Annotated in this window: 63 protein-coding genes and 1 other annotated feature (2 of these 64 only partly in view); of the genes, 37 read left to right on the top strand and 26 right to left on the bottom strand. The window is 48.7% G+C overall.

The window, feature by feature from the left end:
• The 5 genes from AAZR23_RS07250 to AAZR23_RS07230 all read right to left on the bottom strand — a co-directional run.
• On the bottom strand, positions 1-323 hold the 5' portion of the coding sequence (locus AAZR23_RS07250; RefSeq protein WP_260249638.1) for a bifunctional alpha/beta hydrolase/class I SAM-dependent methyltransferase. 1444 nt of this gene lie to the left of the window's left edge; only the first 323 of its 1767 coding nucleotides appear in the window; its start codon is at positions 321-323; its stop codon lies beyond the left edge, outside the window.
• Positions 324-325: 2 nt separating this feature from the next.
• Positions 326-955: a CDP-alcohol phosphatidyltransferase family protein gene (locus AAZR23_RS07245; protein ID WP_052927060.1), complete on the bottom strand. Its 630-nt coding sequence runs from the start codon at positions 953-955 to the stop codon at positions 326-328.
• Between the two features lie 191 nt (positions 956-1146).
• Positions 1147-1710 carry a filamentous hemagglutinin N-terminal domain-containing protein gene (locus AAZR23_RS07240; RefSeq protein WP_434691542.1) on the bottom strand — a complete coding sequence of 188 codons (564 nt, stop codon included), beginning with the start codon at positions 1708-1710 and terminating at the stop codon, positions 1147-1149.
• 145 nt (positions 1711-1855) lie between these two features.
• Positions 1856-2209: an arsenate reductase (glutaredoxin) gene (arsC, locus tag AAZR23_RS07235; protein ID WP_434691539.1), complete on the bottom strand. Its 354-nt coding sequence runs from the start codon at positions 2207-2209 to the stop codon at positions 1856-1858.
• Between the two features lie 11 nt (positions 2210-2220).
• Entirely contained in the window at positions 2221-3684 is a 1464-nt protein-coding gene (locus AAZR23_RS07230; RefSeq protein ID WP_107678846.1) for a tetratricopeptide repeat protein, read from the bottom strand.
• 136 nt (positions 3685-3820) lie between these two features.
• On the opposite strand from AAZR23_RS07230, the gene AAZR23_RS07225 reads away from it, so the two are divergent.
• Positions 3821-4915, top strand: a complete 1095-nt coding sequence (locus tag AAZR23_RS07225) for an AI-2E family transporter (protein WP_218426229.1) — start codon at positions 3821-3823, stop codon at positions 4913-4915.
• 69 nt (positions 4916-4984) lie between these two features.
• Here the strand turns inward: AAZR23_RS07225 and AAZR23_RS07220 are convergent, their stop codons facing one another.
• The 3 genes from AAZR23_RS07220 to AAZR23_RS07210 all read right to left on the bottom strand — a co-directional run bounded on the left by AAZR23_RS07220 (position 4985) and on the right by AAZR23_RS07210 (position 7657).
• Positions 4985-6427, bottom strand: coding sequence for a filamentous hemagglutinin N-terminal domain-containing protein (locus AAZR23_RS07220; protein WP_434691535.1), 1443 nt, complete (start codon positions 6425-6427; stop codon positions 4985-4987).
• A 178-nt stretch (positions 6428-6605) separates the two neighbouring features.
• Positions 6606-7076, bottom strand: coding sequence for a thioredoxin-dependent thiol peroxidase (gene bcp, locus AAZR23_RS07215; RefSeq protein ID WP_166708058.1), 471 nt, complete (start codon positions 7074-7076; stop codon positions 6606-6608).
• Between the two features lie 38 nt (positions 7077-7114).
• Entirely contained in the window at positions 7115-7657 is a 543-nt protein-coding gene (locus tag AAZR23_RS07210) for an ACT domain-containing protein (protein ID WP_166708057.1), read from the bottom strand.
• A gap of 317 nt (positions 7658-7974) precedes the next feature.
• Between AAZR23_RS07210 and dapA the strand changes: the two genes are divergently transcribed.
• The 3 genes from dapA (at position 7975) to AAZR23_RS07195 (ending at position 11240) form a co-directional block, all read left to right on the top strand.
• Positions 7975-8874, top strand: a complete 900-nt coding sequence (dapA, locus tag AAZR23_RS07205; RefSeq protein ID WP_046893247.1) for a 4-hydroxy-tetrahydrodipicolinate synthase — start codon at positions 7975-7977, stop codon at positions 8872-8874.
• Between the two features lie 17 nt (positions 8875-8891).
• Positions 8892-9941 carry an outer membrane protein assembly factor BamC gene (gene bamC, locus AAZR23_RS07200; protein ID WP_166708056.1) on the top strand — a complete coding sequence of 350 codons (1050 nt, stop codon included), beginning with the start codon at positions 8892-8894 and terminating at the stop codon, positions 9939-9941.
• Between the two features lie 276 nt (positions 9942-10217).
• Positions 10218-11240 carry a glycosyltransferase gene (locus tag AAZR23_RS07195; protein WP_166708055.1) on the top strand — a complete coding sequence of 341 codons (1023 nt, stop codon included), beginning with the start codon at positions 10218-10220 and terminating at the stop codon, positions 11238-11240.
• Between the two features lie 30 nt (positions 11241-11270).
• Here AAZR23_RS07195 and AAZR23_RS07190 read toward each other — a convergent pair whose 3' ends face one another.
• On the bottom strand, positions 11271-12425 hold the full coding sequence (locus tag AAZR23_RS07190; RefSeq protein WP_046893244.1) for an MFS transporter: 1155 nt from the start codon (positions 12423-12425) through the stop codon (positions 11271-11273).
• A gap of 51 nt (positions 12426-12476) precedes the next feature.
• Complete coding sequence (locus AAZR23_RS07185; RefSeq protein ID WP_434691530.1) at positions 12477-13274, bottom strand: inositol monophosphatase family protein; 798 nt, start codon at positions 13272-13274, stop codon at positions 12477-12479.
• 86 nt (positions 13275-13360) lie between these two features.
• On the opposite strand from AAZR23_RS07185, the gene AAZR23_RS07180 reads away from it, so the two are divergent.
• The 5 genes from AAZR23_RS07180 to AAZR23_RS07160 all read left to right on the top strand — a co-directional run bounded on the left by AAZR23_RS07180 (position 13361) and on the right by AAZR23_RS07160 (position 18633).
• Complete coding sequence (locus AAZR23_RS07180; RefSeq protein WP_434691528.1) at positions 13361-14131, top strand: DeoR/GlpR family DNA-binding transcription regulator; 771 nt, start codon at positions 13361-13363, stop codon at positions 14129-14131.
• A 165-nt stretch (positions 14132-14296) separates the two neighbouring features.
• A complete protein-coding gene (gene purC / locus AAZR23_RS07175; protein WP_052927072.1) occupies positions 14297-15010 on the top strand; it encodes a phosphoribosylaminoimidazolesuccinocarboxamide synthase in 714 nt (237 codons plus the stop codon).
• Between the two features lie 163 nt (positions 15011-15173).
• A complete protein-coding gene (gene ypfJ, locus AAZR23_RS07170; protein ID WP_230061159.1) occupies positions 15174-16061 on the top strand; it encodes a KPN_02809 family neutral zinc metallopeptidase in 888 nt (295 codons plus the stop codon).
• A 103-nt stretch (positions 16062-16164) separates the two neighbouring features.
• Entirely contained in the window at positions 16165-16617 is a 453-nt protein-coding gene (locus AAZR23_RS07165) for a DUF441 domain-containing protein (protein WP_046893238.1), read from the top strand.
• Positions 16618-16626: 9 nt separating this feature from the next.
• Entirely contained in the window at positions 16627-18633 is a 2007-nt protein-coding gene (locus AAZR23_RS07160; RefSeq protein ID WP_434691523.1) for a tRNA(Met) cytidine acetyltransferase TmcA, read from the top strand.
• Here AAZR23_RS07160 and AAZR23_RS07155 read toward each other — a convergent pair.
• A complete protein-coding gene (locus AAZR23_RS07155; protein ID WP_046893236.1) occupies positions 18620-18817 on the bottom strand; it encodes a YpfN family protein in 198 nt (65 codons plus the stop codon). The two genes, AAZR23_RS07160 and AAZR23_RS07155, sit on opposite strands and share 14 nt — an antisense overlap.
• Before the next feature lie 797 nt (positions 18818-19614).
• Between AAZR23_RS07155 and AAZR23_RS07150 the strand changes: the two genes are divergently transcribed.
• The 15 genes from AAZR23_RS07150 (at position 19615) to lpxL (ending at position 31139) form a co-directional block, all read left to right on the top strand.
• Positions 19615-20133 carry an Hcp family type VI secretion system effector gene (locus AAZR23_RS07150; RefSeq protein ID WP_046895402.1) on the top strand — a complete coding sequence of 173 codons (519 nt, stop codon included), beginning with the start codon at positions 19615-19617 and terminating at the stop codon, positions 20131-20133.
• A gap of 101 nt (positions 20134-20234) precedes the next feature.
• Positions 20235-22238 carry a type VI secretion system Vgr family protein gene (locus tag AAZR23_RS07145; protein WP_434691519.1) on the top strand — a complete coding sequence of 668 codons (2004 nt, stop codon included), beginning with the start codon at positions 20235-20237 and terminating at the stop codon, positions 22236-22238.
• A complete protein-coding gene (locus tag AAZR23_RS07140; RefSeq protein WP_218454185.1) occupies positions 22225-23031 on the top strand; it encodes a DUF4123 domain-containing protein in 807 nt (268 codons plus the stop codon). Before AAZR23_RS07145 ends, AAZR23_RS07140 begins: the two co-directional genes overlap by 14 nt.
• Positions 23028-24770, top strand: a complete 1743-nt coding sequence (locus AAZR23_RS07135) for a colicin D domain-containing protein (RefSeq protein ID WP_434691516.1) — start codon at positions 23028-23030, stop codon at positions 24768-24770. Before AAZR23_RS07140 ends, AAZR23_RS07135 begins: the two co-directional genes overlap by 4 nt.
• Positions 24760-25047, top strand: a complete 288-nt coding sequence (locus AAZR23_RS07130) for a colicin immunity domain-containing protein (RefSeq protein ID WP_218454183.1) — start codon at positions 24760-24762, stop codon at positions 25045-25047. Before AAZR23_RS07135 ends, AAZR23_RS07130 begins: the two co-directional genes overlap by 11 nt.
• A 105-nt stretch (positions 25048-25152) precedes the next feature.
• Complete coding sequence (locus AAZR23_RS07125; RefSeq protein WP_182106841.1) at positions 25153-25449, top strand: hypothetical protein; 297 nt, start codon at positions 25153-25155, stop codon at positions 25447-25449.
• Positions 25450-25557: 108 nt separating this feature from the next.
• The gene (locus AAZR23_RS07120) at positions 25558-26403 is read left to right on the top strand and encodes a hypothetical protein (protein WP_434691511.1); all 846 of its coding nucleotides are present in this window, start codon (positions 25558-25560) and stop codon (positions 26401-26403) included.
• Positions 26400-26903, top strand: a complete 504-nt coding sequence (locus AAZR23_RS07115; RefSeq protein WP_434691508.1) for a hypothetical protein — start codon at positions 26400-26402, stop codon at positions 26901-26903. Before AAZR23_RS07120 ends, AAZR23_RS07115 begins: the two co-directional genes overlap by 4 nt.
• A 320-nt stretch (positions 26904-27223) precedes the next feature.
• Positions 27224-27613: an S-type pyocin domain-containing protein gene (locus tag AAZR23_RS07110; protein WP_434691505.1), complete on the top strand. Its 390-nt coding sequence runs from the start codon at positions 27224-27226 to the stop codon at positions 27611-27613.
• A 73-nt stretch (positions 27614-27686) separates the two neighbouring features.
• Positions 27687-28007, top strand: coding sequence for a hypothetical protein (locus AAZR23_RS07105; RefSeq protein WP_434691503.1), 321 nt, complete (start codon positions 27687-27689; stop codon positions 28005-28007).
• Positions 28008-28167: 160 nt separating this feature from the next.
• The gene (locus AAZR23_RS07100; RefSeq protein ID WP_434691500.1) at positions 28168-28290 is read left to right on the top strand and encodes a hypothetical protein; all 123 of its coding nucleotides are present in this window, start codon (positions 28168-28170) and stop codon (positions 28288-28290) included.
• An 81-nt stretch (positions 28291-28371) separates the two neighbouring features.
• Positions 28372-28758, top strand: coding sequence for a hypothetical protein (locus AAZR23_RS07095; protein WP_434691497.1), 387 nt, complete (start codon positions 28372-28374; stop codon positions 28756-28758).
• 1012 nt (positions 28759-29770) lie between these two features.
• Complete coding sequence (gene cspE / locus AAZR23_RS07090) at positions 29771-29983, top strand: transcription antiterminator/RNA stability regulator CspE (protein ID WP_107679770.1); 213 nt, start codon at positions 29771-29773, stop codon at positions 29981-29983.
• A gap of 9 nt (positions 29984-29992) precedes the next feature.
• Positions 29993-30133: a cold shock small protein YmcF gene (gene ymcF, locus AAZR23_RS07085; protein WP_375546406.1), complete on the top strand. Its 141-nt coding sequence runs from the start codon at positions 29993-29995 to the stop codon at positions 30131-30133.
• Positions 30134-30209: 76 nt separating this feature from the next.
• A complete protein-coding gene (lpxL, locus tag AAZR23_RS07080; RefSeq protein WP_218426212.1) occupies positions 30210-31139 on the top strand; it encodes an LpxL/LpxP family Kdo(2)-lipid IV(A) lauroyl/palmitoleoyl acyltransferase in 930 nt (309 codons plus the stop codon).
• A 249-nt stretch (positions 31140-31388) separates the two neighbouring features.
• Here lpxL and AAZR23_RS07075 read toward each other — a convergent pair whose 3' ends face one another.
• A complete protein-coding gene (locus tag AAZR23_RS07075) occupies positions 31389-31511 on the bottom strand; it encodes a hypothetical protein (protein ID WP_256680291.1) in 123 nt (40 codons plus the stop codon).
• 524 nt (positions 31512-32035) lie between these two features.
• Here AAZR23_RS07075 and mdlC point away from each other — a divergent pair.
• Entirely contained in the window at positions 32036-33664 is a 1629-nt protein-coding gene (gene mdlC, locus AAZR23_RS07070) for a benzoylformate decarboxylase (protein WP_434691491.1), read from the top strand.
• 184 nt (positions 33665-33848) lie between these two features.
• Positions 33849-34262 (top strand): DUF454 family protein, encoded by a 414-nt coding sequence (locus tag AAZR23_RS07065; protein ID WP_052926815.1) that lies wholly within the window; start codon positions 33849-33851, stop codon positions 34260-34262.
• Here the strand turns inward: AAZR23_RS07065 and AAZR23_RS07060 are convergent.
• The 3 genes from AAZR23_RS07060 to AAZR23_RS07050 are packed head-to-tail and all read right to left on the bottom strand — an operon-like array spanning position 34259 to position 36456.
• Positions 34259-34936 carry a M15 family metallopeptidase gene (locus tag AAZR23_RS07060; protein ID WP_218426210.1) on the bottom strand — a complete coding sequence of 226 codons (678 nt, stop codon included), beginning with the start codon at positions 34934-34936 and terminating at the stop codon, positions 34259-34261. The genes AAZR23_RS07065 and AAZR23_RS07060 overlap by 4 nt on opposite strands.
• Positions 34933-36063 carry a succinyl-diaminopimelate desuccinylase gene (gene dapE / locus AAZR23_RS07055; protein ID WP_434691489.1) on the bottom strand — a complete coding sequence of 377 codons (1131 nt, stop codon included), beginning with the start codon at positions 36061-36063 and terminating at the stop codon, positions 34933-34935. Before dapE ends, AAZR23_RS07060 begins: the two co-directional genes overlap by 4 nt.
• A 15-nt stretch (positions 36064-36078) precedes the next feature.
• A complete protein-coding gene (locus AAZR23_RS07050) occupies positions 36079-36456 on the bottom strand; it encodes an ArsC family reductase (RefSeq protein ID WP_434692424.1) in 378 nt (125 codons plus the stop codon).
• Between the two features lie 162 nt (positions 36457-36618).
• Here AAZR23_RS07050 and AAZR23_RS07045 point away from each other — a divergent pair, with 162 nt between their 5' ends.
• Positions 36619-37176: a hypothetical protein gene (locus AAZR23_RS07045; RefSeq protein WP_230061164.1), complete on the top strand. Its 558-nt coding sequence runs from the start codon at positions 36619-36621 to the stop codon at positions 37174-37176.
• A gap of 29 nt (positions 37177-37205) precedes the next feature.
• Here AAZR23_RS07045 and AAZR23_RS07040 read toward each other — a convergent pair whose 3' ends face one another.
• Entirely contained in the window at positions 37206-37835 is a 630-nt protein-coding gene (locus AAZR23_RS07040) for a LuxR C-terminal-related transcriptional regulator (RefSeq protein WP_046893586.1), read from the bottom strand.
• A gap of 453 nt (positions 37836-38288) precedes the next feature.
• On the opposite strand from AAZR23_RS07040, the gene maeB reads away from it, so the two are divergent.
• The 3 genes from maeB to htpX all read left to right on the top strand — a co-directional run bounded on the left by maeB (position 38289) and on the right by htpX (position 42233).
• Positions 38289-40568, top strand: a complete 2280-nt coding sequence (maeB, locus tag AAZR23_RS07035; RefSeq protein WP_434691485.1) for an NADP-dependent oxaloacetate-decarboxylating malate dehydrogenase — start codon at positions 38289-38291, stop codon at positions 40566-40568.
• 52 nt (positions 40569-40620) lie between these two features.
• A complete protein-coding gene (locus AAZR23_RS07030; protein ID WP_046893584.1) occupies positions 40621-41010 on the top strand; it encodes a VOC family protein in 390 nt (129 codons plus the stop codon).
• Positions 41011-41351: 341 nt separating this feature from the next.
• A complete protein-coding gene (gene htpX / locus AAZR23_RS07025) occupies positions 41352-42233 on the top strand; it encodes a protease HtpX (RefSeq protein ID WP_054423988.1) in 882 nt (293 codons plus the stop codon).
• A 153-nt stretch (positions 42234-42386) separates the two neighbouring features.
• Here the strand turns inward: htpX and AAZR23_RS07020 are convergent, their stop codons facing one another.
• From AAZR23_RS07020 to hxpB, 3 genes are all read right to left on the bottom strand, one after another.
• Positions 42387-43781, bottom strand: coding sequence for an L-cystine transporter (locus tag AAZR23_RS07020; protein ID WP_046893582.1), 1395 nt, complete (start codon positions 43779-43781; stop codon positions 42387-42389).
• A gap of 234 nt (positions 43782-44015) precedes the next feature.
• Positions 44016-44573 (bottom strand): metal-dependent hydrolase, encoded by a 558-nt coding sequence (locus AAZR23_RS07015; RefSeq protein WP_046893581.1) that lies wholly within the window; start codon positions 44571-44573, stop codon positions 44016-44018.
• A gap of 206 nt (positions 44574-44779) precedes the next feature.
• Positions 44780-45445, bottom strand: coding sequence for a hexitol phosphatase HxpB (hxpB, locus tag AAZR23_RS07010; protein ID WP_218454170.1), 666 nt, complete (start codon positions 45443-45445; stop codon positions 44780-44782).
• Positions 45446-45625: 180 nt separating this feature from the next.
• Here hxpB and AAZR23_RS07005 point away from each other — a divergent pair, with 180 nt between their 5' ends.
• Positions 45626-46165, top strand: a complete 540-nt coding sequence (locus AAZR23_RS07005) for a YniB family protein (protein ID WP_434691481.1) — start codon at positions 45626-45628, stop codon at positions 46163-46165.
• A 67-nt stretch (positions 46166-46232) separates the two neighbouring features.
• Here AAZR23_RS07005 and AAZR23_RS07000 read toward each other — a convergent pair whose 3' ends face one another.
• The 5 genes from AAZR23_RS07000 to AAZR23_RS06980 form a co-directional block, all read right to left on the bottom strand.
• Positions 46233-47096 (bottom strand): fructosamine kinase family protein, encoded by an 864-nt coding sequence (locus tag AAZR23_RS07000; RefSeq protein ID WP_046893578.1) that lies wholly within the window; start codon positions 47094-47096, stop codon positions 46233-46235.
• 194 nt (positions 47097-47290) lie between these two features.
• Entirely contained in the window at positions 47291-48145 is an 855-nt protein-coding gene (locus AAZR23_RS06995; RefSeq protein WP_052926821.1) for a metal ABC transporter permease, read from the bottom strand.
• Positions 48142-49017: a metal ABC transporter permease gene (locus AAZR23_RS06990; RefSeq protein ID WP_046893576.1), complete on the bottom strand. Its 876-nt coding sequence runs from the start codon at positions 49015-49017 to the stop codon at positions 48142-48144. Before AAZR23_RS06990 ends, AAZR23_RS06995 begins: the two co-directional genes overlap by 4 nt.
• Positions 49014-49898 carry a manganese/iron ABC transporter ATP-binding protein gene (locus tag AAZR23_RS06985; RefSeq protein ID WP_046893575.1) on the bottom strand — a complete coding sequence of 295 codons (885 nt, stop codon included), beginning with the start codon at positions 49896-49898 and terminating at the stop codon, positions 49014-49016. The genes AAZR23_RS06990 and AAZR23_RS06985 overlap by 4 nt, the downstream gene beginning before the upstream one ends.
• The gene (locus tag AAZR23_RS06980) at positions 49895-50824 is read right to left on the bottom strand and encodes a metal ABC transporter substrate-binding protein (protein WP_046893574.1); all 930 of its coding nucleotides are present in this window, start codon (positions 50822-50824) and stop codon (positions 49895-49897) included. The genes AAZR23_RS06985 and AAZR23_RS06980 overlap by 4 nt, the downstream gene beginning before the upstream one ends.
• A 237-nt stretch (positions 50825-51061) precedes the next feature.
• Between AAZR23_RS06980 and AAZR23_RS06975 the strand changes: the two genes are divergently transcribed.
• The gene (locus AAZR23_RS06975) at positions 51062-51748 is read left to right on the top strand and encodes a transglycosylase SLT domain-containing protein (protein WP_052926823.1); all 687 of its coding nucleotides are present in this window, start codon (positions 51062-51064) and stop codon (positions 51746-51748) included.
• Here AAZR23_RS06975 and AAZR23_RS06970 read toward each other — a convergent pair.
• Complete coding sequence (locus tag AAZR23_RS06970; RefSeq protein ID WP_434691474.1) at positions 51721-51873, bottom strand: hypothetical protein; 153 nt, start codon at positions 51871-51873, stop codon at positions 51721-51723. The two genes, AAZR23_RS06975 and AAZR23_RS06970, sit on opposite strands and share 28 nt — an antisense overlap.
• 689 nt (positions 51874-52562) lie before the next feature.
• Here AAZR23_RS06970 and thrS point away from each other — a divergent pair.
• The 4 genes from thrS (at position 52563) to rplT (ending at position 55723) form a co-directional block, all read left to right on the top strand.
• Positions 52563-54494, top strand: a complete 1932-nt coding sequence (gene thrS, locus AAZR23_RS06965) for a threonine--tRNA ligase (RefSeq protein WP_046893572.1) — start codon at positions 52563-52565, stop codon at positions 54492-54494.
• 3 nt (positions 54495-54497) lie between these two features.
• Positions 54498-55037, top strand: a complete 540-nt coding sequence (infC, locus tag AAZR23_RS06960) for a translation initiation factor IF-3 (RefSeq protein ID WP_072056868.1) — start codon at positions 54498-54500, stop codon at positions 55035-55037.
• 91 nt (positions 55038-55128) lie between these two features.
• Positions 55129-55326: a 50S ribosomal protein L35 gene (rpmI, locus tag AAZR23_RS06955; RefSeq protein ID WP_004235358.1), complete on the top strand. Its 198-nt coding sequence runs from the start codon at positions 55129-55131 to the stop codon at positions 55324-55326.
• A 40-nt stretch (positions 55327-55366) separates the two neighbouring features.
• Positions 55367-55723, top strand: a complete 357-nt coding sequence (rplT, locus tag AAZR23_RS06950; protein WP_004235362.1) for a 50S ribosomal protein L20 — start codon at positions 55367-55369, stop codon at positions 55721-55723.
• Between the two features lie 74 nt (positions 55724-55797).
• Here the strand turns inward: rplT and AAZR23_RS06945 are convergent, their stop codons facing one another.
• Positions 55798-56052: a hypothetical protein gene (locus AAZR23_RS06945; protein WP_141651481.1), complete on the bottom strand. Its 255-nt coding sequence runs from the start codon at positions 56050-56052 to the stop codon at positions 55798-55800.
• Positions 55866-55991: a sequence feature (Phe leader region), on the top strand. Its footprint overlaps the gene before it by 126 nt.
• A gap of 35 nt (positions 56053-56087) precedes the next feature.
• On the opposite strand from AAZR23_RS06945, the gene pheS reads away from it, so the two are divergent.
• A protein-coding gene (pheS, locus tag AAZR23_RS06940; protein ID WP_052926825.1) for a phenylalanine--tRNA ligase subunit alpha crosses the window boundary here: on the top strand, positions 56088-56863 show its 5' portion. It continues 208 nt past the right edge of the window; 776 of the gene's 984 nt are visible here — the first part of the coding sequence; its start codon is at positions 56088-56090; its stop codon lies beyond the right edge, outside the window.

Raw genomic sequence — 56863 nt, 5'->3', positions numbered from 1 at the left:
TCATATTCGGATGAAATGAAATTGATAAATTCATTGATATCACTGATAGATGTGCCCATCGACGGGCTGTAGCCTCTCGGACCGTCATTACGGCCATGACCACGGGCATCCCAGGCAAATACGGCGAAATCAGGTAATGACAATTCATCCGCCAGATGTGCGACGCGGCCTGAATGCTCATGACCCCGGTGAAACAGCACAATGGCTTTCTTTTCCGCTGTCGCGGAAGGCCAGTAACGGAAAAATAACCGCTGCTGATCACTGGTGGTGAAATGAGATTCAACAGATTCACGCTGAGTCGGATAATCAGAAGATACACTCATAATCAGTCCTTTTGAGATGCGCTTTGTTGCGCAGATTCCTGCAACGCACGCCGGATACGGTGATAGCAGGTGAGAAACAGCAGGGCGGCAAAGACCGCAAACAGTACCGGAAAGAGAACGGAATCAAGGGACGCAGGGAAGAGTGCTGCCCATAACCCCAGAGCGCCGAACAAAAAGGCGCGGTCACTTTTTCCGGCAGGGCCGTCATAGCGGCGTGATGCCCCGATAGTTTGTGCCAGTACACCGGTAAATTCAGTCAGTACAGAGAGAAACAGGATCAGCAGTATCCAGATGGCTGAACCCGGGAACAGAAGTACAAACGGGAAGTAAAGTATCGTATCGGATATCACATCGCCCAGTTCATTGAGGATCGCGCCGAAACGGCTTTTCTGGTGATGTTCACGCGCCAGCATACCGTCAATGGCATTCAGCGCCATCCGGATAAACAGGACCGGCGGCAGAATAAGAAACAGGCGCGGATCGGGAAACAGGATCAGTATGAAACCGGTGAACAGGGAAAGAAACATTGCTGCCAGCGTGACCTGGTTGGCGGTGATCCCGGCATTAAACAGGCGGGCGACAACGGGACGCAGTAAGTTCTGAAATTTTGGTTTTAAATCATAAATGGTCATTTTTTTCCCTGATAATACACAGTCAGTTATCCATATTATCAATACGTTATTCTGTGATCGCTGCAATAAGAGTTTTCTTAAGTTAATGTAGCATGATGACGGAACTGTGTTGTTACAGAGTAGGACAGTCAGGGACGGGGAAAGTTTCGGATAAAAGAATTACCGCCGTTAATACGGCGGTATAGCAGGGATCAGCGTGAGGTGATCAGGGAAATATTCTGACGGATATCCGTCAGGCGATCTGAGTCAGTCAGTGGCTTGCGGGCCTTGAAAATGACATCGTTACCTTGTGCGGTATTGATAACGACGGGCAGCGTTTTGCGGTGAGAATAGAGTGATGTATTGGTTGAGCTGCATGCCAGGCACACCACACCATTCGGGTTGACGATCAGCAGGCTGGCCTTGCCGCCGGCAATAAAGGTATTACCGCGCAGACGGCTTTTATTTCCCCCGATCACCTCATTAATAATAGTTTTGGCGTTGTCCTTATTATCGATAGTCAAACCTATTTTGCCGACATTATAGTCGGTGAAAATATTGTGGGAAATGCCGCGGCGATTCGGAGAATTAATGGCCAGAATCGGTTTTTTATGGGGGCCCGTGGTCAGGGATGTTTCAATTTCCGGGTTAACCGGGGCCACACTGATTTTATCACCATTCTTGTAGGCGTATTCTGTCAGTTGCTGCCCGGCAACGGACTGGGCGGAAAATAATGCAGCAGAAATTAATGATAACGCAGTCAATGTCTTTTTCATGATTTATTCCTTTAATCATTATATTACGTGTTGATAACCGACGGGATTGTAACAGTCGTAATAAATGACGATTTCATAAAAAGAACATGGCGGATTTATATACGGGCGAGTATCCCCGGCGGGCACCGGGGACGGAAAGTCAGGCTCAGAGAATCTCCAACACCTGCTCCGGCGGACGGCCGAGGCGGGCTTGTTTGCCTTTAATCACCACCGGGCGCTCAATCAGTTTCGGGTTATCATGCATAGCCTGAATGAGTGCTTCCTGATCGGTTACGGCAGCCAGTCCCAGTTCACTGTAAAGTGCTTCTTTGGTCCGCATCAGTTTGCGGGCATCATCAAATTTCAGCTCGCGGAGCACGGTTTTGATTTCCGCCACTGACGGCGGCGTGTCCAGATAGAGCACTACCACCGGTGATACCCCGTTTTCTTCCAGCAATGCCAGGGTTTCACGGCTTTTCGAGCAGCGCGGGTTGTGCCAGATGGTGATCGTGTCAGTCATGGTTTCCCTCATTATTTAAATTGTTTGAATTGCAGCTGTAACTGGCGGATCTGGTCAATCCGCGCATCATAGCGGGCCTGATCATAACTGCCGGGTTTGGCCTGCCTGGCGGCTTCGGTCAGGCTGCGGATAGCGCCGTCAAAATTCCCCATTAAGTTCTGATATTCCGCACGGGCAGCCAGTTCATCCGCCCGGCGCCCGGCTTTCCCGCCTGCTTCGGCCAGCAGATCCCAGCCGCTCGGATCTGACGGATGGTCAAAGGTGTAATTGCGCAGAATCCGGGTCGCTTTATCATATTGTTTATTCTGAATATAGGCGTTACCGAGGTTTATCTGATACACCGAATTACCCGGTTCACGCTTCAGGGCATTTTCCAGCCGGGTTACCGCCTGCGATGTTCTGTTCAGCCCGATATCGACGTCCGTCATCACATCAATAAACCAGACATTCTCCGGGTCTGCCGCCAGTAATTTCGTCAGAATTTGTGAGGCAGGCTCATATTTGTTGTCACGGTAAAGCAGAATGGCGCGGGCATAGTCAGCCGCCATTTGTTCCTTACTGTTACCTTTGCTGTAGTTTTCGATCATCTGATCAGTGGCATTGCGCAGCGGTTGTCCGCCGTACATCGCCATCGCCCGGGCGCGTGCCAGCAGGAAGTCAAAGGATTGCGGCGGGTTTTTGCGCGGCATCTGTCCGGCGCGGCTGCGTGCATCGGCCAGACGGCTGTCCGGCAGGGGGTGGGTCAGCAGCATTTCCGGCGGCTTGGAGCTGTAGCGGGACATATCCACCATGATGGTCATAAAATCCGGCATACCCTGCGGATCAAACCCGGCACGGCTCAGTGTACCCATGCCGATGCGGTCCGCTTCCTGCTCGTTGGATTGTGTAAAGCTGATCATATTCTGCTGGATACCGGCCATGGTGGAAGTCATGGCAGCGGCACCGACCGGGGTGCCGGTCATCAGCAGCAGGATAGAGCCCAGTGTGGCCGCCCAGGCCAGCGGTGCTTTGTTCTGCTGATCTTCCATCATCCTTGCCAGATGGCGCTGGGTGACGTGGGCGATTTCGTGCGCCATCACGGAGGCCAGTTCACTCTCTGTCAGACTGTAGCGGAACAGTGACGTGTGCAGCACCACATTACCGCCGAAGAATGCAAAGGCGTTAATATTCGGGTTGGCAATCAGGAAAAAGTTAAACGGGGTTTTGACCGAATCCGCGTTTGAGACTAAACGCTGGCCGAGTTTATTGATATATTGCAGTAAAACAGGATCATAGACCATCGGGGAACTGCTGCGGATCATCCGCAGATAAAAATCCCCCATCAGATTTTCCTGTCCGATACTGAGCGTACCGCCGGCAGTGGTGCCGATTTCCGGTAACGCATCTTCAACAGCCGCCTGTGCGGCAGGCAGAACCGGGAAGGTCAGAGCAAGACTCAGTAAGACGGCTAACGGTTTTTTCAGAAACGTATTCATAGGATGACGCTTTCCCCGTTGATTATCACTGGTAATAATTCGTGTATCATAGCAAACACTCAAGTAAAATCCTCACACAGTCTGCCCGGTGGGCAGGATTTGTCATATTTTTGCCGCTAACCCCGGGAGCAGAGTCATGTTAGATTTAATCATTCAGTGGTACCGACGGCGTTTTGCCGATCCGCAGGCAGTTGCTTTGACCGTGATTTTACTGGCGGGTTTCGGAATTATTTATTTTTTCAGCGGTATCTTAGCGCCGCTGCTGGTGGCGATTGTGCTTGCATATCTGCTGGAGTGGCCTATCCATCAGATGGAAAAGCGCGGCTGCTCGCGCAAACCGGCGATTATGCTGATCCTGACCCTGTTTATCGGCATCAGTGTGCTGGTGATCTTTATTCTTGCACCAACGGTCTGGGGGCAGGGGCGTAATCTGCTGCTGGATATGCCGACGATGTTCAGCCGTTTCAATGAGTTTGCCCGTGAACTGCCGAACCGTTTCCCGGCTCTGATGGATGTCGGGCTGATGGATATGATCCTCGATAATGCCCGCAGTAAGCTGCTCTCAGTCGGGGATTCGGTGGTGAAAATGTCACTGGCATCGCTGGTGGGATTACTGACAATGACGATTTATCTGATTCTGGTGCCGCTGATGGTGTTCTTTTTACTGAAAGATAAAGAACAGCTGCTGCGCGGTTTTCAGCGCATTCTGCCACGTAACCGTTCACTGGCCGGGAAAGTGTGGGTGGAAATGAATCAGCAGATCTCCAACTATATCCGCGGCAAAGTGACGGAGATGATTATTGTCGGTGTTTGTACTTATATTGTCTTCGCAGTGGTCGGTCTGAACTATGCGCTGCTGCTGGGTGTGCTGGTGGGATTGTCTGTCCTTATCCCGTATGTGGGGGCAGTGATTGTGACAGTGCCGGTAATTCTGGTCGGGTTGTTCCAGTGGGGACTGGATTCTGATTTCTGGACGATGTTTATCGCCTATCTGGTGGTACAGGGTCTGGACAGCAATATTCTGGTGCCGGTTCTGTTTTCCGAAGCAGTGAATCTTCATCCGCTGGTGATTATTCTTTCCATTATTATTTTCGGCGGATTGTGGGGATTCTGGGGCGTCTTTTTTGCAATTCCGCTGGCGACGCTGATTAAAGCAGTGATCAATGTCTGGCCGGAGGAAAAAATAGTGCAGGAACCCATTTTGGATAGCACACCTCCGGAACAGAAGTAATATTGTCAGAATAAAACAGCTAATTGAGAAAGGCGCCGGGACCCGGTGCCTTTTGAAGTGATGTGTGATTTATTGCTTAATTTCCGGAGAAACGCCTTCACGATTGACTTTAAATTGGTATTTAGAAGAAGGTTGAAATTTTGACGTTTTGGATGAAGCAAATAAGCTATTCTCACCAGTCATAGCCAGTTTTTCTGTGACATTCATTTTTCCTGTATTTTCAAACGTAAGGCTTTTGGCATAGATATTTGCATTTGTTATATTAAAAATAGCATATAATCCGCTGTTTTTAAACGTGAATCTACTATTCGGGGCTTGAACTTCAAAATTTTTGACATAAAATTCCCCATTATTTTTGAAATAATTATTATCCCCTGATGTATCAATTGTCAGCACACCTTCGTCATCTTTGAAATACCGATTTTTTTGCTGTTTATGCACAGTAATATTAAATAAGCTGGTTTTCATTGATTCAGAATTCCAGATTTCATTTGAACCATACAGATCTGCGTCTATTCTTCCGCCGGAAAGATCGCCGGAGTTTGAGAATATACTATTTCGCATTCGGAGATTCAATGTACTGGTTTTGAATGGTTCAAAACTATCTGCACTAAAATAGCTATGCAATAAATTAATATAGGTTTTTTTTGTATCGATAGCCCCATGATTATAAATGCCTGAATTTTCGGCTGAAATAATAAGTCTTATTGGTGTCAGAACCGAATTTTCATCTATCGTGATTGTTCCCTCAGGATCCCACTGCTGCCATTTTTTCGTCATACCGGTAGGATCTTTTTCGTTCCGCCCTCCAACGTAGTGAGAGAGTACTACTGCATAATTATGACCAATCCTGTAACTGTCATCCTGAATAAGAGCAACCGGTTTGTGAGTATACTTGTACCCGGTGAAACCACTCATGAGTACTAATGCGTCAGGAGCCAACTTAGAATTTTTTATTTTGATATTTTTGGCGAAATCATTCATAACAAGCGCCCGGTTTTCTACCGTGGTATTAAAATACGCAATATCGCCCGTTATATTGCTGTATCCTGCCATTTTATCATTTTCATAGATAATCTTACCGGTCGCTTTAACGAATGAATTAACATTCGTAACATCGCACTGATTGCAGTTAATGCCGTTCGGGTTAGCAATGATCAGGGTGGCTTTATTCGTCAGTACGTTAATATTGCCGCGCAGCCGGGTAATATTCTGACCGGTTACTTCATTAATAATTGTCTGTGCGGCATTCTTATTATCAATATTCAGGCCACGCCGGCCCACATTGAATTCCGTAAAATAGTTATGGGAAATACCATTGGCATCCGGTGCGGTAATGGAGAGCGTTGGTTTCTTTGTATCTTTAGGGATACGGATGTTCACGCCTTCTGAACGCTCATCAACGGTAATTTTAAAGCCTTTCTTTTTGTATTCAAATTCCGTCACCGGGGCGGCAAAAGCAACCACAGGGGTGAGTGTCAGTATAGCAGCGGTGAGTCGTGTTATTTTCATTCAGAATCCTTTTCAGAGAGGTGACATCATGTCGTCCGGAAAGAAACTAGCACAGTGTGACGGGCGGGGAATATCAGGAATCGACGCTATCCGTGCATATCATCCTGTATGGTTGAAAAATAAAAAAACACCACGGTAAGATGGTGTTTCTCAGAAAAAACGGTAAACCGCCGGGGAATCAGCTGTGCGTTTTCAGATACTCAAGCACGACCTGGTCGTGGTCGCTGGTTTTGAACTTATCAAAAACATGCTCGACTTTACCGTCAGTGCCGATTAAGAAGCTGATACGGTGAATACCATCATAGGTTTTCCCCATAAACTGTTTTTCACCCCAGACACCGAATGCTTCGGCAACGGTGTGGTCTTCATCTGACAGCAGTGTAAAGTTGAGTAACTCTTTTTCCGCGAAACGGGACAATTTTTCGGGTTTGTCTGTGCTGATCCCCAATACTTCAACATTGAACTGTTTCAGTTCATCCATATTGTCGCGCAGGCCGCATGCCTGGACAGTACAGCCCGGCGTCATGGCCTTGGGATAAAAATACACCAGCACACGCTGACCGGCATAATCGGCCAGGCTGATTAATTCACCATCCTGGTCGGGAAGGCTGAACAGGGGCGCCTTATCTCCGGCGTTCAATGGGCTCATTACACACTCTCCGTAAACGTAATAATCAACACAAAAAATTAATGATTCATCAGGGTAATAGTGCCTTCGGCCTGTAGTTCAGCACAAAGACGTGAAAACTGCTGTTGCAATACCGTGTTGTTCTCCCCTGTCGGGTGATGCGCGGTAATCTGAATTTCCAGCAGTACTGCGTCTGTCTCCTCATCCGGCCGGGTTTTGGACACCAGTTCGGCCAGGGTGTAATCCAGTCTCATAAACAAATTGGTAAAGCGTTCCACCAATCCTGCGGCATCGGACACGGTGACCTGTGCGCTGACGCCGGTGGTGGCTGCAGGCTGATGCCCGCGCTGTGTCCGCTTCATGACGGTCAGCAGGTCAAGCTCTGCCGCCAGTACCGGCAGGGTGGCCTCCAGCATGGCGATGGCATTCCAGCTGCCTGACAACATCATTATAAACGTGAACTCCTCACCGAAAATGGCCAGACGGCTGTCTTCGATATTACAGTCACACTCTCCGGCGTGACGGGTAATCGCATTGACAATCCCTGCGCGATCCCGTCCCAGTGCAGTGATAACCAGATATTGCTGATCGCGTTGCGGCAAACCCTCATTCCTCTTCATGACACCGTGAATGTGTTAAACATAAAGAAAGATAAGGCTGATAGCAATAACCTGTTGTGTACTCTGCGGTAATAATAAAATGATTGCGGCATATCAAACCTGCCGGATACAGACACGCTATCATGTGTTCCGCCGTTTAACCGGCGAAAAAAGCGGACATTATTACTTCTTTTTAAGGTGTGCCGCCGGGTATTAACAAAATTCATTAAAAACGTACAGTTAGGGTGTTTTTTTCTGCGCCCTGAACAAGTACCATTAAAATGTTGTCCTATATTTATCCGATTATGAGGGTTTCGTACATGTCACACATAAATGACGTTTTAAAAGGCAGTATTGTTGCGATGGTTACACCACTGGATACACAGGGTCGTGTTGACAAAGCGGGGCTCCGGAAATTAGTGGATTACCATGTCGCGGCAGGCACGTCCGCCATTGTGGCTGTCGGAACCACCGGGGAATCCGCCACACTGTCACATCAGGAGCATGTGGATGTGGTGCTGGCGACGCTGGAGTTCGCGGAAGGCCGTATCCCGGTTATTGCCGGTACCGGTGCGAACGCAACCAATGAGGCAGTCTGGTTTACTGAACAATTTGAGAACAGTGGTGTGGCGGCATGTCTGACTGTTACCCCGTATTACAACCGTCCGTCACAGGAAGGTCTGTATCAGCACTTTAAAGTGATTTCAGAGAATACCGCATTACCGCAAATTCTGTATAATGTGCCAACGCGCACCGGCTGTGATATGTTACCTGCCACAGTTGCCCGTCTGGCAAAACTGGACAATATTGCGGCAATTAAAGAAGCGACCGGGAACTTAAGTCGTGTGAATGAAATCAAAACCCTGGTGAATGATGAAAACTTCATTCTGCTCAGCGGTGATGACGCGTCAGCACTGGATTTCACCCTCCTGGGCGGTAAAGGTGTGATTTCTGTGACCGCCAACGTGGCTGCGGCAGAAATGGCACAGATGTTTGATCTTGCCCTGCGCGGGGATTTTGATCGTGCACGTGTGATTAACAATCAACTGATGGACCTGCATCACACATTATTCTGTGAGCCAAGCCCGTCACCGGTAAAATGGGCCTGTCATCAGCTGGGTCTGATCGCGGAGCAGACACTGCGTCTGCCGCTGTTACCGCTCACGGAAGCGGGGCAGAATACGGTCGGCCGCGCCATGAAGACGGCGGGCATACGATAATATTTTAGGGAATCTGAATGGCAACACTACTGCAAAAATCAAAGGTTACGAAGCTCGCTGGTCTTTCCGTGGTCTTATTACTGGCAGCCTGCTCCGGCGATCAGCACTACAAGCGCCAGGTCAGCGGCGATACTTCGTACCTGGATGCGCCGCAGTTACAGGCGCTGAATGTTCCTCAGGGAATGATCCTGCCGCTGCAGAGCGGTCAGTATGACATTCCTCAGGTTAAGCAGGATGGTGCGACCGGTCTGGCGCTGGACATCCGTCCGCCGGTACAGACTGTCAGCCTGTTAGCAGGTTCCCGTACGGAAACAGCAGGAGATGCAAGCCGTCTTCTGCTGGAGAATTCAGCGGAAAACAAAACACTGTGGGCACAGATCAACCGCGTTCTGGCTGACCGCTCAGTACCTGTCAGCCAGCGCGATGAAGCCGGTGGCGTGATTGTCACGGACTGGATTGTGTGGCAGCGTGCGGATGAAGATCTGCCGTTACAGTCCCGTCAGCGTATCAAAATTGAACCGGCCGGTTCACAGGTGGCAGTTGTTGTGACCAGTGAAGGTCTGAAGCAGGGTGAAAACCCGGTAACAGATAAAACGGAAATTACCCGTTATAACAACCTGACGCTCAACGAGCTGGTTGACGGCCTTGACCGTATGCGTAATGCCGCACGTCAGGACACCAACGCGTCACAGTATGCTGCTCCGGACGTTCAGAGCGGCAGCGATAAAACCGGCCTGCCGCAGATTATTGTCCGCGCACCGTTTGATGTGGTCTGGTCCCGTCTGCCGGTTGTGCTGGAAAGTGTCGGTATGAAAATGGGTGATCGCACCCGTTCCACCGGTAATATTGAAGTGACATACAAAGGCCTGAGCTCAGCAGAATGGAGCAGCCTGGGTATCGACGATCCGTCAGTAGCTGAAGGTGATTATACCTTACAGGTTGGTGACCTGGATAACCGCAGCAGCCTGCAGTTTATCAGTTCCAAAGGGAAACCACTGACACAGAAAGAAAATGATGAAATGGTGAAAGCACTGGAAGCGGCATTCAGCAAATCATCTGTAAAATAATATAATTTCGCTATCTGAATAGCGTAAATATTATTATTAATACCGGTCATTATAAATGGCCGGTATTTTTTTATGCTGTTATTATCTTGTAATAAATTGATACACAACATAATAATTTTTAAGATAATTTTTTATTTTTTCTGACTGCTATATCGCATTATTAGCCACGTTTATACCTGACTCACCGGTTATATTTAAAAATTATATGTATTTTATCCGGGTATTCAGCTGCATTGTCCGCAGAATACCTGGCTATCCGGAATTGACAGGGCTGACATGGATTTACCTTCGGACTCTTCACAACCTTTACTGAGCATTGTTGTTGCGGTCTATAACGGGGAAAAATTTCTTCCTCAGTTTTTTGACTGCCTGCTGAAACAAACACTTCCCGGCTGGGAGCTGATTCTCGTCAATGACGGCTCAAAAGATAATACGGATGCGGTGCTGCGTGAATGGCAGGATAAATTCCCGTCTGTCATCATTCTGGAACAGCAAAATCAGGGTGTTTCTGTGGCACGAAATACCGGTTTTGCTGCGGCAAAAGGAAAGTACATCACGTTTCCGGATATTGACGATGTGATTCATCCTCAGATGTATGGTCGTTTGCTGGAGATTGCCCTTGCCGGTCAGCTGGATGTGGCAACCTGTAACGGCACCTATGTGTATGAGGACGGGCGCGAACCGCGGCCGATTTTCCCGCCTGATCGTTTGCGTTCCACCGGGGTTATTTCCGGGCCGGACTGGCTGAAACGGGCACTTAACTCCCGCAAATTCCTGCATGTGACCTGGCTGAATCTGTATCGTACTGATTTTCTGCGTGAACAGGGCTACTACTTTGAGCCCGGTCTGCATCATCAGGACATTCCCTGGACAACCGAACTGCTGATGACGGCAGAGCGGGTGGAATATATTGATGAGCGTTATTACGATTATCTGATCCATTCCGCCTCGGTGTCACATACGCCGCCGGATGACAGAATCCGTGTGCGGACAATCCATAATTACATGAAAATTCTGGAAATGCTGAATGATATCAATCAGCGTCATGCGGATGTGGTAAAACAGATCCCTGCCTGTCACTGGCAGATTTCCAAAGAAGGTCTGGGAATTTTGCATACCATCAGTGAGATAGAATCGCCGGATGTGAAACAGAGCGTTGTACGTGAACTGTTTGATCGCGGGATCTGGTCACTGATTTGGGATAACGCTAAAGATTTGCGCCTGCGCTGGCGGCTGGCACGCCGTTATCCGCGCCTGAAAGCGATTCTGAAAGAAGAAAATGAAGCAACACCGGTCTGATGACCGGTGTTTTTACATCCGCTACATCCGCTACATCCGGACTTTCCGGGACAGTAATGCGACAAGCAATAACAGCGCAACCACAGCCAGCAGCGCGGCAGGCAGGGTGAAGCGGTAAGCGATCAGTCCGACAGATGCCGGTCCCGCCAGAATACCGAGATAACCCAGAGTAGTTACCGCCGGAACCGCAACAGCCTGAGGCATACTGGTCTGACGGCCGATAGCGGAAAACATCACCGGCACCACGTTGGCGCACCCCAGCCCGATTAACCCGTAACCGGTGAGTGCCATCAGCCAGTTATCGCTCAGCACACTCAGCAGCAGGCCACCGGCGGCCAGCAGTGCACCCCACAGTACCACCTGCGGTCGTCCGAGTACCGCCACAATTTTATCGCCGGTCAGCCGCCCGAGAGACATCAGTACGGCAAAGCAGGCAAAGCCCAGCCCGCCCATACTTTCCGGTACATTACGGTACTCGGTCAGGAAAACTGCACTCCAGTCCAGCACACTGCCTTCAGCCAGAAAGGTGGCGAAGCAGATAATACCTATCAGTAATACCGCGCCGCGCGGTACAGCAAATGCCGGGCCTTCCGACGGCCAGGCGTAATCCAGCATGCCTTTATAGCTGAAAGCCAAAAGCAGAAGACAAATCACCATCACGGCAGCGGCTGCCTGCAATGCGCCCATCCCCGCCAGCATAAAACCACTCATTGCCCCCGCACCGGCAATACCGCCGATACTGTAAAATCCGTGAAAGCCCGACATCATCGGCCTTGGGGCAGCTTTTTCAACAATAATGGCCTGAATATTCATGGCGCAGTCGGTGATCCCGATCCCCATACCGAAAACGATCAGTGTCAGAGCCAGTAACCCGGTATGGTTAATTTCCGCCAGCAGCGGCAGGGTAACACTGAGCAACACAACGGAAACAGTCATCACTTTACGGCAACCGAAACGGGTGGTCAGCACGCCGGTCAGCGGCATGGCCACCAGTGCGCCGCCGCCGAGACAGAGCAGTAATAATCCGAGAACCCCGTCATTTACCCCGGTGTTCAGTTTGGCAAACGGCACCAGTGCCGCCCAGGCTGCCGAAGCAAAACCGGCGACAAAAAAGAGGGCGCGGGTGGCCATCTGTTCCCGTCCGGCCGGTACGGCAGCAGCAGATACAGCAGTTACTTCACTCATTACTAACAACCTTTGTAATACGCATTTATAATCCGAATCATTATATGATGATTAATCATTTTTGTTCAGAATAGTCAAAACCTGCTGATGAAGACGCGGACAACCACTGGCAAGAACAGCACCACCCTGTATGGCTGGTCCGCCGTCAAGGGTTGTCACACAACCGCCGGCCTGCTCAATGATCGGAATAAACGCCGCAATATCATATGGCTGCAGGGCATAATCAAAACAGAGGTCAATTTTACCGGCCGCCACCATCGCCATGGCATAACATTCACCGCCGAAACGGGTCATTAAGACGTTGTTCATCAGGTCCGCCAGCCGGATTTCCGGGAAGCGGGATATCGGCTCCGGTGAATTGGTATGCAGAATGGCATTGGCCAGAGTGATATTTTTGCGGGTATTCATCACAAATGTTCCGTGCGGACTGCTGTGCCAGCTGCGATCGCCATCCGCCCAGAAACGCTCACCGGTATAGGGCTGGCTCATCATTCCCATCACAGGCTTGCCGCAGCAGGTTAATCCGATCAGGGTTCCCCAGACCGGTAAACCGAGCATAAACGGGCGGGTGCCGTCCACCGGGTCGAGAATCCACTGATAATCGCCTTCGCCGCTCAGACCGAACTCCTCCCCCAGAATACTGTGCTGCGGATAAACAGCGGTGATCATTTCCCGCAGTGCGATTTCAGCCTGTCTGTCCGCATCCGTTACCGGATCAAAACTGACGCCTTCTTTAACTTTGGTATCGACGGACAGTGTATGCCCGGGTAAAAATCGCGGTAACGTTTCTTGTGCCGCGCGGTTGGCTAACTGATGAAAAAATGCGATATCAGGATGATGTGTGTTCACAGAATGACCTCAGCAGTGACAGGGTTTTGATTGACCCGGGATGATTGCCCGTTTATGATGCTTTATGCAATATAAAGGAGAAATTAATGCTCGATTATGCAGCTTTTCCGGAGCAACGGCAAGCCCTGATCCGGACGTTATTACAGAGTGAAGGCCGGGTACAGTGCAGTACGCTGGTTGAGAAGCTTGGCGTATCAGAGCACACTATCCGCCGTGATTTGCAGGTTCTGGCAAATGAAGGACTCTGCAAACGGGTTTACGGCGGAGCGGTCAGTGTGCTTGGTGATGTGGCGGATTTTCAGCAGAGGATCGGGCAGAACAACGCAGAAAAAGAAAAAATTTCGCTCGGTTGTGCGGGATTGATCCGTAATCACACGACCGTTTTTCTGGATGGCGGCAGTCAGAACCTGCTGCTGGCGCAGCATATGCCGGCGAATTTGTCCCTGACGGTGATAACGCACAGTCCGGCCATTGCTGCCGTGCTGAGTGATTACCCGGATTTTGAGCTGATTGTGCTGGGCGGAAAACTGCACCGTGCATCCGGAACCTGCATCGGGGCACAGGCACTGGAGCAGTTGTCTTATCTGAATATCGATCTCTGCTTTCCCGGCGGATGCGCACTGGATGCAGACAGCGGCCTGACAGTTACCGGGTTTGAAGAGGCTGCCTTTAAACGGGCACTGATAAAGCAGAGCAGCCGGGTTGTGGCCGGTCTGACCGGTGATAAACTCGGTCGTGTGGCATCCTATCGGGTCGCGGCATGTGAAGAACTGGATCATGTGGTACTCACCCGGGACGTTCCGCAATCTGCCCGTGACCTGCTGGCCGCACGGGGCTTATCCCTCATCATGGTGTAAACGGGCGTAATAATAATGATTTGAATTATCCCTGTGTTATCGGTCACCGGGATGAGGAAAGTTGTATTTTCTCTTACGCAAACGATTGCTTATTGTGTCATTCTGAGGGAGAATAATCTGCGTCAGGCGATACGCCTATTATTAATCCTGTCTGGAGAGTGCAAGATGCAAAAACATGCTGAACTGTATCGTGGGAAAGCCAAAACGGTCTACACCACGGATAATCCCGATCTGCTGATTCTGGAATTTCGTAATGATACATCGGCACTGGATGGTGAGCGCATCGAGCAGTTTGATCGCAAGGGCATGGTTAATAATAAGTTCAACCACTTTATCATGAGCAAACTGGAAGCGGCGGGTATCCCGACGCAGATGGAGCGTCTGTTATCGGATACCGAAGTGCTGGTGAAAAAGCTGGACATGGTGCCGGTGGAGTGTGTGATCCGCAACCGTGCCGCCGGTTCGCTGGTAAAACGCCTCGGGGTGGAAGAGGGGATCGTGCTGAATCCGCCAATCTTCGATTTATTCCTGAAAAATGACGCCAAACATGACCCGATGATCAATGAATCCTACTGTGAAACCTTCGGCTGGGTCAGTCAGGAAAACCTCGCGGAAATGAAGCGCCTGAGCTACATCGCCAATGATGTCTTATCCCGCCTGTTTGATGAAGCAGGGCTTATCCTGGTGGATTTCAAACTGGAATTCGGCCTGTATAAAGGTCAGGTCGTGCTCGGGGATGAGTTTTCACCGGACGGCAGCCGTCTGTGGGACAAAGAAACCCTGGATAAAATGGATAAAGACCGTTTTCGTCAGAGCCTGGGCGGCCTGATTGAAGCCTATGAAGAAGTGGCACGCCGTCTGGGTGTGAAACTGGATTAGTCATTGACTCAATGAATACATTGCCGGTGATAACCAGACCAGCGTATCACCGGCTCTAAGCCTCTTTATTACTCCCCTGAAAGAAAGAAGCATTTTTCCTCACTTCATTTTCTCTGTACTATGTAGTTATCCGACTATTATCCGATATAAGCTGAGAATCATCATGCGTTGGCAAGGGCGTCGCCAGAGCGACAATATTGAAGACCGCCGCAGTGCCGGTGGCAGAATTCCGGGCGGCTCCGCCGGCGGGCCGCGTATTCCGTTGCCGCGCGGCAAGGCAGGGCTGGTTGTGGTCGTCATCGTGGTGGTGGCCGGTTTTTACGGCATTGACCTGACCGGCCTGGTGACCGGTGACCAGATCAGTACCGGGCAGACCACCTCACAGCAGCGTCCGGCACAGAACAGTGCGCAGGAGCAGAAACAGGCGGAATTTACCGGCGTGATGCTGGCGGAAACTGAAGCTGTCTGGGGACAAAAATTTTCACAGATGAACCGGCAGTACCGCGAGCCGAAACTGGTGCTGTACCGCGGTGCCACACCGACAGGCTGTGGTGCGGGGCAGGCGGTAATGGGGCCGTTTTATTGTCCGGCTGATCAGAAAGTCTATATCGACCTCTCTTTCTATGATGATATGCGCACCAAATTAGGCGCGGGCGGAGATTTCGCGCAGGGCTATGTGGTGGCGCATGAAGTGGGACACCATGTGCAGCACCTGCTGGGAATTGACCGCCAGGTGCGTGAGCGCCAGCAGCGCAGCAGTCAGAAAGAAGCAAACCGCCTGTCAGTGAAAATGGAACTACAGGCCGACTGTTTTGCCGGGATCTGGGGCCATGAGATGGAAAAAGCCGGGATACTTGAAAACGGTGATCTGGAAAATGCCCTGAATGCGGCACAGGCTATCGGTGATGATCGTCTGCAGAAACAGAGTCAGGGACGGGTTATTCCGGACAGCTTTACGCACGGGACATCCGCGCAGCGTTATGAGTGGTTTAAACGTGGTTTTGACAGCGGCAATATCGCGCAATGTGATACCTTTTCCGCACTGAAATAAATGGTTCTGCCGGTTTTCCCTGCAAAACCGGCAGAGTTTGATTATCATAGTGTAACGGCATACTATTGGCGCCTTTCATTCTCCCCGACACGCAGGATCTGATATGAGTAATATTGACCCGACCCTGATTATCCTCCTGGTCTTAGCCGGGCTCGGGCTTATCAGTAACAACATGACGGTAACCCTGGCTCTCCTCTTTCTGCTTGCGGTACGCATCACGCCGCTTAACGGGTATTTTCCGTTTGTGGAAAAATACGGCCTCAAGCTGGGGATACTCATTCTGACAGTGGGTGTGATGGCACCGATTGCCAGCGGTAAGATCAGCGCGAATGATGTCTTAAGCTCTTTTCTGAACTGGAAATCTATCCTGGCGATAGTGATAGGTATTCTGGTGTCCTGGCTCGGCAGCCGCGGGGTAACCCTGATGAGTAATCAGCCGTCTACGGTCGCCGGGTTACTGGTGGGGACGATTATCGGTGTTGCGCTGTTCAGAGGTGTGCCGGTCGGGCCGCTGATTGCGGCGGGGATATTGTCACTGCTTATCGGTAAGATGTAGCGCTTTTTCATGCTGCCCGCACTGTTTCATGCCTGTACAGAACAGCTCCGCACACAGGGTATCCGCCGTCTGTGGGTATTGAGCGGCAGTGACCACTGGTGTGAATCCTGCCTGCGGGAGATCAGAGAAGCGGCTCCCGGTGACTGGCCGGTGATTTCCGCTGAATTGCCGGACAGCATTCCGGCGGGAAAAGCTCGTCTGCTGCCGGGACAGGAGTTCCTCCACGGTGTGTTCGATGCCCGGCGCGGACTTCACAGTGAAGCACTGGCCATGCTGACAGGCACATTACAGGCCGGCAGCTGGCTGATCCTGCTGCTGCCGCCGGAATCGCAGTGGCAGACCCAGCCGGATGACGACAGTCTGCGCTGGAATGACGGCGGACAGATGATCCCCGCACCACACTTTATGCGCCACTTCGCCCGTACACTCATCCATCCTGCTCATCTCTGCCGGTATGAAAACCGGCCGTTTGACATGCCGCTGTTACCACCGCAACCAGCGTGGTTGCCGCCGGACGGTACCCCGACACCGGCACAGCAGCAGATACTGGATCAACTCCGCAGAGCGGAAAGTGGTATTTTCTGCCTGACGGCGGCAAGAGGGCGCGGAAAATCCGCGGTGGCCGGGTTATTTCTGGCAGACATGCCGGGCCGTCATCTGTTGTGTGCCCCGGCGAAAGTCTCGGTCACTGTCATACAACGTTATCTCGATCATTCACAGCAAACGGAATTTATCTCCCCCGATAATTTACTGATACTGACGGAAACAGCAGATACCAGCGCTTACGGCTGGCTGGTGATCGACGAGGCTGCGATGATCCCGCTGCCGCTGCTCACCCGGTTTGCCACTGTATTTCCCCGCATACTGCTGCTGACCACCGTTCAGGGTTATGAAGGCACCGGGCGCGGATTTCTGCTGAAATTTTGTCACTCACTGCCGCAGTTTACTGCACTGACGCTGACACAGCCGGTACGCTGGGCGGAGTATGATCCGGCGGAAGCCTGGCTGGATGAGGCGCTGCTGCTGACGGAACCGGCGGAAAAAATCACACCGGCGGGTGAGTGTGAATATCTGTCCGTAACACAGCAGGCGTTATGTGATGACCCGAATTTACTCTCCGGGTTTTACGGCCTGCTGACGGCAGCACATTACCGGACATCCCCGCTGGATCTGCGGCGGCTGGCGGATGCTCCCGGACAGCATTTCGCGTTATTCCGCAACCGGCAGCAGGTGACAGCAGCGCTCTGGCTGACAGACGAGGGCGGATTATCTGCGGAACTGACACAATCTGTCTGGGCAGGTACCCGGCGACCGCGCGGAAACCTGCTGGCACAATCGCTCGCCGCACACAGTTATTTTCCGCAGGCGGCACAACTGCGTTCGCGGCGTATCAGCCGGATTGCGGTACATGCAGGCTACCGGCGCAATGCGCTGGGACGTCAGTTATTACAGCGGGCGGCTGAGGCGGCAAAAAACAGTGGTATGGACTATCTGTCAGTCAGCTTCGGCTATACGCCGGAACTGGCTGCATTCTGGACATCCTGCGGCTTTCGTTTTGCCCGTACCGGCACACACCCGGAAGCGGTCAGCGGATGTTACACCGCCATGCTGTTATTGCCGCTGACTCCGGCCGGACAGGCACTGGCAGATGCCGCAGAACATCAGTTTGCCCGTGACTGCGCCGTTTATTCTCAGATATGGGGATTTTCGCCGGTGCTGCCGGTACAGGCAGAATCACTCAATGAACAGGAATGGCGGATGCTGGCCGGGTTTGCGTATGCCGCCAAACCACAGGCGGTGGCAGAGCCTGCACTCGTACTTCTGCAAAGGGAATACCCGGCACAGACAGCGGAATTGTCACAGTTGCTGTCCGGTAAACCGGAAATGCTGAAAGCGCGGAATATCAGCGGGAAAAAGGCGTTACTTGATGCGTTGCGGCAGGAAACAGCGACAGTATTACAGAAACTGCGCCCGCAATGGGCGCAGCAGACAGCGGCGGAAATCAGGGCTTTTTAGGTTTGTTATCCGGCCAGTCATCCTCATCATCCCACTGCGCATTATTATCGCGGTGAGGCGGCAGCTCCCGCCGGTTTTGCAGATATTTTGTATGATCCACGCGTTTGAGATCTTTAATCGCGTTCAGGATCACGCCGACGAACAACACCAGGATGACCCACCAGTAGTCTGCTAACCAATGCATTTGTTGTTACCTTTTTTATCCATATCGTCAGTATACAGCCCGGCTGTCAGACGTCTGATTTTGTGAAAACCAGGCAGGTTATCTCTCCCGGTGATATAAGGTTATCATACTCACCATACACTGAATAATATTTCTTAATTCCTCCTGATATCCGTTTACGTTCATTGTGCTTCACAACTAACCGCAGCGGCTCCGGATTGAACGATATTTCCGGCCGAAGCGTAAATGAGCTGATTAAGAATGTTTCCGGAGCAGATATTGCTGACGTTTTAATATATAAAAATAAAATAGTTATCTTTATTTTTATAAAAACTGCAAATAAATCAGCAGAATATTTCACTTTAACGCCTTTATGCTTTATTTTTCAGAACAAAAATACAGCGGACTTTTCTTTTTTGTCAGTACTGTGATTTTTATTATTGCTGTTCAATGAGTTACCGTTAATTTGTATTTGGTTACATATTTATTTTTGTGATCACAAGGTAAATTCCAATTTTCTTTTTTATTTTCAGTTGGTTGAGTTTGCCTGTTAAAAAATATGAGTATTTGTGTTTTTTGTGATCTGATATATTTCACTGCATCAACCGACCATTCGTGCCCCTGCGGGTCAGATATCCTGTTTTTGCAACGATTTTAACTTAAGTGACTGATCCTGTGAGATACAGCTCCTCCTGCGGCCTTTACAGACCGGTAAGTGAAACTTATGATTTAAGCATTATCACCATGCGCACTGGCTGATGACGAAGTCACTCGTCCGGTAACGACTTGTTACCTGTTAATAAATAAGGAATTTTATCATGCCAACCCCATGCTATATCTCTATCGAAGGCAAAACCCAGGGCAATATCACTGCCGGTGCGTTTACCGCTGAATCCGTCGGCAATATCTACGTACAGGGTCATGAAGATGAGATGCTGGTGCAGCAGTTTGATCATATCGTTACCGTGCCGACCGACCCGCAATCCGGTCAGCCGTCCGGCCAGCGTGCGCACCGCCCGTTTAAATTCACCGTCGCACTGAACAAAGCCGTTCCGCTGCTGTACAACGCCCTGGCCGCGGGTGAAATGCTGCCGAAAGTGCAGCTGAAATGGTACCGCACCTCGGTTGAAGGCAAGCAGGAGCATTTCTTCACCACCTCACTGGAAGATGCGACCATCGTCAACATCGACTGCAAAATGCCGCACTGCCAGGATCCGCAAAAAACGGATTACACCCAACTGATCGAAGTGTCACTCTCTTACCGCAAAATCGACTGGGAACACACCGTCGCAGGCACCTCCGGTGCTGACGACTGGCGTGCGCCAATCGAAGCGTAATGAATACAGCCCGGCCGGTATCAGATCGACCGGGCTGCTTTTCTTTTCTCTGCGGACACAAAAGCCATCGCTGTCCGTGACAGTTACTGTACGGAGGCGTTGTGATACCTTCCATTTCTGATCTGCTGCCGGGGCGTTCCGGACTGGTCTTTACCTGTAAAATCGGGCGACTGCCGGAAAATACCTTTCAGGTCACTGAATTTACACTTAATGAGGAAATATCCTCGTTATTTACTTTGTCGGTTTCCGTCGTCAGCCTGCTGCCGTCAGTCCGTTTTAAAGAATGTCTCGGTATGGCGGCCTCGCTGACAGTGACCCGTAACGGCACCCGCATCCGTACTGTGCAGGGATTGCTGGCCTCCGCTGAACAGGGTAATACTGACGGTAATAAGACCTGGTATCACTTCATTATCCGCCCGGAAATGTGGACCATGACGCTGAATCAGGACAGCCGCATTTTCCGGCAACAATCAGTTCCGGAGATTCTGGCCATTCTGCTGAAAGAAGCGCATGTCAAAAACGACCTGAAATTTTATCAGGATGAGCTTCATCAGCAGCGGGAATACATTACTCAGAAGCGGGAATCTGCATATGAATTCTGGTGCCGTCTGGCCTTCGAGGAAGGAATTAATTTCTGGTTTGAGGACGGCCCGAAACTGTTTTACAGCGATAACCACCTCGGCATGACCGCCGGTATTCATCTGACCTACAACCCGCAGGCCGATACCGATATTACGGACAGTACCGCGTTCTCCTGGCGTTATGCTGAACAGTTGTGCGGTGACATTCAGATCCACAAAGATTACAACCCGCTGAGTCCGTCCTACCCGCTGCAGCACCAGGTGACCGGCGAAGTGCATCAGCAGCACAGCACCTTTGAAAGTTACGGGCGTTTTCAGCAGGATGCGCCGGGCAAACCATTCACCCAACTGCGCTATGAACAGTCTCAGAATCACCGTCAGACCGGGACGGCAGGTACCAACTGTTTTGCCCTGAGACCCGGCAAGGTTTTCTCCCTGAAAAATCACCCCTCCGCCGACATGAATACGGCCTGGCAGGTGAGCAGCGTCAGTCATCGTGGTGTACAGCCGCTGGCAGATAACAGCGGCGGTGAAGGAACCACATTCAGTAATACCGTGCAGTTTATCCCCGGTACTCAGGAATGGCGTCCGCTGTTCCGCTATAAACCGACAGCAGACGGCGACGAGCTGGCAACAGTGGTCGGCCCGCCCGGGGAAGAAATTTACACCAATGAACAAGGCGCGGTGAAAGTGTATTTTCACTGGGATCGATACGGCAGACCCGATCATAGTGCCTCCTGCTGGCTGCGGGTGGCACACGGCTGGAACGGTAACGGTTACGGGTTTATGTCGGTACCGCGTATCGGACAGGAAGTGATCGTTTCATACCTTAACGGTGATATTGATAAACCCATTATTACCGGCTGCACCTATAACGGACGCAATAATCCGCCGCTGAACCTGCCGGAAGAGAAAACCCGGACCACATTCCGCACACAGACCCATAAAGGTGACGGATTTAATGAACTGCGTTTTGAGGATGAGGCCGGGCAGGAAGAAGTGTATATCCACGCGCAGAAAGATATGAATGCGCATGTTGAGAATGATGCCACCTGGCATATACAGCATGATTTAAAGCGGCGGATTGATAACAACAGTCACACCGAACTGACCGGTGATGAGCATGTCATTATCAACGGCTCGCAAAAACACCAGACTACCGGGGATGTCTCGCTGCATATCAAAGGGGAACAGCACATCCGTGCGGATAAAAATCTGGTGACTGAAAGCGGACAGCAGACGCATCATCTCAGCGACGGAAAAATCATTATAGAAGCGGGAACAGAAATCACCCTCAAAGTCGGCGACAGTTTTATCCGCATCACGCCGGGAGCGATTTTCACCTCCGGTAATCTGAACGTCGGCGACAGCGCTCCCGGCAACGGTGTGCCGGTCAGACTGATGCCGCCGGAGGGCGTTCCTCCGGCCCCGGAACCGTATCCGGTAAAAAAATACTGTGCGGTGGCCGCGCAGACTGAAGGAAGCTGGGTTATCAAATCCGGAGGCGGAAATGGAAAAACGTAACTGGACACAATGGCTGACTGAAACTGATCCGATGCGGGTATATCTGATGGTGAATGTACAGGCAAAACCGAACCCGGTTGAAATACTGTATGCAAATGACTGGATTGAGGATGCATTTCGTATCTATGACAATACGCCGCTGGCACATATTGCAGAGCAGGGGCCCTGGCTGATTCTGCTGAAACCATCATCATATCAGGCACTCGGAAGATTAACCGATACTGGTGTTTTCAGCGATCTTTCATGGGGCTGGGCATACCGCAGCGGCCAGTCCTTACAGGATAACCTTGATCACTGGTGCAGGCGGCAAATTGTTACCCTGAAAGAGCATCAGGTTATTCTCCGTCTTGCGGACAGCCGGATAGCCTCTGTTTTGATACCGGAAATGAATAAGGACGACTGGCGGATACTGATGACACCGGTAAAACGGTTGTTAATAAGTACACCGGAACTGAATGAATTTCATTCACCGGTTACAGATTCTGATTTGCCTGTACCGGAAATACAGCACCTTCCGTTTGAACTGAAGTCTCATCTTGTCAGAGCGTGGCAAAATTCACCGCAGGCGCTGATATTTTATGCGGATAATATCGCCTGCGAATTGTGGGAAAATAAACCGGAAACCGCATTGATACTGGATACACCGGAAGGGATGCTGATGCAGCATCTGGCGGTATGGCTGAAACAGCAGTTAGCTCTGCTGACCGATATTAATTACCTGACATATGATGATTTTATCCGGCACGCACAATACCGGGAATGGATACCGGCAGCAGACGGAGGAATCGCATGAGTGATATCAGAGACTGTATTAACTGTGAAAATTACCGCTACTGGCTGGAAATTCAGTTGGTTGATGATGCCGGGCATCCGCTGGATAACATGTCTTTCACACTAAAAGAGCGGGGAACGGATAAATCGCTTTCCGGCGTGACTGATGGACAGGGATTGTTCCGGGTTGATGGATTATCCGCACGTCCGGTGATGGTGACAATTGATGCGCAGGATCTGGCAGATAAACTGACAACCAGTATGCCGTTGCAGTCAGTACACTACCCGGACGATTCACTGAAAAATTGGTGCCGGACACAGGGATATATTTTCAGTGAGCACAATAATGCAGGGATGTTCAATACGGCATTACCCGAACGTGTTTATGACATGTCCCGGGCACAAATAGCCCGGTTGCATGAATATTCAGCCTGTCATGACGGATATACTTTTGTCTGGCCGTATAATCAGCAACGGGTGGTTAGCATCCGGCGTATCACTGAAAAAGTGTTTGCCAAATCCGTTCTGCGGGGAGCAGGAAATACGGATGCAGGGACCGCACCGGAAATGCTGGATAACTTCGGCCGGCACAGTCACGCCAGGAAAGCAGAACAAACCGAACCCGTTCAGGCCGGATTCCCGCTGGTGTACCTTGCGGAGATGATAATCAGTGCGATAGTCGGGGGCGCTGTTTATAACCAGACAACACAAAACACCCGCCGGAATGATGACGACTTATTTTCACCCGGCAGTGCAGCCCGGAGTGAAAAATCACAGCGTAATTTTATGCTGACATTGGTGAACAATGCACTGCCGGTCGGCGTTCTGATGGCCAATTACTATGAAGGCGACTCGCTGACTTATGAGGACCTGGCAGAAAAAGCCCGCGCCGGGGGCACGGCGACGACCCGCGTCCGGATCAGATATCAGGAAAATACAGAAACCGGTCGTCCGGATGTAATGTCTTTCGCAACAGAAGGTAATAACGACCAGGTGCGGGTGCGTATGGGGGAAAAAGCCCCGGAATTTGAGGCAAACGAAATCCGGAACAGCAGTCAGGCATACCGTTCTTCAGACGGTCTGCCGACCCCGCAATCACTGGCGACGATTTATAAATTCACACTGGATGATGGGCATATTCTGTATCTCGGTGTGGGTACAGACAATAAATTTGTTGAGCTGGCCTCCTCAACCCATCCGGATGACTTCGGAGGCAGAGGCTGGCATACTGGCGGTGATATTGAGCCGGTCGATGTGCCGACGAATACCGGCAATCACAACCCCTATATTCCGGAACGACCGGACAGCTCCGGCGGGTTTCAGGCGCATGATGATAACGGCCCGGTCATTCTGACCACTCCTGCACCGGGGGAACAGGATTTTAATGATTACATCCTCATAACCCCTATTCCGGATATTCCGGCGATTTATGTGTATTTGAGTGAAGCACAAAGTGATAAGATCGCACTTGATGCAAAACAGCTACAAAAGAAATTTAAGCATGCTGTCGATTTTGGGATTGATGAAAATGCGAATAAACAAGGTTTAGCTGAATTTGAGGTCGCAATAAAAAATCATATTGATTTACCTGAAACGATGAATATAAAAGGAAAATACAGATGGGATCAAGATGTTTATCACTATTTTAACCCAAAAACAAACCTTGATGTTATGACTGATATGGATGGAAATTTTATATCAGGATGGAAATTATCAGAAAAACAAATTGTGGACTTGTTGGAGAAAGGAAATGTATTCTGACGATAAGTTATTAAAATTAATAAATGACTTCATTCATGGCTCTGTTACTGCCTCTGATTTCGAAAATGAGTATATAAATGAATGGAGAAATTATAGGGACTTTGGTGGACAATCCAGGGTCAGTGAAAGTACTCAAGAATACTTCGATCGGGTTTTTACAGCGCTGGACATTTATTGCTCAAACCCTGATCTGAGAGATGAAAATGACTTTGATGATGATCAATTACTCAACGAAATAATAAAAATAAATAAAGAATGTTGTTTGCTAAAAGGCTAACTGAATTCTTAATGTGTTTTGTTGGTAAATATTTTATTTTAATGTAATTGCCACGAGTTATTTCTTGTTTGTATAGTAGCGTGATAAGTTCAGGAAACTATAAAAATGGTCGATGTCGATTTTTCAAAAAATAACGGAATTGTAATATTTGATGATTTTAATATATCTGAAAATATCGATTTAAGTGAACAGTTAGAAGAGTTAAAAGAAGACATGCTACAAGTTTCATTCCCAAGTGGCTACATTTTAGATATCGGATGGAGACCATCATTTGAAATAAATGGTTCTTTTAAGTTATTACTTGTTAAAGATTACATATGGGATAACCCCATTTATTCTGATTCACCCTCTAACATTTCCGAATTAAAAAAATCAATTGAAATAGCAATATCAAAAATATAACTAAATACCTCTATTTTCTTCCTGGTGGAGAAGTAAAGAGAGGTATATATTCTTTATCAGGCACAAATTTCTTCAACAGAGGGCTATAACGATCAGGTCCGGGTGCGAATGGGGGAAAAAGCCCCGGAATTTGAGGCAAATGAAATCCGGAACAGCAGTCAGGCATACCGTTCTTCAGACGGTCTGCCGACCCCGCAATCACTGGCGACGATTTATAAATTCACACTGGATGATGGGCATATTCTGTATCCCGGTGTTGGTACAGACAATAAATTTGTTGAGCTGGCCTCCTCAACCCATCCGGATGACTTCGGAGGCAGAGGCTGGCATACTGGCGGTGATCTTGAGCCGGTCGATGTGCCGACGAATACCGGCAATCACAACCCTTATATTCCGGAACGACCGGACAGCTCCGGCGGGTTTCAGGCGCATGATGATAACGGCCCGGTCATTCTGACCACACTGGCACCGGAGGCTCCGGACTTTAATGATTACATCCTGATCACACCGGTTGCTGATATACCGGCGATTTATGTGTATTTGAGTGAAGAACTACCAGGATTAAATAGGCCAGCAAGAGATGCTTCATCCGATTATCCTCCTAATCAGGCTGTTCTTGACAAGATGAATGATCCTAAATATCAAGATTTATTAAATAATGATAACTATGATTGCTCTGAAATTGCTGATAGATTACTGGAAGCCGCAGATGGTGCAGGGTATATTATTGAAGTTCAGCCAGTAGATAAATTTGGTGAAATTACCATTCTCGAAAATGGTGTTAGTAAAGCTGATATGACATATCACCAAGTATATACTGATGGTAAGTATATTTATGACCCTAGGTTGTCAAAACAAGCCATTCCTAAAGGCGATTGGGAAAAACATATAAAAAGCATGAACAATGATAATCCTTTTATCATTTCAAATAAACCAAAAGGATTAAATAGATGATTGGTGAAAAAAACACAGGCAGTGAAGTAATCGAAGTTATAAAAAAATATGTTGTTATTGAGTGGCGAAATGTGGACATCCGCTTTATAAAAAGGAGTATTAACCCTCTGGATATTCTTTGCACTGACACCTATGTATATGATGGGATTAATATCCTTCCATCAACAAATTTTCGTATCAATAGTAATTTCGAACCAATTGGCTTCATAAAAATATTAGGAGATTCCGTAAATTCATTTACTGGTAAACTACCATGGACTTTATTTGGGTTTAAAAAAAGAAACAATCAGTATAACTGGACTATTTCTCCATTAATAGCTACAGAGAAAAAACTTAAAGACTATGCTAATTTAGAGGGAATACCTTTAAAACTATACTTTGAGAAATACCACCCAGAATATGGCCAACTTGCTTTTGCTGATATCCCATTATTGGCTAAACATATAGATAAATGCTTGGCTAAATATTTTGAACCGATCGATTACAACAAAATTTATTAATTGCATAATTTTGATAAAATACTTCAATATTGAGGTGGTGTTCAACGGAATAGTTTCTTACGTAGAATCAAAACTGGGAAAAAGCCCCGGAATTTGAAGCAAACGAAATCTGGGGAAGCCGTCAGGCATACCGTTCTTCAGACGGTCTGCCGATCCCGCAATCACTGGCGACGATTTATAAATTCACACTGGATGATGGGCATATTCTGTATCCCGGTGTTGGTACAGACAATAAATTTGTTGAGCTGGCCTCCTCAACCCATCCGGATGACTTCGGAGGCAGAGGCTGGCATACTGGCGGTGATATTGAGCCGGTCGATGTGCCGACGAATACCGGCAATCACAACCCTTATATTCCGGGCCGGCCGGACAGCTCCGGCGGGTTTCAGGCGCATGATGATAACGGTCCGGTCATTCTGACCACGCCTGCACCTGGGGAGCAGGATTTTAATGATTACATCCTGATCACACCGGTTGCTGATATACCGGCGATTTATGTGTATTTGAGTGAAAAAGGTAAAAGAACAAAAAATAGATTACCCGAAGGAAAAAATGGTGACAATGGCCCCGCTAATGACGTATTAGAACAAAGGCATCCGGAGACAAATGAATTACAACAACTACGAAGATATGATTCCGAAGGGAAACCAATAAGAGATATTGATTTTGGACATGATCATGGAGCTGGAGATCCTCACGCACATGATTGAGTTTATCCATCAGAACAAGCACCAAATAAAATTCGGTTAGATGGACGGCCATTAAATACAGGAGAAACAATAAATGACTAATGTATTAAATATGCATGATTTATCTATTATTGGCGTTGCGTACAATAAAACAAAAAATGAATTAACATTCAACATTGATGATGATTCAATCATTATATTTTGTGATGTATTTCATTGGGACTTAACGTCATTCGAGATGCAAAACATAATATTTGAAATATCTATTTATAAAAAAATTCCTGACTTACTTGCTGATGAGTATGGATTGCAAAAAGGAATGCCAAATGATTTTAATTTGTATCATATTAATTCAAGCTCAGGACTAAGTGGCATCGTAATTTCAAAAAAAATTAATCTTATAAAAGAAAAGTAATAAAATTATTTAAAGACAATCAACTTTATTATCATATAAGGTTGATTGTTATCGCTACCATAACGCCCATGTGTTAACTAAAAAATACATCATCAAGGGAACGAAGACCTGGATCCGGATTAGGTATCAGGAAAATACAGAAACCGGTTGTCCGGATGTGATGTCTTTCGCGACAGAGGGCGATAATGATCAGGCCCTGGTGTTCATGATGTGGCTTTACCTGAAAATATTAAAGCACGGGGATATTTACCTGATGGAACTGAAGTTTCTTCAGACATGGTAAGGGTTGTTGTAAAACCAGATGGTTCCGTTAGAACATCCTTTCCATTTAATTCATCACATCCTAACTAAATAAGGATTTTTCATGACGTTACCAAATAATCCAGCTAAAAAACCAGGCATACCATCAGGTGATTCATTCACACAAGACTGGATATATGAATTACCTGAAGAATTTCGCACAAAAGAATGGCTAAATAAGTATGTTATCCATTACTTAAATGATGACTATAATTTTTTTGAAAAAAATGAATTGATGAGGTTGATTCTAGACATCACAAATGATTTATTAAGTTATGGAGATTCTGATACTGACGCGGTTATAATTAATGCATTAAAATTACTGTCTGATAATTACATGTCACATTTGGAGTTAATACAATACTGGTCTTTAGATGATGAGCCTCTTGAGGATTGTTTTATATTAACGCCTAAAATAAGAAGTATTGTGAAAAATAAAAATAATATCTAGAATCATATTTATACTGGAGATTTAATTCCTGCCCAAAAGGGTAGGGAAAGTCAGTCACCTGGTTGGAGCAGTTTGACAAGAGGAAGAGAAAAATTAAGGAGCGGCAATGATAGCCCGCTATTTTTTCTACTGGATTATGCTATTTTCGAGCATAACCTAATTGTCTGGTCGATGCGTCCCTGCGAAAGTTTATTCACCAGAGCAAGCGGTCAATAAAATTCGGTTGGATGGAAGGCCACTAAGAACAGGAGAAACAATAAATAACTAATATATTAAATATACATGATTTATCTATTATTTACATTGCGTGCAATAAAATAAATAATGAATTAATATTCAACATTGATGATGATTCAATTATTATATTTTGTGATGTATTTTATTAGGACTTAACGTCATTCGAGATGCAAAACATAATATTTGAAATATCTAGTTATAAAAATATCCCTGATTTAATTGTTGATGAGTATGGATTACAAAAAGGAATGCCAAATGATTTTAATTTATACCATGTTAATTCAAGCTCAGGGGTAAGTGGCATTGTGATTTCAAAAAAATTAACTTTATAAAATAAAAATAATAAAATTATGATTTTGGGAAGAGATCATAAAATTTATTTATGAATGCATTGCGGTCGTAAAAAATGCGCTTATGATAAGAATTATTTCTGTTTCGTATTGCTTATAAATTGAAACCTCCATTTTCACTTTTTTCTTTATGCCGGTAAACAGATAAGATAAATTGCTAAAATCAGTCGTAATTTATGTGTATTGATACGTAATATCTGAGAATAAAATAATAAAGTTTGCTATTTGTGATCATCTGTGGCTCAATGGCGTCACTGGTTTGGAAGTACAGGCCTATTTATGCTGGTCAGTTTAAAGTCGTTCACCATTTAGCGTTATCCCCGATACCACTTCATTGCGAATTCCTTCTAATTAATTCCCATAAGTAAAAATAAAAAACAAACCTCATATGCCTTATGGCAATCAAAAAAATTAAAGGAAATTCTATGTCTGATACAATGACTGGTTCAGTAAAATGGTTTAACGAATCGAAAGGTTTTGGCTTCATCACTCCGGCTGACGGCAGCAAAGATGTGTTTGTTCACTTCTCTGCGATCCGGGGCGACAGCTTCAGAACATTATATGAAGGTCAGAATGTTACCTTCAATGTTGAAGACGGGGCAAAAGGTCCGTCTGCAGCAAATGTGGTGGGGCTCTGAGGCGCACCGATGATTATCACACTGTTTCTTCAGTGTCCCTGTTGCTGCGGAACACAATACCGAACTTCGCACTTTGATGTTTCTGCATCAAATCCGTATGGTGCAAAATGCATTTTTTGTAAAACGGTAATGTTGTTGTCTGAGCAATAGAAAAGACTAAATTCCGGGGCCTGATAATATTATCGGGCCTTTTTATTATGTAGTCATTATTACGTATCGGAAAAAAATGTATTCTCTGAATAATTTTTCTGTCAGGCTTCTTCACCCAAGGTACATTTTAACCTGGTTCGGCATTCTATTGCTTTTTTGTCTGGTTCAGATGCCTTATCCGTGGCTTGTGTTTTTAGGCGATAAGTTAGGCCGTTTTTCAGGTTTATTCCTGAAAAGGCGGGTATCTATAATTAAAAAAAATTTAGAATTATGTTTTCCGGATAAAAATAAAATCCAGATAGAGAGTATGATCGCAAGTAATCTGTCATCTTTGGGAATTGCATTATTTGAAACAGGTATTGCCTGGTTCTGGAATGACAAAAGAATTAATGCAATATTCAGAGTAACTGGCGGTGATAATTTCAATGATGCATATGACAGGAATAATGGTGTTTTAATTATTGGTATCCATTCTATGTCGCTGGAGCTTGGGGGCAGGGTTATGGGGCTGTGTTTTCCTGTAAATGCTATGTATCGTCCGCACAACAATAAAGCAATGGAGTATATACAGACAAGGTGCCGCAGCCGCTCCGGAAACGGGATGATTGACCGGAAAAATTTGAAGTTTATGGTATCCGAATTAAAGCGCGGCCAGGCAATCTGGTTTGCACCTGATCAGGATTTTGGCGCTAAAGGCACTATTTTTGCTCCTTTTTTCTCGGTAGCTGAGGCTTCGACATCCAAAGGTGTTTCAACCATTGTCAAATTATCACGGTCACCGATATTGACTGCAACAATGATAAGAAATAACGAGAATAATAAGAAACCTTACGAATTAATAATTGGCAAAGAAATTAATGAGTTTTCGTCTGGTGATGACGCGATTGATGCCTGCAGGCTGAATCAAATTATAGAGACAGAAATTATGCGTGCACCAGAGCAATACTTGTGGGCACACAGAAGGTTTAAGACCAGACCTCCGGGAGAAAGTTCTCTGTACAAATAAGTTACAAAGATTGCCGTTGAGTGCCTCCTGTATCACATCGCTTATAAACTGCGGTACAGGGTAATGAATACGCATTATACCCGTCCGGGGAGATGTATCTCTCCGGGGCAGGCGTTGAAAAAAGTCAGCCAAAGGCAGAGTCATTGTATGGTGAAGTATGCTTTGGTGAGTTCAGGCAATTCGTACACTCAGGCTGCGTGTAAATGATCAGTGCATTTGCTGTTACTTTTTTATTTATTAACAGCCGGATTAAAAACCGATACCTGTCGCTATCCCCACAGAAGTTCCTTCCGAACCTCCGGATGCCCCGACACCAACTCCCGCACAACCTGACAGCAGGATAACGGCAATAAAGGCGAATATTTTCAGCATACGGCCTCCGCACATAAATAGTCTGAATAATCCGGATAGTATACCGAAAATAAAAAAAAAGCTCTCTGCATCCGCTGAGAGCTGAAAAAAACAAGAATAACCAATTGGTACCACGGGGCAGACAATAACAGTTCCGGGTTAAACGATACTGTAACGGATTCATAAACAGGCAGCATGTTATCGCTTTGTTCACTCTCAATCGGCTCCGGCAGGTGTATTGCTCTGACTTTTTATGAGTCTGTTATCTGGTCTTACCTCTATCTTTCTGCTTTATATCAGAAATAATGATTCTGCTACCCGGATAATCTGTGGCAACGGTACAAGGCCGGTGTTTGATCTTTATTTTTCCCTGTAATAGAGTCTCAGTATCTGCATTTTCCGGTTTCTTTTAATCTGCTTTATCTTTATTTGTTATTGTTATTTAAGTAAAAAATAGCATCGGCAGATAAATCCATCCGCATATCTTTTTTCATTCGCCGGTATGTTCAGTACCGGGGAAATAATAATTTCACGGGAGCATGACAATGGGAAAAACAATCCGTCAGGTGACGTTTGAATTACTCCGGCAACTGAATATCACGACTGTTTTTGGTAATCCCGGTTCGACAGAGGAAACGTTCCTGAAAAACTTTCCGGCGGATTTCCGTTATATCCAGACACTGCATGAATCCTCCGCCGTAGCGGCTGCTGATGGCTATGCGCAATCCACCCGCAATGTTGCACTGGTGAATGTACATACATCCGCCGGGCTGAGCAATGCGATGAGTAATATCCTCACCGCGTATATGAACCGCACACCGCTGATTATCACTGCCGGTAACCAGACACGCGACATGCTGCTGATGGAGCCGTGGCTGACCAATATTAAACCGGAAACATTGCCGGAGCCGTGGGTGAAATGGAGTTACCAGCCTGTGAGGGCGGAAGATGTTCCGGCAGCCTTTATGCGGGCGTATGCCATGGCTCTGCAACCGCCGGCAGGGCCGGTCTTTTTATCGATCCCGCTGGATGACTGGGATAAACCGGCGGAATCGGATAGTGCGGTTGTGCGCACCGTCTCTCACCGGGTCAGTGCTGATCCGGTGAGAATGCGTGAGTTTGCACAGCGCGTGTCAGAGGCGAAAAACCCGGTACTGATTTACGGTTCATCCCTTGCGCGGGGAGAGGGCTGGGATGCCGGCATCCGGCTGGCGGAAAAACTGAATATCCCGGTGTATTCAGCTCCGGCCTCAGAGCGCCCGCCGTTTCCGGAGTCACACCCGTTGTATGCCGGGGGGTTGCCGTTTGCGATGAAACCGCTTTCGGATAAGCTTGCCGGTCATGATGTGGCATTGATAATCGGTGCACCGGTTTTCCGCTATTATCCGTATGTGGCCGGTGACTATATCCCGGCGGGACTGCAATTGCTGCATATCACTGACGACCCGCAGGAAGCAGGCCGGGCACCGGTCGGGGATAGCCTGCTGAGTGACGCGGTACTGGCGGTTGAACAGTTAACGGAACGGGTGACAGCTCGTCCGGCACGGACAGCCGCTATCAGTAAACAACCGCACGGGATGGCACCGCATCCTGCCGCACCGGAACCGGCATCTGACGGGCTGCTGAGTGCTTCACAGCTGTTTCGTGCAGTCAGAAGCGCCGTACCGGAAGATACCATTCTGACCGAAGAATCCCCCTCTAACCTCGGGGAACTCCATGCGGCGTGGCCGGTGGATAAACCGGATTCATTCTATACCTTTGCCAGCGGATCACTCGGCTGGACACTACCGGCCAGCGCGGGGATTGCGCTTGGCGAACGGGACAGCGGGCGTAACCGGCCGGTAGTGGCGATTATCGGTGACGGTTCTATGCAATACTCTGTGCAGGGATTATGGACTGCCGCACAGCATCAGTTGCCGATCCTGTTTGTCATTCCGGAAAACGGCCAGTACGGTATTCTGAAATCATTTGCCGTGCTGGAAGACACGCCGGGTGTGCTGGGGCTGGATATTCCGGGACTGGATATTGCTGCGCTTGCCACCGGTTATGGCTGTACGGCGGTCAGGGCAACAACCGAAAATGACGTGATCGCAGCCTGCAAAGCCGCACTGCAACGTAAAGGACCGACCGTACTTGCTGTGCCGATCCGGCCGTCGGTACCGCCGCTGATGTGACAGCAGTATCAATCATTTGATTGTTTACCGGTAATAATACGGGAAGCAGCCTGAACGGCTCTCTGTGCGGAACAGAGTGCCGTTTTGTCAGCGGATTAACATTTGTGGTCACAAGGCAGTTGAATAAGGTGTTACACAACGATAACATTGAGTTGCATTCTCATTACCGGAAGACCAGAAACTCATGCCGTTCACCCGTATACTGCTGCTGTTATCAGGCTGGATTGCCGTCATACTGGCAACCCTGGGTGTCGTGCTGCCGGTATTGCCGACAACGCCGTTTCTGTTGCTGGCGGCATGGTGTTTTTCCCGCTCATCTCCCCGGTTCCATCACTGGTTGCTGTACCGTTCCTGGTTCGGCGGGTATATCCGTCACTGGCAGACACACAAAGGCCTGCCGCGTAAAGCAAAACGGCGGGCGGTGGTGGTCATTCTGCTGACGTTCGCGGTATCACTCTGGCTGGTGAAACTGATTTATATCCGCCTGTTGCTGCTGTGTATTCTGGTCTGGCTGCTGATTTTTATGCTGCGCCTGCCGGAAACAGAGGAAATGACGCCGGAGAATCCCCCGGCGCCGGAGGATAAATCCCCGGATTAATCGTTTTCCGGTAATTTAACATACTGCTGATAAACAGAGTCAAGGTTCGCCAGTAACCATGTTTTCCCGGCAATATCCTGCGTCTCCAGTACCCGCGCCAGTGTCTCCGGGGTATACAGCTGCTCTGCTTCATAAGAGAGCGGCCAGTAGCTGATATGCCAGGGTTCATAGGCCACTCCGCCGGTCTGACGCTGTGTGAACGGCAGATAAAAATCAAACTGTGCCATATTGTCCGCCAGCCAGGCGGAAAGGGCGGCAAAATAGCCGCCTTCTTCATACTCCCAAGGCTCGAGCTGAAGGGCGGTGTCAGCAGGCAGACGGAACGGATCGTAATAATCGACCTCGGTTCCCCAGTGATGACGGCTGGCCCCCGGAATGGCAGACCAGCGCAGAATCGCCTGACAGCGTTCTGCCTCTGACAGTCCGGAGACATCCAGCGGACGGTTTTCAGCATCATTAACAGTGCGGATACCCGCAAATTTTTCATTCCAGATAATCTGCTGGCGGGAAAAATCCCGGAAAGAACTGGCGGGCATCAGTTTAAACCCGGCGGTTGCTGCCGCTTTCTGCATGGCGAGGAACGCTTTGGTGGCATTAAATTGCAGATGATGATTACCGGCAAAATTAATGACATGATCACGGGTTTGCCCGGTCAGCATTTCAAACGTCATCATAGCAGGATCTGCTCCATAATCCGTTGATAGATACGGCTGAGTTGTTGCAAATCAGCCGCACTGACGCATTCATTCACTTTATGAATAGTGGCGTTGATTGGCCCCAGCTCTACAACCTGTGTGCCCATCCGCGCAATAAAGCGCCCGTCAGAGGTTCCGCCGCCGGTGGAGAGTTCCGGCGTCAGATTACAGTACTGGCCGATGGCATGACTGACGGCATCTGTCAGCGGACCTTCCGGTGTCAGGAACGGGTGACCGGATAATGACCAGGTAATCGTGTGTTTAAGCTGGTGTTTTTCCAGCAATGCCGCAATCCGGGCTTGCAGTGACTCAGCGGTGGATTCGGTGCTGAAGCGGAAATTGAACTGAATAAACAGATCACCGGGAATGATGTTGTTACTGCCGGTACCGGCACGGATATTAGCTATCTGCATGCTGGTCGGCGGGAAGAACTGATTGCCGCTGTCCCAGTGCTCAGCCACCAGATCCTGTATAAACGGTGCGGCGCGGTGAACCGGGTTATCGGCCAGATGCGGATACGCCACATGGCCCTGGGTGCCGTGAATAGTCAGATTGGCGGTAACGGAGCCCCGGCGGCCATTTTTAATCATATCCCCTAATTGTGATTGACTTGATGGCTCACCGACCAGGCAATATTCCACCTTTTCATGGCGTGCCATCAGGGTTTCCACCACTTTTACCGTACCGTTGACGGCTGAAGCTTCTTCATCAGAGGTGATCAGAAAAGCAAGGCGGCCGGGATAGTCCGGATAACGTTCAGTAAAACGTTCGGCAGCGACAATCATTGCTGCCAGTGAGCCTTTCATATCGGCGGCTCCGCGCCCGTACAGCATGCCGTCAATCAGCGCCGGTTCAAACGGCGGGGTGCGCCAGTGGCTGAGGTCACCCGGCGGTACCACATCGGTGTGACCGGCAAAGGCGAGGGTGGTACCGTTACCGCCACGGTATGCCCAGAAATTTTGTGTATCACCGAATGGCATCGGTTCGACGGTAAAACCGGCGGCGATAAGACGTTCGGTCATCAGCGCCTGACAACCGCTATCGTCCGGGCTGACGGATTCCCGGCTGATAAGCTGTTTTGCCAGATCTGTTACAGGACAATGCATGGTGTTTCCTTTGTATCAGGCAGGGAGGCTGAAGAACTGCTGATAATCATCAGCTTTAAAACCAAGGTGATAACGGCCGTCCGGAGAGACGAGTACCGGGCGTTTGATAAGCGCCGGTTTTTCTGACATCAGGCGGACTGCGGACTGCTCATCCGTTACCGCGTCCTGCTCAGCTTTATCCAGCTGACGCCAGGTGGTTCCGCGTTTGTTGAGCAGCAGCGTCCAGTCAATATGACGGGCAAACTCACTCAGAAGTTCCGTATCCGCGCCATCCTGACGGTAGTCATGAAACACATAAGCTATCTGATGGCTGTCCAGCCACGCACGGGCTTTTTTCATCGTGTCGCAGTTTTTGATCCCGAAAATCCGGCAGACGGAGGTTGTATTTTTCATCATTTATCCTTTGTCGTGAACACGAAAAATAGCATAATGCGGGAATTTGATGCAGTTATCCAGAATCTTACGTGCAGAGAGTATTCGATAAATGCAAAAAAGTGGGGTAGCATTACGCCATAACCATGACAAAAACATCCGGAAGATGTTGAGACAGGATCGATGAAAGAGTACTTAGCCGGAAGCACGCTGTTATTTGCCAGCTTTACCCTTGCGGGACAAACGGACGTGTATCTTAATGAACTTCAGCTCAAATTTACCGAAAACAGTGAACTGTGCCTGGATGAACACAAATGGCCGCAGTTCAGCTCAAGTCAGTCAGAACCATGGATGATTTCACGGCTGAATGCGCTGGCTTCCGTCGGTTTTATCCGTGCGACCATCAAATCGTCCGGCGTGGAATACCAACTGACAGAAAAAGGGCAGGAAGCCTGGCTGCCGCATGAGGATTTTTGTTACGGCGCTCTGCGTATCAGTAAAATCAAAGCGATTGAACCGCAGAGCGACGGGATCAGCACCGTGTATTTTTATTATGGTGTGACCGGTATGCCGGAGTGGGCGCGTGATAAAAATATCCGCTACGCCTACAGCGAGGTGGATACGATTCTCCGTGGTATGAATAAAGAAGTCATCCAGGTTGATGTCCGTGAAAATCCGGACGGTACGCTGGAACTGCTCAATTACCCGACACCTGCGAGTATCGACGAAGAAAGCGAATAACCCCCGGACAGCTATCCCGGGGATCACTCTCAGCGGGGCAGCCGGTATTTCAGGTAGAGCAGGCTGGCCGCAAGTCGCGTGGACACATTCAGTTTTTTCAGAATATTGCGGATATGCACCTTTACTGTCTCTTCCGAAATAAACAGCGCCCGAGCAATCTCCTTGTTTTTCATCCCGCAGGCCAGCTCTTTGAGCACATCAGCTTCCCGTTGTGTCAGATAACTGACCGGATCGTGATAGTGTTCACGTTCCTGTAAAATTTTATAAATGGCCTCACTGAAAATCTTTTTTCCTTTAAAGGCATTTTTAATCTGACTTAATAAATAATCAACATCGCAATTCTTTAGTAAATAACCATCAGCTCCGGCATCAATAGCGGCATATATATCATTTCGTTCCCGGGATTGTGAAAACACCAGGATATAGCTGGATATTTTCTTGTGACGTAATTTTTTGATGAAATCAATACCGGAAAAAGCACGGATATTAATATCTAATATAATCATTCTGGGGGTATGCTGATGGATATGACTGAACAAGCCATTGTTGTCAGTGAATTCCGGCATAATGGTTAACGCATAATCCGGCTGTAAAAGCATTTTAAAACCATAGCGTAACAACGGATGGTCATCAATAACCATAATCGTGTGATGGGGCATAGAGTTCTCCCTTGCCGGGTAGGTGGTATAAGATAGTTTTAATTGAAATAATTTAATTTATGCATTAATTATTAAAACAAAAAATATATACTGCTCGCCAAGACAGTTAATTTTTACGCAAAAGTGTTATATGTGCAAATAACAAAGTATTTAAAAATAATAATATCCCTAATAACATAAAGCATATTATAGGGGGCGGATTAGCGGTTTAAGACAGGAGGATATAATTGGCGGTATAACGGGATAAGGTCACTATAATCAGTTAACCAATAAGCGATATGTTGTTTTTTTCAACAGGTTCTGCACATTAACTACATGAATATTAGACTTTTTTCACTATTCCGCTATTTATCAGTATACTGTTTATGTAGCGCTGAATAATGTGGCCGGCGGCTGATCTTATGCCGCTGACCCGCCCTGACCCTGTTATTAATGCCTGTAAAGGATCCTGAAATGGACGAACAATTAAAACAAAGTGCTCTTGAGTTTCATCAGTTTCCGTCTCCCGGTAAAATTACCGTCACCCCGACCAAACCGCTGACAACCCAGCGTGACCTGGCACTGGCCTATTCGCCCGGTGTTGCGGCACCCTGCCTGGAAATTGCGGAAGATCCGCTGGCGGCTTACAAATATACCGCCAAAGGTAATCTGGTGGCGGTGATTTCCAACGGCAGTGCAGTGCTGGGCCTCGGTAATATCGGGGCACTGGCCGGTAAGCCGGTGATGGAAGGAAAAGGTGTCTTATTTAAAAAATTCTCCGGCGTGGATGTCTTTGATATTGAAGTCAATGAATCCGACCCGGACAAGCTGGTGGATATCATCGCTTCCCTGGAGCCGACATTCGGCGGCATCAACCTGGAAGATATCAAAGCACCGGAATGTTTCTATATTGAAAAGAAACTGCGCGAACGCATGAAAATTCCGGTCTTCCATGATGATCAGCACGGTACAGCGATTATCAGCACCGCTGCGGTACTCAACGGGCTGCGTATCGTCAATAAAGCGATCGGTGATGTCCGTCTGGTGGTCTCCGGTGCCGGGGCTGCATCTGTCGCCTGTATGAACCTGATGGTGCTGCTGGGACTGAAACGCGACAATATTATTGTCTGTGATTCCAAAGGGGTTATCTATAAAGGCCGCGAAGCCAATATGGCGGAAACCAAAGCGGCGTATGCCATTGATGATAACGGCATGCGCACCCTGGCAGATGCTATGCCGGGTGCGGATATTTTCCTCGGTTGTTCCGGTCCCGGCGTGCTGACGCCGGAAATGGTCAAAGGCATGGCGCGTGATCCGCTGATTCTGGCGCTGGCGAACCCGGAACCGGAAATCCTGCCGCCGCTGGCACTGGCAGTGCGTCCGGACGCTATTATCTGCACCGGACGTTCGGATTACCCGAACCAGGTAAATAATGTGCTTTGCTTCCCGTTCATTTTCCGCGGTGCACTGGATGTCGGCGCAACGGCAATTAATGAAGAGATGAAACTGGCGTGTGTGAAAGCGATTGCTGACCTGGCGCTGGCTGAGCAGAGTGAGCAGGTGGCCTCCGCATACGGCGGACAGGAGTTATCATTCGGCCGCGAATATATTATCCCGAAACCGTTCGATCCGCGTCTTATCCTGAAAATTGCCCCGGCGGTAGCCAAAGCGGCGATGGAAACCGGGGTAGCGACACGCCCGATTGAGGATTTCAGTGTTTATCTGGAACATCTCAATGAATTTGTCTACAAAACCACACTGTTTATGAAGCCGATTTTCTCCATGGCACGCAAAGATCGCAAACGTATTGTACTGGCTGAAGGGGAAGAGCCGCGTATATTGCATGCGACACAGGAACTGGTCAGCATGGGACTCGCGTATCCGATCCTGATTGGTCGTCCGGATGTGATTGAAATGCGGATCAAGAAACTGGGACTGCAAATAGTGCCGGGGCAGGATTTTGAAATCGTAAATAATGAAAGTGACCCGCGTTTTGCCGAGTACTGGCAGGAATATTATCAGCGGATGAAACGCAAAGGCGTGACGCAGGAACAGGCCCGCCGTGCCATTATCACTAACCCGACCAGCATCGGTGCCATTATGGTGCATCGTGGTGAAGCGGATGGCATGATCTGCGGGATAGTCGGGGATTATCACGAACACTACCGGATTGTGGAAAATGTATTTGGTTTCCATGAGGGGGTGCATACCGCCGGGGCAATGAATGCCCTCAGTCTGCCGACGGGAAATACCTTTATCGCGGATACTTATGTGCATGATGATCCGACAGCAGAGCAACTGGCTGAAATCACCCTGATGGCCGCCGCCGCGGTACGCCGGTTTGGTATTGAGCCGAAAGTGGCGCTGCTGTCGCGTTCCAGCTTCGGTTCATGTCCGTCACCGTCAGCCGAGAAAATGCGCGATACGCTGGCACTGATCCGTGAGCGGGAACCGTCACTGGAAATTGACGGGGAAATGCACGGCGACGCAGCACTGGTGGACGCTATCCGCCGTGATCTGATGCCGGACAGCCCGCTGAAAGGTGCGGCAAACCTGCTGATTATGCCGAACGGGGAAGCTGCACGCATCAGTTATAACCTGCTGCGTGTAACCACTTCTGAGGGGGTGACAGTAGGGCCGGTACTGATGGGGATTAATAAACCGGTACATATTCTGACCTCTATCTCCTCTGTGCGGCGTATTGTCAATATGGTCGCGCTGGCAGCTGTGGAAGCGCAGACTCAGCCACTGTAACACGAAGCAGTAAATCAGACGCCCCGGCAACGGGGCGTTATACAGGAAACGTATGCTGAAGATTGAAAAAGTGGATCATATCGCGGTGATTGCCTCTGATCTCAACGCCAGTCTGGCATTTTATTGTGATGTGCTGGGACTGACGGTGCTCAGTGAGCACTACCGTGCGGAACGGGATTCTTACAAGGTGGATCTGGCGCTGAACGGGGAATATCTGCTGGAACTCTTTACCTTTCCGGCAAGCCCGGCGCGGGTGACACAACCGGAAGCCTGCGGGCTGCGTCATCTGGCATTTTCGGTCCGCGATTTGAGGGCATGGGAAGCGCATCTGCAAAAAGCGGGTGTTCGTTGTGACAGCATCCGCACTGATGAATATACCGGTAAATCCTTTTTCTTCTGTTTTGATCCTGACAATCTGCCGGTGGAGTTTTACACCCGCTGACGGATAAAAAAAAGCCAGCACGATGGCTGGCTGAGAAACTTCGAAATACTGGAAGCAATGTGAGCAATGTCGTTTGCCAATACCTTAGTAATTTACTCAGGTATCGACAACGAGAATGATAATTTTTCCCATTTAAAAAGTAAAGTGTTTTTTTGATAAAATATGATGATTATCTGCACTGCGAACCGGATCGCACAAAACAGCAAAAAAATGACTTATTAAAATTAAGTGTAAAGTTGTTTAATAATCAAAGTTATTACGTTAACAAGCCTTGAAATATGGCAAAATATCCCTATTTTTGAAGCATATGATGAGCACACTCTTTAAAGGATCGTACTGATATGATGCGAATTGCATTATTTTTACTCACAAACCTGGCTGTCATGGTCGTTTTCGGCATTATTCTGTCGCTGACCGGCGTTCAGAGTCAAAGTGTGACCGGACTAATGATTATGGCAGGGTTATTTGGCTTCGGTGGCGCATTTGTGTCTCTGCTGATGTCAAAATGGATGGCGCTGCGCTCTGTCGGCGGGCAGGTCATTACGAACCCGTCCACACAAACCGAACGCTGGCTGGTGGAAACAGTACGCCGTCAGGCACAGCAGGCGGGTATCGGTATGCCGGAAGTGGCGATTTACCATGCGCCGGATATTAACGCCTTTGCAACCGGTGCCCGCCGTGATGCATCGCTGGTGGCCGTCAGTACCGGATTACTGGAAAATATGAGCCGCGACGAGGCGGAGGCGGTTATCGCCCATGAAATCAGCCATATCGCGAATGGTGACATGGTGACCATGACGCTGTTACAGGGCGTGGTAAACACCTTTGTTATCTTTATTTCCCGCATCCTGGCACAACTGGCGGCCGGTTTTATGTCAAACAACAATGACGAAAACGCCGGCAGCCAGGGCAACCCGATGATTTATTTTGCGGTATCTATGGTACTGGAAATTGTCTTCGGTATTCTGGCCAGCATTATCACCATGTGGTTCTCCCGCCGCCGTGAGTTTTATGCGGATGCCGGTTCGGCAAATCTGGTCGGGCGCGAGAAAATGATCGCTGCACTGCAACGCCTGAAAACCAGTTACGAACCGCAGGAAGAGGGCAGTATGATGGCGTTTTGCATCAACGGCCGTAATAAATCATTCAGCGAGCTGTTTTTATCCCATCCGCCGCTGGATAAGCGTATTGAAGCACTGCGCAGCGGTCAGTTCCTGAATTAATCAGTTCCGGATAATAAAAAGGCTGTAACGCTCTGCGTTGCAGCCTTTTTTTATGCCTGTTTGCATAACATCTGCGATGTACATAAAAAAATCCCGTATTCACTGACTGAATACGGGATTTTCTGTTATCTGACGATAATCAGCGGCGGGATATTACCCCTGCTGTAAATCTTCGTCGTTATCATTATCGAACAGTGTTTTATCTGTCTGCCCCAGGATCTGACTGGTAACTGTACCTGCGGTCATGGAACCACTGACGTTCAGCGCGGTACGGCCCATATCAATCAGCGGCTCGACAGAGATCAGCAGGGCGACCAGGGTGACCGGCAGACCCATCGCAGGCAGGACGATCAGTGCTGCGAAAGTCGCACCACCGCCGACACCGGCAACACCGGCAGAGCTGACTGTCACAATACCGACCAGTGTGGCAATCCACAGCGGGTCAAACGGGTTGATACCGGCGATAGGTGCAACCATCACCGCCAGCATTGCCGGGTAAATCCCCGCACAGCCGTTCTGACCGATAGTGGTACCAAAGGAGGCGGCGAACCCGGCGATGGAGTCAGGAATACCGATACGACGGGTTTGCGCTTCCACACTCAGCGGAATACTGGCCGCACTTGAACGGCTGGTAAAGGCGAAGGTCAGTACCGGCGCGATTTTACGGAAGAAACGCAGCGGATTGATACCGGCAATACCAACAATCAGGCCGTGAACCACAAACATCAGCAGGATAGCGATATAAGAGGCAACCACAAAAGTGCCTAATTTAATGATGTCCTGAATATTTGAACCGGCAACGACTTTGGTCATCAGTGCAAATACACCGTACGGGGTAAAGCGCATGACCAGACGTACCAGTTTCATCACCCATGCCTGGAGGATATCAATTGCCCCGAGCACTTTGGCACCGCGCTCTTCGTTGTCTTTGATCAGCTGAAGTGCGGCAACACCCATAAAGGCGGCAAAAATCACCACGCTGATAATCGAGGTCGGATTAGCACCGGTCAGGTCAGCAAACGGGTTTTTCGGAATAAAGGACAGAATAAGCTGCGGCACGGTCAGATCAGAGACTTTGCCGGCATACTGCGATTCCAGCTGGGTCAGGCGCGCTGTTTCTTTCACACCCTGAACCAGCCCGTCTGCGGTCAGACCGAAAGCGAGTGTGACCAGAATACCGATCAATGCAGCAATCGCCGTGGTGATCAGCAGGGTGCCGATAGTCAGTACGCTGATTTTACCCAGGGAGGATGCCTGATGCAGGCGGGCAACCGCGCTGAGGATAGAGGCGAACACCAGCGGCATGATGACCATCTGCAACAGCTTCACGTAGCCGTTACCGACGATATCAAACCATGGCAGTGCCTGTTTTACGGCATCATGTTCTGTCCCGTAGAATGCATTCAGCCCGAGGCCGAACAGAACACCGATCACCAGACCGGTGAGTACCTTTTTGGAAAGGCTCCAGTTTTTATTGCTGCAGAGCTTCATCAGCATCAGCAGCAGAATAACGAATATGGCGAGATTGCTGATTAATGGAAAGTTCATCCCGGTCTCCGATACCTGTTGGTATGTTGTTATAGTGTGTTGATTACATCGCATACAGTTGTGCAAATGCAGGAACTGTAAAAGATTCGTTATAGATTAACAGGAGTTTTCCGCATCACTTATAACGAATCTGAATTATTTATAGCTATATTGTAGATCACAGGGAATGATTTGACATGAATAGTCACTAAACAGACTATTTTCTATAGCGGGCGGTTATATAAAATCAGTTTCTTATAGCACAGCGTTTATCTGCGCCAGCACCAGCTCCCGCACATGAGCCCACCAGGTTTCCCAGTGTGCGGGCAAATAAAATGAGGCCAGCAGTACAATCAGCGCCACACTGCGCTCTGCCCGTTTATTGCCGCTGCTGCCCAGCAACGGAATACAAAAACGCCAGCGCACCGGCCATAACAGCGGAATACCGGCTGTCGTCAGCATATCGCCCGCCAGATGACTCAGATACCCGACAATGACTGCCTGGTAAAAATCGGCCGGAACAGACCAGCTGACCGGCAGTTGTGTGCGGAATAAAATAACACCGGTCAGAATAGCCAGCAGGCTGTGAGTAAAACCCCGGTGACCGCACAGGCGGGAAACCGGCACAGAAATAAAACGAACCCACTGACCCAGCATGGACTTCGGGTGATCGATATCCGGCAGCAGTGCTCCGGCCAGGGCGCCGGGGATCAGGTGCAGCCAGTCCCCCTGACTGATATCAGGCGAAATCTGAAGCTGATGAACCATCACTACAGAAGCGACAGAGAAAAGCAGGTGACCCTCAGCCGTCATGATACCAGGTAAATACTCAGGTGTTTATTTATACAGTGTTACAGTATAAAGTTTTTTATGTCGCCCGGCCAGAGGGTAAGAAAGAAAAAGGCTTATTTATTAATGGATAACTATGGAATATTTCACTAACGGAGCAGGGCGGGCAATTTCCCGCCACACTGTTATCAGAAAAACACCATCAGCAAAACGTTATCAGCAAAACGTTATCAGCGAACCATCGCAGCCGTCAGTTCATTGAGTGACGACAACCGGTAATCTGCCAGCGACCAGCGCGGATCTGCCGCCATTTCAGCAGCCGGTACCACAATGGAGCGCATCCGGGCCGCCTTACAGGCGATCATGCCGTTAACGGAGTCCTCCAGCGCAACGCACTGCACCGGCGGAACACCCAGCGCTTCAGCTGCGTTCAGATAAACCTGCGGGTGCGGCTTGCTGTATGGCAGGTCACCGGCAGAAACTACCGCATCAAAATAATGGCGGATGTTAAACATTTCCAGGACAGATTCCAGCATGTAGAGCGGTGATGCGGACGCCAGAGCGATTTTCAGGCCCTGTGACTGGCACAGAGAGAGCGCATGTTCCACGCCCGGCAGAAGCGGACGCTCTTTTTCCACCATCGCGATAGTGGAATCAATAATCCGCTGAGTGACATCCTGTTTTGACGGTGTCTGCCACGGTGAGACGTGATACCACAACTCCACGACCTGATCGATACGCAGACCCAGCATATCGGGCAGTTTATCCCGCAGTGACATATCCAGGCCGATGTCGCTGAAAACCTGATTTTCACTCTGAAGCCAGAACGGCTCAGAATCAATCAGTAAACCATCCATATCAAAAATAGCGGCCTGTACCGGTAAGGTGTGGGACATAGTGTATGCTCCTGATATCCTGCAATGAATTAAAACATCCTCTGATTGTAACAAGCCGTGGCGGAGAGTTCATTAAGTGACTTAATAATTTACGGGGTAAAAAAGTCCGGAATAATGATAATGATCTTCTCCTGACTTCTGCGCTATGATTACTGAGAAAATATCAAATGAGGAAAGCGCATGACGCTGCAACAAGCCCGCTGGGTTGCTGTATTTAAACGGGTGGCAGGCTGGGTGGTTTTTATTCCGGCTCTGATCTCAACTATCGTTTCTTTACTGAAACTGGCTCATCAGCAGAGTACCGGCAGTGATAAAATTAATGCGGTTATCGGGGATTTTATTAATGTGGTGACGGAAATGATCCGTGTAAATACACCTTTTCTGAACACATTCTGGAACAACTCCCCCGTACCGGATAAATTACTCGGTTTTGAAGGTCATAATCTGAGTTTTTTACTGATTTATATCCTGATATTTGTCGGGCTGGCGCTGAGCGCTTCCGGTATCCGGATGTCCAGACAAGTCCGGTTTATTCGTGAGAATATCGAAGATCAGGTGATTATTGAGAATGCCAGAGAGAGCGGAAAAACGCCTGCGGATTTAATCGCCAAAATTCGCATCCCGAATCACACCATTTTCCGGCAAATTTTTGTGCTGTATGTGCTGCCGGTATTTATCGGCGCCATTGCGTGGTTCTTAATTAAATTTCTGAACTGGTAAACAGAGTTATCTGAAAAAATACCCCGCAGGATCGCTGACGGGGTATTTTTTTATCCGGAAAACGGGGTTATCCCGCGAGAATATCGTCAATAATAGCCTGAGCGCTCTGGTAATAACGGTCACCGAATAAGTGACTGCGATGAAGCTGGTAATAGAGCTGATACAGCGGCTGGCGCTCTAAGAAACCACTCTCCAGAGGCCAGACCTGCTGATAGCCGTCGAGGATCTGCATCGGCAGTTCAGGGAAAAACGAGAGCATTGCCAGATCACACTCACGATCACCCCAGTAACAGGCGGGGTCAAATGCGACAGTTCTTCCGTCAGCGACAGCCGCACAGTTTGATGGCCACAAATCACCATGGAGCAGAGAAGGTTGCGGCTGGTGGTTTGCCAGTTTTTGCTGCACACGCTGAATAATGTTGTCGATATCGCCGAAGATAATGCCTTTTTCTTTCGCCAGCTGTAATTGCCAGCCAATCCGTTTTTCGGCAAAGAAAGAGGCCCATTTTTTATCCCAGGCATTCGGCTGCGGATTAGTACCCAGCAGGTTATCTTCATCGAAACCATAGCGGGGCTGTTCATGCCACTGGTGCAGACGCGCCAGCTGCTGCCCGAACATATACGCGGAATGGGAATCAAAAGGTTTCAGCGGCAGATATTCCATAATCAGAAAGCTGACATCTTTTGCCGACCCGACGCCATATACAGCGGGAGTTGTCAGTGTGCTGCTGCGGCTGAGAGCATCAAGCTGTTCGGCCTCAGTTTTGAATACCTGCAACATGTCACGCCGGTTGTATTTGATGAAAACCGGGTGATCGCCGTAACGGGCACTCCGGGAAAAGTGAATTTCACCGCCATTGAGCTGTTTCTTGTCAGAGAACGAGTGTTCGCCGAAATGTTCACTGAGTATACGTCCTGCTGCCTGCCACATGAGCCACCCCACTAAGCCGTCTATCAGTCAGTCTATCTTACCGCCGGAAAATAAAAGAAAAAAGCGGACATCTCACACAAATTACACAGTAACCGCAGGGAAATACAGAAAAGGACAAAAACAGAGGGTTGTTTCGGAAGAGTCCGGATGCGGGGGATATTCCGGTAACAGAATATCCCCCGTTATGCAGAGGGTCAGGCAACCTGTCTGCGGCGTTTCAGCGCGGATAACCGTAACTGGTTGTAAATCAGTGCCAGCACAAAATAGAGTGCCTGCACCAGTACAATACAGGCACCGGTAGCTCCGTCAATATGGAAGCTGACAACCGTACCGATATAACTCGAACTGACAGAAACCAGAATTGCCACCAGAATCATTTTGCCGAAACTGCGGCACAGCAGAAAGGCGATGATACCCGGCGAGATAAGCATGGCAATCACCAGAATGATCCCGACGGCCTGCAGAGAGGCAACGATAGTCAGCGCCAGCAGTGACAGCAGCCCGTAATGCAGCAGACGAACCGGCAGGCCGATAACCCGTGCCTGGTTGGGGTCAAAGCAGTACAGCATGAAATCTTTATATTTCACCATCAGTACAACCATCGTCAGCCCGGCGATAATCAGGGTCTGGCGCAGTTCAGCCTGTGTGATCCCGAGGATATTACCGAACAGAATATGTGTCAGGTGCTGTTCGGTATCAATGCGGGTAAACAGTACCAGGCCAAGCGCAAACATACCGGAGAAGACAATACCCATGACGGTATCTTCTTTGATTCTGCTGTGTTCTTTCAGATAACCGGTGGCAAAGGCGCAGAAAAGCCCGGAAATAAAAGCACCGATAATCAGCGGAATGCCCATCACAAATGCCATTACTATGCCCGGCAGAACGGCATGAGAAATAGCATCCCCCATCAGCGACCAGCCTTTGAGCACCAGAAAGCAGGAGAGAACAGCACAAACCGCACCGGTCAGAATAGCGGCCAGCATGGCCCGCTGCATAAACGGGAAAGCAAACGGGTCAATAAACAATGAGGTCAGAAAATCACTCATGAGTTTGCCTCCTGACGCAGTTTTGCTGATTCCCGGCGGGCACGGCGGCGGGCGGACAACATGCCGTGTTTTGGCGCAAAGAAGAAAGCGATCAGGAAAATAATTGTCTGCAGGGTCACAATCATGCCGCCGGTGGCTCCGTTCAGAAAATAACTGATATAGGCACCGGCACTGCTGGTCACTGCCCCTAAAATAACAGCGATGATCAGCAGTTTTTTAAATTGATCCGTTAACAGATAGGCGGTAGCTCCGGGGGTGATGACCATCGCAATGACCAGAATCGCCCCGACAGTCTGAAGTGCCGCGACAGTACAGGCGCTCAGCAGGGTAAAGAAGATAATTTTCAGTGCCAGCGGATTCAGACCAATAGAGCGGGCATGCGTTTCATCGAAAAAGACCACCAGCAGATCTTTCCAGATAAACATCAGCACGAGGAAAGAAACAGCAATAATAATTTCCACCTGCAGCATGTCTTCATCCGCAATCCCGAGAATATTTCCCATGATGATGGTCTGTACATTCACAGAGGTCGGGTTCAGGGAGACGATCAGCAGACCGGCGGCAAAGAAAGTGGAAAAGATAAACCCGATCACAGCATCTTCCCGCAGCCTGGTCAGATGGCGGACAAACGTCATGGAAAGCGCGGCCAGCATACCGGTGAAAAATGCGCCGACAGAGTAAGGAAAACCGAGGGCGTAAGCCCCCGCGACACCCGGAACCACGGAGTGGGAGAGGGCATCCCCCATCAGCGACCAGCCTTTGAGCATCAGGTAAGCAGACAGAAAGGCACACACGGCACCGACAATGCCGCTCACCCAGATAGCTTTCACCATATAATTGTATTCAAACGGCTGGAGTAACAGCTCTGTCATGGCTGCTCGTCCTTACTGCCGGTTTTCACCGTCAGATTATCCTGATGACCGTAGAAGACAGCGGCGCGTTCGTCGTCGGTAATCACAGTCAGTGAACGCGGGTCGTCGTCGTCATGCAGGTCCGGACCGGACAGGTTGATATGACGCAGCACACCACCGAATGTTTTTTCCAGGTTTTTCTGCGTGAACGTGGTGGCGGTCGGGCCGCTGTCGAGCACAGTACGGTTTATCAGGATCACATGATCACAGAATTCAGGGACGCTGCCGAGGTTGTGGGTGGATACCAGCACCAGATGTCCCTCTTCACGCAGTGAACGCAGTAAATCAATAATGGCATTCTCTGTTTTGACATCCACTCCGGTAAACGGCTCATCCAGCAGCAGGACTTTTCCGTTTTGTGCGAGGGCGCGTGCCAGAAACACACGTTTTTTCTGTCCGCCGGAGAGTTCGCCTATCTGGCGGTGACCCAGACCGGTAAGGCCGACGCGTTCCAGAGCGTCGGCGACAGCTTTTTTATCCTCTTTGCCGGGAATTCGCAGAAAACCCATTTTGCCGTAACGGCCCATCATCACGACATCAGAGACCAGAACCGGGAAGTTCCAGTCCACTTCTTCTGTCTGCGGAACATAGGCAATCACATTTTTTTTCAGCGCGGCACGTACCGGTTCATCATTCAGTGTCACCCGCCCCTGTGTCGGTGTAACCAGCCCCATAATGGTTTTGAACAGGGTGGACTTACCGCTGCCGTTAATACCGACGAGCGCACAGATAGAACCGCCTTCTATGCTGAAGCTGGCATCAAAAATGGCGGTATGACCATTGTTATAGGTGACAGTGGCGTTATCGACAACCAGCTGTGGCTTGCTGAACTGATCACTCATTGATGAAATCCTTTGGCGATAGTATTTACAGTAGTATTGAGCAGATCAATATAGGTCGGAACCGGGCCGTCAGCGGCGGACAGGGAATCCACATACAGTACGCCGCCGTATTCTGCGCCGGTTTCTTTGGCAACCTGTTTCGCCGGTTTGTCAGAGATAGTACTTTCGCTGAATACAACCGGGATTTTATATTTACGAACGGTATCAATCATATGACGCACCTGCTGTGGTGTGCCTTGCTCTTCTGCGTTAATCGGCCACAGATAGACTTCCTGAAAACCGTAATCATTGGCCAGATAACTGAACGCACCCTCACTGGTTGCCAGCCAGCGCTGGTTTTCAGGGATATTGGCCAGACGGGCACGCAGCGGGGCATCAAGCGCTTTTATTTTTGCCGCATACGCAGCCGCGTTTTTATTATAGGTTTCCGCATTGGCCGGGTCATGTTTTACCAGTGCGGCACGAATATTTTCGATGTACATCAGGGCGTTGGTCGGGGACATCCAGGCATGCGGGTTCGGATTACCGTTATACGCACCGCCGCGGATAGAATTTGGTGTAATTCCCTCAGTAATGACAACCGCCGGGACATCCTGTAAATTTTCAAAGAAGCGTTCAAACCAGCGCTCCAGATTCAGACCGTTCCACAGAATCAGGTCAGCATCCTGTGCGCGCATGATGTCTTTCGGGGTCGGCTGGTAATCATGGATTTCCGCACCGGGTTTGGTGATTGATTCCACAACAGCAGCATCACCGGCCACGTTTTGCGCCATATCCTGAATGATGGTGAAAGTGGTAACGACTTTGAATTTTTTCTCTGCCGCAGCGGAATATCCGCTGACAGCACACAGTGTCAGCAGCAACACAGCATGCCGGAAGATCTGTGTCAGGGACGGAAAGGAAAACGTATTTTGTTTTTTGTTCATTTTATCAGCCAGCCTGGTTAAAGTGTGACAATCACTAAGGATATCGTTGATGATAATGATTATCAATATCATTTGTGCTTGTCAAGCACTTCCGTAATATCTTTATAACATTCAGTACGATCGATTCACACTATGCTATGAATCACATAAAATGTAAAAGTTAAGTAAACTCCTTTTGGTTTATGTGTGTTTTCAGTATTCTTAGCTTCGTCAGAATGCCGGATAAAGGGTAACAGTGTGAAAAAAACCGTTAGTGTGATTGCTTTAGCATTATTGTTGGCGGGCTGCTCAGGAAGCAGCGAACAAAACCGCACCAATTACGGCTCCGGCGGCTGGATAACACCGCCATCTTCCGGCATTACTGATTCTTCCGTTTATCCGGTAAAGGGCAGTGGTGTCTATCCTGCAACCCCGTTTGATCAGTTTATCCGTCAGGCATCTAACCGCTATGAGGTCGACGAAACACTGATCCGTGCCATTATTGAGGTTGAATCCTCTTACCGGCCTGAAGTTATCAGTAAATCCAATGCCGTTGGCCTGATGCAGATTAAAGCCTCTACGGCCGGACGTGATGCTTATCGTGTAAAAGGCCGTAACGGCGAACCGAGCACCCGCGATTTACTGGACCCGCAAACCAACATCGATATCGGCACAACCTATATCCGGATTATCCGTGACCAGCATCTGGCCGGCATTACCGACCCGCAAACGCTCAATTACGCAACGATTGTCTCCTACGTTAACGGTGCCGGAGCTTTACTGCGCACGTTTGATAACAACCGTGCACTGGCGATTGAGAAAATCAATGCGCTGTCAGCCGATGAATTTTATGAGCATGTACAGAGTAAACACCCTGCATCACAGGCTCCGCGTTATCTGTGGAAAGTGAAAAATGCTTACCGCGCCCTGGCGATGGCTGACTGATCTTCTGACTTCCCCTTCATAAATACCGCCTCCGTTGCAGATGCTGCGCCGCAGTGTGAATCTGCAACGGAAGCGTCCTGCTGAGTTTCCCCTGCAATAAATCCGGTCTGCTGTTTCTGTATCACGCGCCTGCTCCCTGTGAATAAAAAGCATACGATTTACGCCGGTAATAATGAAGAAAAGAATGAGAGGGCATGGGGAATTGCGTGTTATGCGGAATAATGAAAAAAAAAGCCCTGATTCAGGATCAGGGCAATAAAAATACCAAAAGTTCACTTATCTCTACTACGGCCGGAGTATAACGGACAATATTTTACAATTGGTGAATTAAGAATGATAAATTGTATCAATGTTTTACCTGATCGTTCCGCAAAATGAATGATTGTGCCGGGCAAAAGAGCGTGGTGAATTTTAAAAATGAACTGAAGTCATTTGACTCATTGGCGGAAGATAATCCGGTTCTTCCCTGAAAGCGGGCGGCGGCAGATTTTAACAACGGTATTCTGCCGTACAGAAAATAATTTAAAATCTGCCGCAGATGCTGTTTTAAAAAGGAAATGTTCACAATTTCTGCATTCTTTGTGACACCGCACACTTTTTCAGATACCTGGTCACATAAACCTATTAATCCTTATTTGCTGTGCTAGTATGGATTTCGAGTTCCGGCAAGGGCGCCCGGCAGATTATTATCCGCAGGTGTGACCCGGCTTGCAATGTACGCAAGAAATTGCCGGTAACGTACTGAAAATCAAATAAATGAGATTTCTATATGTGATCTTACGTATGGGTCACCACTGTAGATAAGGATTTAAAAATGCCTGTAATTACTCTTCCTGACGGCAGTCAGCGCCAGTTTAACCATCCTGTTTCTGTCCTTGATGTTGCGAATGATATCGGTGCCGGTCTGGCGAAAGCCTGCATCGCCGGTCGTGTTAACGGTACGCTGGTCGATGCCTGCGATATGATCGAACACGATGCCACGTTAGCCATTATCACCGCCAAAGACGAGGAAGGTCTGGAAATCATCCGCCACTCCTGTGCTCACCTGTTAGGTCATGCTATCAAACAATTATGGCCGAACACCCGCATGGCGATTGGTCCGGTCATCGATAACGGTTTCTATTATGACGTTGACCTCGATGAGTCTCTGACCCAGGAAGACCTGGAGAAACTCGAACAGCGGATGACGGAACTCGCCAAAAAAGATTATGACGTGGTGAAAAAACGCGTCACATGGAGCGAGGCCCGCGAGACGTTCGTTTCCCGTGGTGAAGATTACAAGGTTGAAATTCTGGACGAGAATATCGGTCAGGATGAGCATCCTGCACTGTATTTCCATGAAGAATATATCGATATGTGCCGTGGTCCGCACGTACCGAATATGCGTTTCTGCCATAGCTTCAAATTACAGAAAGTGGCCGGTGCCTACTGGCGCGGCGACAGCGAAAACAAAATGCTGCAACGCATTTACGGTACCGCGTGGGGCGATAAGAAGCAGTTAGCTGCCTATCTCCAGCGCCTGGAAGAAGCCGCAAAACGCGATCACCGTAAAATCGGTAAGCAGCTTGACCTGTATCATATGCAGGAAGAAGCGCCGGGTATGGCGTTCTGGCATAACGACGGCTGGACAATTTTCCGTGAACTGGAAGTGTTCGTCCGTGTGAAACTGAAAGAGTACGATTACCAGGAAGTAAAAGGTCCGTTTATGATGGACCGCGTTCTGTGGGAAAAAACAGGACACTGGGAAAACTACAAAGAGCATATGTTCACAACGTCTTCTGAAAACCGTGAATATTGCATTAAGCCGATGAACTGTCCGGGTCATATCCAGATCTTCAATCAGGGTCTGCGTTCTTACCGTGATCTGCCGCTGCGTATGGCAGAGTTCGGCAGCTGCCACCGTAACGAATCTTCCGGTGCACTGCATGGTCTGATGCGTGTCCGCGGCTTTACTCAGGATGATGCGCATATCTTCTGTACAGAAGAGCAGGTGATGGACGAAGTCAGCGCCTGTATCCGTATGGTCTATGACATGTACTCCACTTTCGGCTTTAAAAAGATTGTGGTTAAGCTGTCTACCCGTCCGGAAAAACGCATCGGTTCTGATGTCCAGTGGGATAAAGCCGAAGCTGACCTGGCAAGCGCACTGAAAGAAAACAACATTGAATTCGAATATCTGCCGGGCGAAGGTGCCTTCTACGGGCCGAAAATTGAATTTACTTTGTATGATTGTTTGGATCGTGCATGGCAATGTGGTACAGTGCAGCTCGATTTCTCTCTGCCGGCTCGTCTGGGTGCAACTTACGTTGCCGAAAACAATGAACGCGTTACCCCGGTGATGATTCACCGCGCGATTTTAGGCTCAATGGAGCGCTTCATTGGTATCCTGACTGAAGAAACTGCCGGTTTCTTCCCGACATGGTTAGCGCCTAACCAGGTAGTGGTAATGAATATCACTGATTCTCAGGCCGATTATGTTCAGAAAGTCGTCAAAGAACTGCAGGATGCCGGAATTCGTGCAAAAGCAGACTTGAGAAATGAGAAAATTGGCTTTAAAATTCGCGAACACACGCTACGTCGTGTTCCGTATATGCTGGTCTGCGGTGATAAAGAGATGGAAACAGGCGAGGTGTCTGTTCGTACCCGTCGCGGCAAGGATCTTGGCAGCATAAACGTGAGCGAATTTAAAGACGCACTGCTTGAAGAAATTCGCAGTCGCAGAATTGAAGAACAACCGGAGGAATAAGGTATTAAAGGCGGAAAAAGAATTCAAACAGCACGTCCGAACCGTATCAATGCGGAAATCCGTGTCAATGAAGTTCGTTTAACTGGTCTTGAAGGTGAACAGCTTGGTGTTGTGAGCCTGAAAGAAGCTCTTGAGAAAGCCGAGGAAGCCGGGGTTGATTTAGTTGAAATCAGCCCTAATGCCGAACCGCCCGTTTGCCGTATCATGGATTACGGCAAATTCCTCTACGAGAAAAGCAAATCGGCTAAAGAGCAGAAGAAGAAACAAAAAGTTATTCAGGTTAAGGAAATTAAATTCCGTCCTGGCACAGATGAAGGCGACTATCAGGTCAAACTACGCAACCTGATTCGTTTTCTTGAAGATGGCGATAAAGCCAAAATCACACTGCGGTTCCGTGGTCGTGAAATGGCGCACCAGCAGATTGGTATTGAAGTGCTTAACCGCATCAAAGAAGATCTGAGTGAATTAGCTTCCGTCGAATCCTTCCCGTCGAAGATCGAAGGTCGCCAGATGATCATGGTGCTCGCTCCTAAGAAGAAATAGTCCGGCAATCCAAGTAATAAATGCCGGGGGCAACCCCGGCTTTTATTCGCCGGATTAATTCGTTGTTTAACAATGCGAAGTGGAAATAAAAATGCCAAAGATTAAAACTGTACGTGGTGCAGCTAAGCGTTTCAAAAAAACCGCTAAAGGTGGTTTCAAACGTAAGCATGCTAACCTCCGTCATATCCTGACTAAAAAATCAACTAAGCGTAAACGTCATTTACGTCCGAAAGGTATGGTCTCCAAAGGGGATCTGGGTTTAGTTGTCGCTTGCCTGCCATACGCATAAGCAAGTTTTTTAGCAAAGTTTACGACTTTAGGAGATTAGTATGGCTCGTGTAAAACGTGGTGTCATTGCTCGCGCACGTCACAAAAAAATTCTGAAACAAGCGAAAGGTTACTACGGTGCCCGTTCGCGCGTTTATCGTGTTGCCTTCCAGGCAGTAATCAAAGCTGGTCAGTATGCTTACCGTGACCGTCGTCAGCGTAAGCGTCAGTTCCGTCAGCTGTGGATTGCACGTATCAACGCAGCAGCTCGTCAGAATGGTCTGTCTTACAGCCGTTTCATCAACGGTCTGAAAAAGGCATCCATCGAAATCGATCGTAAGATCTTAGCCGATATCGCTGTATTCGATAAAGCCGCATTTACTGCGCTGGTCGAAAAAGCAAAAGGCGCTCTGGCGTAATTGTTCAGACGGAAGAGGGAGCTTGCTCCCTCTTTTGCTGTCCGGCAGAAAAAATCTGCAGAATGAATAATTTGTCATTGTATATCCTTACGGTTTTCGCGTAATATGAATAAATACATCCTGTTAACTGACAAATAGTTGAGAAAATGAATAATATCGTTTCTTTCCGCTTCTTTTTTTACTTTAGCGCCTGAACTCAGGGGGCTTTGCGCGTAAAAAAGAAACGAAAAGTAACGCCGTAAGCCTCCAGTATGGAGGCTTTTTTGTTTCAGGGGTTTGCCGGAACGGGTGAGACAATCACGTCCGGCAGCACCGTCGTCATTCGTCATAATTGAAGACCACAGGGTCAGAGGAATAGGAAAACATGCCACATCTCGCTGAACTGGTTGCTCAGGCAAAAGCAGCCGTCGAAGAGGCAAAGGATGTTGCAGCGCTGGAATCGGTACGTGTTGAATACCTGGGTAAAAAAGGGCATTTAACCTTACAGATGCAATCGCTGCGGGATCTGCCGCCGGAAGATCGTCCTGCTGCGGGTGCAGTGATTAACGAAGCCAAACAAGAGGTTCAGACAGCACTGAATGCCCGTAAAGATTCCCTGGAATCTGCGGCTCTGAATGCCCGTCTGTCCGCTGAGCGGATTGATGTCTCGCTGCCGGGACGCCGCATGGAAAACGGCGGCCTGCATCCGGTTACCCGTACCATTGAGCGTATCGAAACCTTTTTCGGCGAACTGGGCTTTTCTGTTGAATCCGGCCCTGAAATTGAAGACGACTATCATAACTTTGATGCACTGAATATTCCGGCGCACCATCCGGCGCGTGCTGATCACGATACGTTCTGGTTTGATGCCAAACGTCTGCTGCGTACGCAGACCTCCGGTGTGCAGATCCGTACCATGAAAGATAAACAGCCGCCAATCCGCATTATTGCGCCGGGCCGCGTTTACCGTAATGACTACGACCAGACCCATACCCCGATGTTCCATCAGACAGAAGGCCTGATTGTGGATACTGATATCAGTTTCACCAATCTTAAAGGTACGCTGCATGATTTCCTGAATCATTTCTTTGAAGAAGAAGTGCAGGTGCGTTTCCGTCCGTCCTACTTCCCGTTCACTGAACCTTCTGCGGAAGTGGATGT

The sequence above is a fragment of the Morganella sp. Je.2.23 genome, assembly GCF_051129855.1.
GTDB lineage: Bacteria > Pseudomonadota > Gammaproteobacteria > Enterobacterales > Enterobacteriaceae > Morganella > Morganella sibonii.
The sequence above is the reverse complement of the archived record's forward strand: the minus strand, read 5'-3'. Positions and strand labels throughout refer to the sequence as shown.

Coding starts and splice junctions, on each gene's coding strand:
- AAZR23_RS07105 (WP_434691503.1), top strand. CDS start 27,687: ATGACTAATGTATTAAATATGCATGATTTATCTATTATTGGCGTTGCG.
- AAZR23_RS07180 (WP_434691528.1), top strand. CDS start 13,361: ATGCTCGATTATGCAGCTTTTCCGGAGCAACGGCAAGCCCTGATCCGG.
- AAZR23_RS07005 (WP_434691481.1), top strand. CDS start 45,626: ATGACGCTGCAACAAGCCCGCTGGGTTGCTGTATTTAAACGGGTGGCA.
- AAZR23_RS07230 (WP_107678846.1), bottom strand. CDS start 3,684: ATGAATACGTTTCTGAAAAAACCGTTAGCCGTCTTACTGAGTCTTGCT.
- AAZR23_RS07160 (WP_434691523.1), top strand. CDS start 16,627: ATGCTGCCCGCACTGTTTCATGCCTGTACAGAACAGCTCCGCACACAG.
- arsC (WP_434691539.1), bottom strand. CDS start 2,209: ATGACTGACACGATCACCATCTGGCACAACCCGCGCTGCTCGAAAAGC.
- AAZR23_RS07150 (WP_046895402.1), top strand. CDS start 19,615: ATGCCAACCCCATGCTATATCTCTATCGAAGGCAAAACCCAGGGCAAT.
- AAZR23_RS07240 (WP_434691542.1), bottom strand. CDS start 1,710: ATGAAAAAGACATTGACTGCGTTATCATTAATTTCTGCTGCATTATTT.
- cspE (WP_107679770.1), top strand. CDS start 29,771: ATGTCTGATACAATGACTGGTTCAGTAAAATGGTTTAACGAATCGAAA.
- AAZR23_RS07095 (WP_434691497.1), top strand. CDS start 28,372: ATGACGTTACCAAATAATCCAGCTAAAAAACCAGGCATACCATCAGGT.
- mdlC (WP_434691491.1), top strand. CDS start 32,036: ATGGGAAAAACAATCCGTCAGGTGACGTTTGAATTACTCCGGCAACTG.
- AAZR23_RS07120 (WP_434691511.1), top strand. CDS start 25,558: ATGGGGGAAAAAGCCCCGGAATTTGAGGCAAATGAAATCCGGAACAGC.
- AAZR23_RS07040 (WP_046893586.1), bottom strand. CDS start 37,835: ATGCCCCATCACACGATTATGGTTATTGATGACCATCCGTTGTTACGC.
- hxpB (WP_218454170.1), bottom strand. CDS start 45,445: ATGTCCCACACCTTACCGGTACAGGCCGCTATTTTTGATATGGATGGT.
- AAZR23_RS07155 (WP_046893236.1), bottom strand. CDS start 18,817: ATGCATTGGTTAGCAGACTACTGGTGGGTCATCCTGGTGTTGTTCGTC.
- AAZR23_RS07020 (WP_046893582.1), bottom strand. CDS start 43,781: ATGAACTTTCCATTAATCAGCAATCTCGCCATATTCGTTATTCTGCTG.
- AAZR23_RS07065 (WP_052926815.1), top strand. CDS start 33,849: ATGCCGTTCACCCGTATACTGCTGCTGTTATCAGGCTGGATTGCCGTC.
- rplT (WP_004235362.1), top strand. CDS start 55,367: ATGGCTCGTGTAAAACGTGGTGTCATTGCTCGCGCACGTCACAAAAAA.
- purC (WP_052927072.1), top strand. CDS start 14,297: ATGCAAAAACATGCTGAACTGTATCGTGGGAAAGCCAAAACGGTCTAC.
- ymcF (WP_375546406.1), top strand. CDS start 29,993: ATGATTATCACACTGTTTCTTCAGTGTCCCTGTTGCTGCGGAACACAA.
- AAZR23_RS07000 (WP_046893578.1), bottom strand. CDS start 47,096: ATGTGGCAGGCAGCAGGACGTATACTCAGTGAACATTTCGGCGAACAC.
- AAZR23_RS07075 (WP_256680291.1), bottom strand. CDS start 31,511: ATGCTGAAAATATTCGCCTTTATTGCCGTTATCCTGCTGTCAGGTTGT.
- AAZR23_RS07135 (WP_434691516.1), top strand. CDS start 23,028: ATGAGTGATATCAGAGACTGTATTAACTGTGAAAATTACCGCTACTGG.
- AAZR23_RS07060 (WP_218426210.1), bottom strand. CDS start 34,936: ATGATGACGTTTGAAATGCTGACCGGGCAAACCCGTGATCATGTCATT.
- AAZR23_RS07130 (WP_218454183.1), top strand. CDS start 24,760: ATGTATTCTGACGATAAGTTATTAAAATTAATAAATGACTTCATTCAT.
- AAZR23_RS07045 (WP_230061164.1), top strand. CDS start 36,619: ATGAAAGAGTACTTAGCCGGAAGCACGCTGTTATTTGCCAGCTTTACC.
- AAZR23_RS07015 (WP_046893581.1), bottom strand. CDS start 44,573: ATGACGGCTGAGGGTCACCTGCTTTTCTCTGTCGCTTCTGTAGTGATG.
- thrS (WP_046893572.1), top strand. CDS start 52,563: ATGCCTGTAATTACTCTTCCTGACGGCAGTCAGCGCCAGTTTAACCAT.
- AAZR23_RS07245 (WP_052927060.1), bottom strand. CDS start 955: ATGACCATTTATGATTTAAAACCAAAATTTCAGAACTTACTGCGTCCC.
- AAZR23_RS07190 (WP_046893244.1), bottom strand. CDS start 12,425: ATGAGTGAAGTAACTGCTGTATCTGCTGCTGCCGTACCGGCCGGACGG.
- AAZR23_RS07100 (WP_434691500.1), top strand. CDS start 28,168: ATGTCTTTCGCGACAGAGGGCGATAATGATCAGGCCCTGGTGTTCATG.
- rpmI (WP_004235358.1), top strand. CDS start 55,129: ATGCCAAAGATTAAAACTGTACGTGGTGCAGCTAAGCGTTTCAAAAAA.
- AAZR23_RS06985 (WP_046893575.1), bottom strand. CDS start 49,898: ATGAGTGATCAGTTCAGCAAGCCACAGCTGGTTGTCGATAACGCCACT.
- AAZR23_RS06980 (WP_046893574.1), bottom strand. CDS start 50,824: ATGAACAAAAAACAAAATACGTTTTCCTTTCCGTCCCTGACACAGATC.
- lpxL (WP_218426212.1), top strand. CDS start 30,210: ATGTATTCTCTGAATAATTTTTCTGTCAGGCTTCTTCACCCAAGGTAC.
- dapE (WP_434691489.1), bottom strand. CDS start 36,063: ATGCATTGTCCTGTAACAGATCTGGCAAAACAGCTTATCAGCCGGGAA.
- AAZR23_RS06995 (WP_052926821.1), bottom strand. CDS start 48,145: ATGAGTGATTTTCTGACCTCATTGTTTATTGACCCGTTTGCTTTCCCG.
- AAZR23_RS07225 (WP_218426229.1), top strand. CDS start 3,821: ATGTTAGATTTAATCATTCAGTGGTACCGACGGCGTTTTGCCGATCCG.
- bcp (WP_166708058.1), bottom strand. CDS start 7,076: ATGAGCCCATTGAACGCCGGAGATAAGGCGCCCCTGTTCAGCCTTCCC.
- bamC (WP_166708056.1), top strand. CDS start 8,892: ATGGCAACACTACTGCAAAAATCAAAGGTTACGAAGCTCGCTGGTCTT.
- AAZR23_RS06990 (WP_046893576.1), bottom strand. CDS start 49,017: ATGACAGAGCTGTTACTCCAGCCGTTTGAATACAATTATATGGTGAAA.
- AAZR23_RS06945 (WP_141651481.1), bottom strand. CDS start 56,052: ATGACGAATGACGACGGTGCTGCCGGACGTGATTGTCTCACCCGTTCC.
- AAZR23_RS07165 (WP_046893238.1), top strand. CDS start 16,165: ATGAGTAATATTGACCCGACCCTGATTATCCTCCTGGTCTTAGCCGGG.
- maeB (WP_434691485.1), top strand. CDS start 38,289: ATGGACGAACAATTAAAACAAAGTGCTCTTGAGTTTCATCAGTTTCCG.
- AAZR23_RS07115 (WP_434691508.1), top strand. CDS start 26,400: ATGATTGGTGAAAAAAACACAGGCAGTGAAGTAATCGAAGTTATAAAA.
- ypfJ (WP_230061159.1), top strand. CDS start 15,174: ATGCGTTGGCAAGGGCGTCGCCAGAGCGACAATATTGAAGACCGCCGC.
- AAZR23_RS07050 (WP_434692424.1), bottom strand. CDS start 36,456: ATGAAAAATACAACCTCCGTCTGCCGGATTTTCGGGATCAAAAACTGC.
- htpX (WP_054423988.1), top strand. CDS start 41,352: ATGATGCGAATTGCATTATTTTTACTCACAAACCTGGCTGTCATGGTC.
- AAZR23_RS07125 (WP_182106841.1), top strand. CDS start 25,153: ATGGTCGATGTCGATTTTTCAAAAAATAACGGAATTGTAATATTTGAT.
- AAZR23_RS07220 (WP_434691535.1), bottom strand. CDS start 6,427: ATGAAAATAACACGACTCACCGCTGCTATACTGACACTCACCCCTGTG.
- AAZR23_RS07030 (WP_046893584.1), top strand. CDS start 40,621: ATGCTGAAGATTGAAAAAGTGGATCATATCGCGGTGATTGCCTCTGAT.
- AAZR23_RS07140 (WP_218454185.1), top strand. CDS start 22,225: ATGGAAAAACGTAACTGGACACAATGGCTGACTGAAACTGATCCGATG.
- dapA (WP_046893247.1), top strand. CDS start 7,975: ATGTCACACATAAATGACGTTTTAAAAGGCAGTATTGTTGCGATGGTT.
- AAZR23_RS07195 (WP_166708055.1), top strand. CDS start 10,218: ATGGATTTACCTTCGGACTCTTCACAACCTTTACTGAGCATTGTTGTT.